This window comes from Nocardia testacea NBRC 100365 (assembly GCF_000308775.1).
Classification (GTDB): Bacteria; Actinomycetota; Actinomycetes; order Mycobacteriales; family Mycobacteriaceae; genus Nocardia; species Nocardia testacea.
In genome coordinates this window covers 1-50,151 of record NZ_BAGJ01000263.1, presented here as the reverse complement: position 1 = coordinate 50,151, position 50,151 = coordinate 1, and the positions used below count along the sequence as shown (strand labels likewise).

Here is a 50,151-nt window from a genome sequence, read left to right as displayed (position 1 = left end):
ACGCGCACGCCCGTATCCGGTCGATCTTCCGGCGCGGCGGCGTGGACCCGGTCCGTGACGGCGCCCCCGTGCGGATCGAGGAGCCGGCGGAACGCGCGCTGGCGCTCGAACTCCTCGCCTTCCCCGATATCGTCGCCGTGGTCTCGGAGAGTATGGAATTCCATCGGCTCGCCAACTATCTCTACGGGCTGGCGACGGCGTTCACCTCGTTCTACGAGCGCTGCCCCGTCCTGAAGGCCGAGGAGCCGAGCCGCGGCAGCCGCCTGGCCCTGTGCGATCTCACCGCCCGGACCCTCGCCACCGGGCTGGGCCTGCTCGGTATCACCGCTCCCGACGAGATGTAGCGCATCAGGTCGCCGCTGGCGGCGGGGGGCAGTGGGGCTCGGCGGCGAGTTCGTATCCCCTCCGGCCGTAACGAGGGAATCCGGCCGTAACGAGGGACCGGAATATCCAGGTGCCCGATGCAGTGGCGGTCCATCGGGCCTGGTAGCGACGCCCGCGGTGCACGCTCGGCCGACCGTACGGGGCTCTTTCCCGTTCAGGCCTACCGGCGGGTAACAAAGCCTCTTACACTCGTCTGTGACCGTCATCACTTCCGAGGAGGGCATGCCATGTCCACTGCCGCGAAAGTCGACGCCACCGAGGAGCAGGCACGGCAACTGGTCGAGGAATCGCGCGAGGTCACCTGGACCAAACCGTCCTTCGCCAAGGAGATGTTCCTGGGCCGCTACCGGGTGGACCTCATCCATCCGTTCCCGAAGCCGAGCGCGCAGGACACCGCGCGCACCGAGGCCTATCTGGCGCGGCTGCGGGCCTACTGCGAGACCCTCGACGGCAGCGTGATCGAGGAGCAGGGCCGTATCCCGGAGCAGTACGTGCGCGGCCTCGCCGAGCTCGGCTGTTTCGGTCTGAAGATTCCCGAGGAGTACGGCGGGCAGGGCCTGTCCCAGGTCGGCTACAACAAGGCGTTGATGCTGGTCGGCTCGGTACACGCCAGCCTGGGCGCGCTGCTGTCCGCGCACCAGTCGATCGGCGTCCCCGAACCCCTGAAGCTGGCGGGGACCCCGGAGCAGAAGCAGCGGTTCCTCCCGCGGTGCGCGCGGGGCGCGATCAGCGCTTTTCTGCTCACCGAACCCGATGTCGGCTCCGATCCGGCGCGGATCGCCAGCACCGCGACCCCCACGGCCGACGGTGCGGCCTACGAGCTCAACGGCGTCAAACTGTGGACGACCAATGGAGTGGTCGCGGAACTACTGGTGGTGATGGCCCGGGTGCCCAAGGGCGACGGGCACCGCGGCGGTATCTCCGCCTTCGTCGTCGAGGCCGACAGCGAGGGCATCACCGTGGAGCGGCGCAATGCGTTCATGGGGCTGCGTGGCCTCGAGAACGGCGTCACCCGCATGTACAACGTCCGGGTGCCCAGGGAGAATCTCATCGGCCGGGAGGGCGACGGGTTGAAGATCGCCCTCACCACGCTCAACGCGGGACGGCTCGCGATTCCGGCGCTGTGCACCGCGGCGGCCAAATGGTCGGTCAAGATCGCCCGGGAATGGAGCACCGCCCGGGTGCAGTGGGGACGACCGGTCGGTGAACATGCCGCGGTGAGCGCCAAGGTGTCCTTCATCGCCGCGACGGCCTACGCGCTGGAGGCGGTCCTCGATCTCTCGGCGACCATGGCCGACGAGAACCGCAACGACATCCGTATCGAGGCGGCACTGGCCAAGCTGTGGGCCTCGGAAATGGGCTGCCGGATCGCCGACGAACTCGTGCAGATCCGGGGTGGCCGCGGTTACGAGACGGCGGCGTCATTGCGGGCCCGCGGTGAGCGGGCGGTCGGCGCCGAGCAGCTGGTCCGCGATCTGCGGATCAACCGCATCTTCGAAGGCTCCAGCGAGATCATGCGACTGCTCGTCGCCCGCGAGATGGCCGACGCGCATATGACCGCCGCGGGCGCACTCGTCGACAAACACGCGGAGTTCAAGGAGAAGGCCAAGGCGGCGGCGGGCGCCGGCGGCTTCTATGCGAAATGGTTCCCGCAGCTGGCCGTCGGACCGGGTACGGCACCGTCCGCGTTCGCCGAATTCGGTCCGCTGGCACGGCATATGCGCTTCGTCGAGCGGATGGCACGGAAACAGGCCCGCGCACTCATGTACGGAATGGCGCGCTGGCAGGCGAAGCTCGAGTACCGGCAGGTGTTCCTGGGCCGCCTGGTCGATATCGGTACGGAGCTGTTCGCCATGTCGGCCGCCTGTGTGCGTGCCCAGGCCGAACGCGCCGACGGCACGGCGGAAGGCGAATCCGCCACGGAACTGGCCGACGTGTTCTGCCGGCAGGCCCGGATCCGGGTGCGGCAGCTGTTCGACTCGTTGTGGGAGAACACCGACGACGAGGACGTGAAACTGGCCCGCGACCTGTTCGACGGACGCTACCGCTGGGTGGAGCAGGGCACACTCGACCCGAGCGAGGGCACCGGTCCGTGGATCGCCGAATGGCAGATGGGCCCCTCCACCGAGGAGAACCTGCTGCGACCCTGGCTGCGGGTGGGCGCACTGCGCTGACCGGTCGCGGCGACGACTGGGGGCGGGCCTGCAGCGCGGATCACCAGCGCGCGGCAGTGCCCCGATACTCCCGGCCCGGAGAGGTGATCACGCTCGACCGGTGCGACGTGGCTGTACCGGTCGAGGGGCACCACGAGTTTCTGATATCCACCGGCCGGGACACGTAACGCCGACCCACCGCTCGGCGCCGCATCCGCCACCGCCCCGCCGACGTCGTCGGCCGGCACCGGCCGTGATGAACACACCGAGTGCGGTAATCAAGAAACCGGCACGCTGACGGTATCGATGATTGCGCCGGTTGGGCTCGCGGGGGCTTCGGGCCGTTCGTAGCGGCAGGGGTGTGGAAATCGCTGGGCGAGGAAGCGTTGCAGGTCGGGGCCGAACGCCGAGTCGTCGTAGTTGAGGAACCTCGCGTCTGCCGCGCTGGCAAGGGAGACGATCTCGTCGTATGCCGGGGGTTTGCCGTAGAAGCCCACCCGGCTGCCCTCCGTTTCGAGATGCACCAGCGGTCGCGGATGGTGCTTCTGGACGTGGCTCAGAATTGCGGTGATGCTCATCGGCCCTTGCCAGCGGTCCTCGGTGACGAAATCCCGTAGATCGCGATAGGCGTCCAGCACCCACTGCTTCCGGAACCAGGCCGGCGTATGCGTTTCATAGTTGAGCGTGCCGTAGCCGAGGCGTTTGAGCAGGTCATGGGTCCGCCACAGGCTGTCCTTCCACAAGCCCGTGCCGCGACTGTCGAGGGTCGCCAGATCCTGCAGGTAGCGGTTCCGCTGGGCCTCGTCGGGCGTGAGATCGCGGAGCAGAACGAAGTCGTCGCTGAAGAAGACGTATTCCTCGTCCAGTTCCGGCAGCAGGGCCGTGAGATAGAACATCAGGAACCAGTTCGCGACGGGCGTTCTGTAGGAACCGATCCAGGCGATCGCCTCGTGTGGAACATGAACGATACCGCTCTCCGGACCCGCCAGCCATTCCGGCCGATCGCCGAACACCACTACCCGCCTCACCCACGGCATATGACGTTCGATGCTCCGCAGCGAATACCTCAGTTCGAGGTCGTCGAATGCACTGTGTTTGAGGAAATAGAGAACATCCACCGCCTGGACCTTACAGATCGAGTGAAAAACAGGGCTCAGTCGAAGTCGTAAACTGAGGATGACCGAGGCTATTCGACAGGTGTGGCCTCTGAGTCCCAGAAGATTCCGGTCGCGCTTGCCGCGTCACCGGCGGGCGGCTCGGCGGAAGTACCGGGGGGTTCGCCTGAGTCATCAGCGGTGGCCGCGCGATCCCCGGGAGTTTCGCCAGAGGCGCTGTTGATGAACCCTGCAATAGGTCCTCCCTGAAATGCTCCCTGCCATTGTGGTTCGTTCTCTCCAGTGGGAAGCGCGGAATGGGTTGGCCCGATGGAGGTCGGCGTTGTTTTGCTGTCCGGGTGGCCGTGAGCGCCCTGGAACAGCGGGTGGGCTGCCGGGTTCCACGAGCCGGGGGTGTCTTTCTTGATCGCAGATGCGGTCCTCGCAACGGATGCGGCGGCGGTGCCGTAACTCCAACTCAGGCAGTGCACCCGATGCGGTGTTGGCGACGAACGCGGTCAGCCGGAGGCCGTCCTGGTCGGTGAACCGCAACTCCGCACCAGAGTGCGGGCGTTCTTTCCGGACCACAAGCCGCATCCCGGGCGGCCCACCCGACAGATCCAGCAGTCGTATTCCGCGGTCTGCGACGCCGTACAGAAGACGACCGTGCGGGAACTGACCCGCGACCTGTTCGACGGCCGCTACCGCTGGGTGGAGCAGGGCACACTCGACCCGAGCGAGGGCACCGGTCCGTGGATCGCCGAATGGCAGATGGGCCCCTCCACCGAGGAGAACCTGCTGCGACCATGGCTGCGGGTGGGCGCACTGCGCTGACCGGTCACGGCCACCCCTCGGGACGGGACGGCAACACCGATCGCCGGCGCGCGGCAGTGCTCCGACGCACTACCGGCCGGCGAGGTGACCGAGGTCGGGCGGTGTGACGCGCCCGCACCGGGCCGGATACCGCGACATCGAGTGGATGTGCCTATTCGCGGTCCATCTCGGTCCCGGCATGGCGTGAAATGCGTAGTCGCGAAGACACTGACCCCACGATGGGCATGCCGGCTCCCGACGCTCGCGTCACCGTCGTCAGCCCGCGCCGAGTGCGTCCAGGAGCATCGGGCGGGCGGTGGTGATCGCCTGCTCCCAATAGGGCCAGGTGTGGGTGCCGTTGACGAGGTCGACGCGGGCCGGAATTCCCAGCGCGGCGAGCCGGTCGCGGAAGATCTGCGCGGCCACTGTCGCCAAGGACTCCAGACCCATCGCGTTCACGGTGTTACCGACACCGTGGGGCAGGTCGGGCGCCCCGGGCACACCGTTACCGGCCCAGATGTACATCGGCAGACCGCGCAGCCGTTCGGCCTGCACGGTCGGATCGTTGCGGTGCCAGGCCGGGTCACCGGCGGGGCCCCACATATCGTCCACATTGAACCGGCCCTCGTCCCAGAGCGCGGCGCGGACCGCTTCGTTCCACATCGGGAATGTCGGATTGAGGAATCCGGAGAACGACCCGGCGAACTTGAACTGGTCGCGGTGATGCGCGGCGAGGGCCAGCGCCGCCCCACCACCCATGGAAGCGCCCACGATGGCGTTATTACTGCGCGAGACACCGTATTTCGCGAGGAAGACCGGCAGGTCCCGGGTGAGGAAGGTTTCCCACCTGTACGTTGTGGCCTGGCCGTTCGTACTGCTCGGCCGATACCAGTCGGCATAGAAACTGGAATGCCCGCCGACCGGGAACACCAGCGTCACATCGTCTCCGGCGAACCGCCGCAGCACATCGGTATCGCTGGTCCACTGATTGTGGTCGTGGGGTGCTCGCAGGCCGTCGAGCACATAGAGCGCCGCCCGCCCGCCGCGCGCCGCCCACTGCACCTGGACCTTGATCGGTCCCATATCGGACGGCACCACGAGTTCCTGATACCCACCGGCCGGGGCACGTAGTGCCGGCGCACCGATCGGCGCCGCACTTGACACCGCACCACCGGCACCGGTGGCCAGCACCAGCGCCGCTACGAACGCACCGAGCCTCCGCAGCCGCCCCCACGCGGCCCGCCGCTTCTCCACTGCCACCCCGTATCTTGTCGTCGGTCTCGAACCGTGCCGCTGAGCAACGCTACCGACAAGATCCGCACTACGACCGCACGAGGCTTCCCATGAATCGGAAGACAGCGGACCGCGAAGCACCGCGCCGTCCGTACTCGAGTCCGTGAGCGGTCCTGACAGCGGAGATCGAAGTTTGCCGCGCACCAGCCGCTTTTCAGCCGCGCTCGGTGCGAAGATCCGAGTGGACCTCGGTCAGTCGATACCTTCGACGATGCGGAAGTCGCGCTCGAAGCCGTCGGGGAGTTCGGCCAGCGCTTCCTGGTAGGCCGCGCTCGCGCGTGCGGCGACCGCCTGTTCGAAGCTGTCGAACTCGATCAGGACGACGCGCTCGGCGATTCCGGCTTCGTGTGCGTCGACCCGGCCGCCGACGCCGGCGAGCACCCGCCCGCCCGCGGCCGCGACGGCCAGACCTGCCAGAGCGTTGTAGGCATCAAGCCTCTCGGGGGCGTCGATGGTGGGGTAGACGCTGACCCAGTAGCCCTTGGGCATTGGAACCTCCAGTGTGTTTCGATGAGTACATCCGACTTACGGGGTGGTCTCGGACGAGCGTCGGCGGGCGAGAGCGAGGCTCATCAGCGTCGTGATCGCCATGGCGCTGATGCCGACCAGCGCCGCGGTGGTGTAGGCGCTGTCGTCGGGGAAGAGGTGGCCGGGGCCGGTGCCCGCGGCGAGGATCAGGCCGCCGATGGCGCTGCCGAGGGAGTACCCGACGCTGCGGACGACATAGTTGAAGCTCATGGCGCTCGACGTCTCGCTCTTGGGGGTGACGGCCAGGATGACGCCGGGCATCGCGGCCGAGAAGCCGCCGACCCCGAAGCCGAGCACGCCCATCGCCGCGAACAGTTCGGCCGGATCCGACCGGGCCGCCGCGAACAGGGCGAACCCGCCGCCGACCACGACGGCGCTGCCGGCCAGGAGCGGGGGGTCGGCGATCCGCGTCCGGATCCGCGGCGTGAGCTTGCCGGCGACGAACCCCAGCACCGAGAACGGGATGAGGACCAGCCCGGCGACGAAGGTCGTCAACCCGAAGCCGTAGCCGGCGCCGTGCGGCGTCTGCGCGTACCTGGTGATGAGCGTGAGCAGGAGGTACATGCCGACTCCGCCGACGAGCATGGCGAGGTTCGCCCCGGCGACCGCCGGGTGCCGCACCGCCCGCACATCGACCAAGGGTGTCGTGCTGCGCAGCTCGATGAGGACCCAGGTGCAGAGGAGCGCCACCGCGACGACGGCGAGGCCCGCCGCCACGGCGAGGTGCCGGCTCCACAGATTCCGTTCGCCGGCGAGGAACAGCACCAGCAGCAGCGCAGCGGCCAGGACGACCGCGCCTGGCACATCCACGTGGGCGGAGCGGCCTTCGGGGGCTTCGGGCATGGAGCGCCACGCGGTCAGGAGGGCGGCGGCGGTGACGACCAGGCCGAGACCGTAGGCGGCCCGTCCCCCGCCGAGCTCGGCGAGCAGTGCGGCCAGCGGGTAGCCGACACCGGCCCCGATGATCGAAACCACCGAGATCAGGGCGATCACGGCCGCGCTGCGCTCCTCGGGAAGGTGGTCCCGGGCCACGCCCATCATCAGCGCCGTCAGCCCGAGCCCGACACCCTGGGCCGCCCTGCCGGCCAGCAGCCACGCGAACGGCAGCGGCAGCACGGTGAGGGCGCTGCCGGCGACGACGACCGCCAGCGTGGCAAGGATCGTGGCCCGCCGATGCGGGCCGGCTCCGAGCCGGCCCAAGACCGGCGTGGCGACGGCGCCGCTGAGCAGCGCGACGGTCAGCGTCCACTGCGCGCTGCTCAGCGAGACGTGGAACGAGGTCGCCACGGTGGTGATGATCGGCGCCCCGAGGCTGCCGACCGCCGCCACGACCAGAGCGATGAACATCAGGGCGGGGACCAGCAGCCGCACCTCGGAACGCGCCACGGGGAACGCCTTCACCGCACCCCCGCCGACCGGCTGCCCGGTCACTGCTTCGGCCCTTCGCGGTCCCGACTTTCGAGCTCTGCCAGATGGTTCAGCGCCGGAAGGGCCGCCGCCAGCGCCTCGACCTCGTCGCCGGGGAGCTCGCCGATCAACCGCTCGAACGCGTGGACGCCCGCCTGGCGTCGCGTCCGGACATAGGAGGCGCCGGCCTCGGTCAGGCACACGAGCGTGACCCGCTTGTCGGACGCGTCGCCCCGCCGCTCGACCAGGCCGGACTCCTCCATCACCCGGACCAGGGCGGTCATCGCGGGCTGGGTGACGCCCTCGACCGCGGCCAGATCGGTGATGCGCCGCGGACCGGTCCGGTCCAGGGTGGCCAGGGTGGCGGCGGACGTCAAGCTCATGTCCCGAGGCAAGCGCCTCGCGGCCGTGGTGGCCAGGCCGTAGAGGGCTGCGCTGATGGCGGCGGACGGGCCGGGGGCGGTTTCTCGACGACTCACGGCAAAAGCATAACCTTTTTATATTCATTGTTTATAGACATGCAGGTCGGCGGGGACCGTACTCGCTACCGCCCGTGCCGCTCACTGTCGAGGAGGCGACGGCCGGTGTCGCAGCTCTGGGGCTGATGGATCGCACACGCCGCTCCCGCAACCGCGAACCCCGGCCCGACATCCCGAAGGCGAACTACGCAGCACATACGACGCCCGCGAAACCTCATCACCTCGGGAGCGCCTGCACGATCCGTGTAATGCGCGCCCCCGCGTCGCGCACCTTCTCGATCTTCGCGGCCAAGACGTCGTCCTGGAACTCCTCGGCCCGGCCGCCCACACTGATGGACGCGACCACCGACCCGTCCCGCCCCAGAATCGGTGCCGCCACCGCGGCGACCCCGGGCAGATAATCCGAATTACTCAATGAGTAACCGGCTTCGACGATTTCGTCCAGGTGTTCGACGAGCCGGCCCGGGTCGGTGATGGTCCGATCGGTGATCGCCGGGAGGTCATCGCCAATCCACCTGTCCCGCAATGCTTCCGAATGCGCGAGCATGACCACCGGCCCCGCCGCGGCGTGATAGGGCATCACGGAGCCGACATTGATGCCGGCGACGACGAGCGAGTTGCGGCCCTCGAGCAGGTCTATGCACACCGCGCCCTGTTCGGCGGGAACCATCAGATAGGCCGTGTTGCCGAAGGTCGTCGCCAGATCGGACATGAAAGGTTTTGCCGCGGCGCGGATGTCGAGCTTGGACAGGGCCGCGGAGCCGATTTCGAAGACCGGCATCGCGATGCGGTAGCCGCCCTCGTCCGTGCGGTCCACCCACCCGGCTTGGATCAGCGTGGCCATCAGGCGGAACACCGTCGTCTTGTTCATCCCGCTCGCCACGGTGAGGTCGTTCAGCGTCCAGGCGGGACGGTCCGCGCTGAAGTGACCGAGCAGCGTGCATGCCTTGAGGACGGCGCCCACGACATCGCGCCCGCCCGGCGCCTCGGACTCTACGGGCACAGCCACTGATACTCACTCGCTTCCACAGGTCGGGCGATCGATGTCGCCACCATACGAACACATCTCTCACTCGGGGTTGACTTTGTGACCTGAGCCACCTTACCGTCTCATATCGAAATACGAAACGCATTCCGCATTGCGAAACGGAGAGTGGACAGGTGCGCAGCCCGACCTTGAAAGACCTCACGTCGAACGGACTCGTCTACGCCCCCGGCGTATGGGACGGCCTGACCGCCCGCCTCGCCGAACAGGCCGGTTTCAGCGCCCTGTGCGCCTCGGGCTTCGCCGTCTCGGCGGCGCTGGGCCTCCCCGACGCCGAGCTCTACACCCAGACCGAGAACCTCCAAGCGGTCCGCACGATCCGGGAAGCCTCCAAGCTGCCGCTGGTCGCCGATATCGACACCGGCTACGGCAATGCCGTCAATGCCGCGCGCACCGCCACCAAGTTCGCCGACGGGGGCGTCGGTGGGATGTTCATGGAGGACCAGGTCTCCCCCAAGTCCTGCCCCATCTGCGTGGGCGACCCCGTCGACCTGATCAGCACCGCCGAGGCGACCGGCAAGATCCGCGCCGTCCGCGACTCCATCCCCGACGACGTCCTGCTCATCGCCCGCACCGATGCCCGCGGCGACGACGCCATCCGCCGCGCCCAGGCCTACGTCGAGGCCGGCGCCGACATGATCATGCCGGTCACCAAGACGTTCGAGACCGTCGAACAGTGGCAGCGCTGCTATGAGGAGGTCGGCGTCCCGCTCATGGCCACCCTCACCGCCTCGACCTGGACCGAACGCGATTTCACCCCCGAGATCCTCGACCAGATCGGCGTGCGGCTCGCCCTGCTGCCCACCCAAGTGCTGATGGCGGTGGCCGGCGCGGCCCGGGAGACCCTGAAGCGGCTGGCCGCCGGTGAGGCCCCCGCCCAGGTCAGCGCCGACGCGCTCCAGCACCACGAGTTCGTGGAGCTGATCGGCTTCCCCGAGGTCGAGGCCATGCAGAACAAGTACCTACCCGCGAAGGAGCAGTGACCGCCGTGGGTTACACGATGACGGAGAAGATCCTCGGCCGCGCCTCGGACCAGGACACTGTCCGCGCCGGCGAGAACCACGCCGTGCACCCCGCGCGCATGATCGCCTATGACTTCCCCGGCTACACCGATGTGATGTTCCGGCAGATGCGCGAGGATTTCGGGATCACCGAGCTCGACGACCCGAGCCGCTACATCGTCTTCATCGACCACATGCTCACCAAGGGCAACGACAAGGAAACCGAAGTCCACCAGGTCACCCGCGACTGGTGCGAGTTCTACGGCATCGAACTGCACGAGGGCCGCGGTATCGGCCACCAGCTCACCGCCGAACTCGGCCTGGCGATCCCCGGCGAATTCCTGGTCCATTTCGACGGCCATATCAGCGGTATCGGCGCGTTCGGCGCCCTCGGCTGGGGTATCCGGCGCGACCTCATCGAAGCCTGGGTCACCGGCCGCGTCTTCGTCGATATCCCCGCCACCACCCGCTTCGACCTCGTCGGCGAATTCCCGCCCGGCGTCGACAGCCGCGACCTCGTGCACACGATCATCGATATGGTCGGCGCCGACGGTTGCGCGCATCAGGTGATGGAATTCGGCGGCCCCGGCGCCCGCGCCATGACCATCGACCACCGCCAGGGCCTGTGCGGCATGGCCATGTTCACCGGCGCGGTCTCCGCTCTCTTCGAACCCGACGAGACATCCCTCGCCTACGCGAAGAATGTCGCCCGCCGCGACTTCGACCCGGTCTATCCCGACCCCGACGCCACCTACGCGGCCCGCCACACCATCGACCTCTCCACCCTGACTCCCCGGGTGGTCCTCCCCGGTTCGGCCCGGGCCGTCAACACCAAAACCGCCCAGGAACTCGCCGGCACACCCATTACCAAGGCCTTCATCGGCTCGTGCGCCAGCGGCCGCATCGAAGACCTGCGCGCCGCCGCCCTCGTCCTCGACGGCCGCAAGGTCGCCCCCGGCGTCGAACTCAATGTCGTCCCCACCTCACAGAAGGTGTACGAGCAGGCCGAGCGGGAAGGCATCCTCGATGTGCTCCGCGCCGCAGGTGCGCATATCAATATATCGAGCTGCGATTTCTGCTTCGGCTACCAGAAACCCCTGCAAGCGGGCGAGAACTGCATCTCCACCGGCGTCCTGAACATCTCCGGCCGCATGGGCAGCCCCGACGCCAATATCTATATGGGCTCCCCGTACACCGTCGCCGCCAGCGCCCTGGCCGGCACGATTCAGGAGTCGGTCCAGTGAGCGCCTATCCCCCACCCCCGGACATCATCGAAGGCAAGGTCGCCTGGATCTTCGGCGACGATTTCGATATCGACCTCGTCGTCGGCGTCTCCAATATCAAGTCCTACGACCCCGACCACCTGCGCTCGGTGTGTATGCAGGCCTACGACCCCACCTTCACCGACCGTGTCCGCCCCGGCGATATCATCGTCGGCGGCCGTAACTTCGGCTACGGTCATCCGCACTATCCGCCCATGGTCGCCCTCCGCAACGCGGGTATCGCGGCCATCGTCGCGGAATCCTTCTCGCCCGGCTTCTGGCGCGGCGAGACCTTCAACGGCATGCCGTTGATCACGATCCCCGGCGTCTCGACCGCAGTCCGGGTCGACGACGTCGTGGCCCTCGACTGGCGCACCGCCACCCTGCGCCGGCCCGAGGGAACCGACCTGGTCGGAACCCCACCGAACCCGCGGACCGTTCAGGTCATCGAGGCCGGTGGTTCGTATGAACTCCTGCTCGCCGAGCACGCACGCCAAGGACAACCGCAATGACCAATGTCGATCATCGCGTCGAGAACCCTGACAGCCGGCCCGCCGGGCAGCTGCCGGTGACCGCACCGAAGAAGTCGAACTCCGTGGCCCGCCGCGCCGCCATCGCCGGCGGCGTCGGCACCCTCATCGAGTACTACGACTTCGCGGTCTACGGCTTCCTCGCCGTCACCATCGCCCCCCTGTTCTTCCCGTCGGACAATTCCGGTGTGTCGATCCTGTCGACCCTCGCCGTCTTCGGCGTCGCCTACGTCGCCCGCCCCCTCGGCGGTATCTTCTTCGGCCGCCTCGGCGACCGCCGCGGCCGCCGCCACGCCCTCGTCATCACCGTCGTCAGCATGGGCGTGGCCTGTGGCATCCTCGGGCTGCTCCCGACGCATTCGACCGTCGGCGTCCTCGCCCCCATCCTGCTGGTGCTCGTCCGCCTCGCCCAGGGCTTCTCCGCCGGCGGCGAAGTCGGCGGCGCCGCGACCTATATCGCCGAATCCGCCCCGCCCCGCAAACGCGGCTTCTTCGGCTCCTTCACCCCCGTCGGCTCCACCCTCGGCTTCGCCGTCGCCGCCGCCGTCGTGGGCGTGGTCGCCCTGATCACCACCGACGAGCAGATGGAGTCGTGGGGCTGGCGCATTCCGTTCCTGCTCGCCCTCCCCCTCGCCTACGTGTGCCTCCGCGTCCGGATGAAGCTCGAGGACACCCCCGAGTTCGAGGAGATGGCCGAGAAGCAGCAGGTCACCAAGAGTCCGCTGCTCGACACGGTCACCAAGAACCCGTGGTCGGTCCTCCGCGTCGTCGGTGTCGCCATCGCGATGAACGGCTCCGGCTACATCGGCCTGACCTACTTCAGCGTCTACCTGATCAAAGACCTCGGCTTCTCCAAGGACGCCGTCTACTGGACCTCCGCCATCGCCATCGCCCTGGCCTGCGCCACCTTCCCACTCAGCGGCATGCTCACCGACAGGTTCGGCCGTAAACCGGTACTCGTCGGCGGGTATCTCGCCTACGTCGTGATCGCCCTCCCGGCGTTCATGATCATGGGGGCGACCGAGAGCATCCTCGTTATCGGCATCGTCTACTTCCTCTACATGGTGCTCAACGGGGTCGTGCAGGTTCCGGCGTTCCCGCTGTTCACGGAACTCTTCCCGCGCACGGTCCGCTACACCGGAGTCTCGCTGGGCTTCAATATCGGCACCATCGCCGCCGGCGGAACCGCCCCCTATGTCGCCGCGCAGTTGGTCGAATCGACCGGGAACGCCATGTCGCCCGCCTACTGGGTGATGGGCGTCTGCGCCATCGGCCTCCTCACCGTCGCCACCATCCGCGAAACCAGCCGCAAGGAACTCCCGGCATGACCACCGGAAACACCGGAACAACCCCGTCCGCCGCATTCGATGAGGGTGCGGCGGGCGGGGTTGCCCCGCGCCCCCACTTCGACACGCTCGTGGCCGCCTGGAACGCCCGGGTCGCCCACGAACCCGACGCCCCCGCCATCATCTACTTCGACACCACCCTCACCGTCCGCAAGACCGACGACCTCGCGAACGCACTCGCCGCCGCACTCGCCGAACGCGGCGTAGGCCACGGCGACCGGGTCGGCATCCACCTCCAGAACATCCCGCAATACGCCCTCGTCCTGCTGGCCCTCTGGAAACTCGGCGCCACCGCCCTACTGCTCAACCCCATGTACCGCGGCCGCGAACTCCGGGTATTGATCAACGACGCCGAACCGGTCGGGATCATCACCACCGACCGCGATGTCCCGCAGGTCCGCGAAGACGTCGCCGACAGCGCGGTCCGCTGGGTCCTCGGCACCGCCGAATCAGAACTCCAGTGCCGCAACGACCGCCGCATCTTCGACGGCGAACCTGCCCCCGCGGCCCCCGCCGAACCCGACCTACTCGGCTTGACACACCGCTACCTCGGCAAACACCCCCCGAAAACCCAGGTCCACGGCGAAGACCTGGCCTTCCTCGCCTACACCTCCGGCACCACCGGCCCGCCCAAGGGCGCGATGAACTCGCACACCAACGTCCTCGCGGTAACTACCAGCTTCGCCGAACTGGCCGGCATCAACACCGGCGACGTCGTCTACGCCCTCGCCCCGCTCTTCCACATCACGGGCGCCGTGGTCATCGGCTCCCTCGCTCTCACCGAACGCACGGCCCTGGTCTTCACGGGCCGGTTCCACACCGAGGTCGCCGTCGACGCGATCCGCGAACACGGGGTCACGTACACCATCGGCTCCATCACCGCTTTCAACGCGATGATGAACTCGGAATACGCTTCGGCGGAACATTTCAGGTCGATCAAGACGCTGTACAGCGGGGGTGCGCCGGTTCCGCCGAGCACGGTCGAGCGGTTCCGGGAGAGGTTCGGGCATTACATCCACAATGCGTATGGGATGACTGAGACGTCGTCGGCGGTCACGGCGGTGCCGCCGGGGGTGAGTGCGCCGGTCGATCCGGACAGCGGGACGCTGTCCATCGGACTGCCGCTGCCGGGGGTGAAGGTCGAGGTGGTCGACCCTGAAGGCCACCCCCTCCCGCCCGGAAGTCAGGGCGAACTTGTCGTCACCGGGCCCCAGGTCATCGGCGGATACTGGCGTAAGCCAGAAGAATCCGAGGCCGCTCTACCCGAAGGTCGCCTCCGAACCGGGGATAGCGCGATCGTGGACGAACACGGGTGGGTCTACCTGGTCGACCGCATCAAAGACCAGATCAACGTCTCCGGGTACAAGGTATGGCCGCGCGAGGTCGAGGACGTTCTCTATGAACACCCGGCCGTACTCGAAGCTGCTGTCGTGGGCGTCGCTGACGAATACCGAGGCGAGTCGGTAGCCGCCTACGTCTCCCTGAAAGACGGCCACACCGCCGACGCCGACGCGCTGATCGCGTTCGCTCGGGAACGCCTCGCGCCCTACAAACGGCCCAGATCCGTGGGAATACTCGCCGACCTACCCAAAACACAAACCGGCAAGATCCGCCGACGAGCGCTGCGCGAGAACCTGCAAGACATTCGGACAACGCAATGAGGTTCAGTTGACGAAAAGCTGTCAATCGCCCCGATACAGCCGCTCGAGGTCGATCAATTCCACATCGTCGCGGGAATCCGCCACGGCGCGCAGTTCGGGGGTGAAGTCGTATCCGGTGAAGAGCAGCAGTTTGGTCTGCCGCGACGCGCGGGGATCGCGCTGAACCAGCAGATCCCGGATCCGGTCGAGCCGGTTGACCTGTTTCTCCCCGACGACCGCATGGTTCTTCGCCTCACCGATCGCAAGGATCCGTTCCGCACCACCGGCGTCCCGCCCGAACACTACGACGTCCAACTGATGGCCGGTCTTACCCGCGGGGTCGGGCAGCACTCCGGAAAGCACATGCGTGCGCCTGCCTCCCACGGTGCCTGGGGCTGCGTACCGCTGGCACCACGCACGCGACAACTGCTCGAAATGCGGACCGAGTACTTGACTTGTGAAGGTGGGCCCGGAGCGTTCCCATACCTCAGTGGCGTGCCCCGGGCGTTCGAGGTCGCTCCATTCCGAGCGCATGATCGCGTAATAGAATGTCAGCAGCGGCTCGGTGATCCGGTAAGTGGACCGGCGGGCGTGGAAGGCGTCCTGTTCGCGGGCGACCATGCCGACATTTTCCAGGACGGTAAGCGGGTGCCCGAGATCGGTGGACTTGCGGCCGAGGAAGCTCGCAATGCCGCCCCGGGTGTTGTTGCCCTCGGCAATCGCCGCGAGAACACCGTGATAGAGCGCGCTTTCCCGGAGTTCGGGCTCTTCCGCCAGCAGGAACCGCGCTTCCCGGAACAGCGGCCTCGACGAGTTCAGCACATTGCGAACCACCCACGGGCCGAAATCATCGCGGTCGGCAGGAGTGTCACCGAGCGTGTATTCGCGCCGGTAAGCCGGCGTACCCCCCACCACGGCGTTCACCAGGAACGCCAGCGACAGGTCGTCGATCTCCCAGAACTCCCGCGCCAGCCGGTAGTCGAGGGTCGGCACGACAAGCTCCAGGCTTGCGCGTCCCCGCAACGGGGCGCTCCCGACGAGCAATTTGCTCATGAACGACTGGGCCGAACCGCACAGCAACAGACGGATGGCGCCGGCGTGGCGCCGACCGGCCGGATCGAATGCGCGCTGGATCAACGACGGCAGCTCGGGTGACGCCTTGGCCAGGTAAGGAAACTCGTCGAGGACCACTGTCAGGGGCCGGTCACCAGGGCCCAGGGTCATGATTGTCTCGATTGCCTCCGGCCACCCGGCGAACCGGCGCGGCACCGGCTCGCCGAGATACCGCGCCAGAGCGCTACCGAGCTGGTGCAGCGACTCGGGCTCGGTCGCCTCGGTGGCCGCGAAGTAGAACCCGCCGGTTGCCTCGCATACCGCGTCGAGGAGGAAGGTCTTTCCTTGCCGGCGACGCCCCGAAACGATACCCAGCGCTGGCTCCGGCCCAGGGTAGGTGACAAATCGGGTCAGCTCCGACCACTCGTGCTCGCGATCGAACATAGTCTCGGGCTTCAGCATGAGATCTATTATAACTCGATCTATTATAGGTGGAGTTATAATAGTCCGGACTGTCGTGGATCAGCTCGCGCCGCTGCGGCAGGATCTCACCCGATCCCTCGGCGTCGAGCACCGCTTGCGCGAACACCGAATCGGCCCCTCGCGCAATACAGCTCACCCCCACCAGGTCGGGCACCTCGGCGAGGCGCCGAGCGATTTCCTCACGCACCAGCACCGCGGTTTCCTCGGTGATGTTCATGTGCCCGGTCACAGCGACCCGCATAGTTCACTCCCGTCCGTTGACCAGCGGGCGCCTCCGGTCGGGAGAACGGCCATCAGGGTCCTGCATCCTCTGGATCTGCCAGCAGCACGACACGGTCGGCTGCTGGGTCGAACCCGAGGTGTGGATAACCGTATTGCCCCTCGGCGCACATGAACACCGGCTTGCCATCGGGCCGGGGTTCACTCGACGAGGCCGAAATGATCCGGTGGGTACCGCTCTACGAAACGATGCGGATGATCGACCGCCGCGAGGTCGTCGGCGCCGCGACCGTAGTCGGTGTGTATCGGGCCCTGCTGGAGGACCTCGGGTTGGTGGGCCGGGCGCACGCCCGAATCGGCGGACCTTCGTTCACCGAATGGCTCGACGCCACCTGCCCGTCAAGGGCTGACCCCGCGGCCCCGTCCGATCAGCAGCCCTTCGGAGCCCGCCAGGCGTCCTGGGCATAGGTGGTCGAGCCGACCATGGCGCCGATCACGCCGCCGATGATCCCGAGCGGGATGGCCCCGACAAAGGCGAGGGGCAGCCCTGCGATCGCGCCGCTCCCGGTCCCGAGCAGGGCGCCCAGACCGGCGCGGAGTTCGATGGAGTCGCCGGGCGCCATGCACGCCGCGATGGGAGCCACCGCCCCGGACCCCGGAGCATCGGGTGCTTGCACCGGCGCGGGCGCCGGTGCGGGCTCGGCCGCCGCGACGCCCACTGAACCGACAATGAGCTGCACGGCAATGACGCTGCCGAGCATGGTGCGGGTCGATATCTTCAACATATGCACGCAGATCCCTGATCAGTCGAAAAACGCAGTGTGCGACCTGAGTAGTCAGATCTGCGACCATAATGTCGTATCGGCCGGTGTAATGCTCGCTTTCGATATCTCGGTCGGAGCGAGCCAGAAACCGTGCTCGCCGATGATCCGGCCTACCCCGCCTGCCACTCCTGCGCAGGTAGAAGCCGGTTTGACCGCACCCTGATCGCCGCCGATCTGCGATGGCTGCGGACGGCTATCGCGCGCACCTACTCTCTCTCGGAGACGGATGTGGTTTCCCGGCAGCACGGGTGCACGGGTATACCGATGAGTCGATCGTTGTCGACCTGGCAAAGCACTACTGGTCGCCGGGAAAGGCACGGTGGTTTCGTGGGCTTGGTGGCGCGGCGAATGGGCGGCGGGGCGGCAGCGGCATCACGCGGTAACGAGGCCAGGCGTTCGCGGGGGTCCGCCGCGACCTACCTGGGTGTCGCTGCCGACGACCACGGCGACGAGAATGGGTCAGGCGACCCTCGGGGCAGCGCGCATGCCGGCGTAGCAGCATTCGGTGCCGTCGTTGAGAGTGGCGAAGACGATGGGCATATAGCCTTCGGCGAAGGAGGGCCCGGCGCCGGAGGCGGCGAAGATGTTCTCGGAGTATGGGAGCAGGTCCATCTCCAGCGGCGGGGACAGCTCCGCCATATCGTCGACGAATGCGTAACGCATATGGGCGTTTCCGCCGTCGCCGCGGCTGACCGTGATGACGACGCCTTCTCGCTGGTAGGTGCCCAGAAACGGTGTGATGTCCACCTCGATGGGCGGATCCGCCGGTGCGAACGGCTCGGGCATCTGCACACCGGCGAGCTCGGCCAGCAGTTCCCGGTACACGTCGCCATAGAGCTGACGGGCGCTGCCGCCGTTGGTCATCAGCGCGACCACAACCCCGGCTTCGGGAACCACACGCAGATACGCATACTGGCCGACGGCCGCACCGTCATGGCCGTAGCCGCGAATTCCGTCCCAGTCGTATAGCGTCCAGCCCAGCCCCCAGGCATCGGAGAAGACGCTCCACTTGTCGGGCGTGTCGATCTCGTGGCGCTGCATAGCGGTCACCGCGTCGGCGGCCAGCACGCGAGTGCCGTCCGCCGCGACACCACCATCGAGGTGCATCTTCGCGAACCGGACCATATCGCCCGCGGACGTGATCACCCGCCCGGCCGGGCCCACCGACCGCGGCATGAGATCCCATGCCGGCGCCGGATCCGGGTAGGCGCCCGGCTCTCCCAGATGCGACATGGCGACACGAAAACTCAGCGCTTCCTCGGGCAGCGTCATCAGGCGCTCGAGGCCGAGCGGGGTGGCCAGGTGATCGCGGATCGCCTGATCCCAGGTCATACCGCGCAATACCTCGACGATGCGGGCAAGCACGACGTAGCCGACGCCCGCGTAGGACAGGGCATTGCCGGGCGGGCAGTCCAGCGCCACCTCGCGCGCCGCGGCGACGAACTTCTCCAGGCAGTCGTCACCGCGCCCGGTGTCGCGGTTGAAATCGTTGGTCAGGCCGCCGGTATGGCTGAGCAGCCGACGCACGGTGATGACCCGCGTCGCCTCCGGGTCGGGTGTTCCGAACTCGGGCAGCACGTCGACCACTCGCGCGTCCAGATCCAGCAGGCCCTCGCCCACCAGCTGCAGAATCAGAGTCGCGGTGTAGACCTTGGCGATCGAGCCGGACAAGAACACCGAGTCGGTGGTGACCTCGACCCCGGTACCGCGGTGCAGCACACCGCTGGCCAGCTCGTAGACCTCACCGTCGACCAGCACCGCCAGCTGCGCGCCGGGCACATGATGCATCGCGCGTAAATCGTCCAGGCGTTTCTGCCAGCGATCGACGGAGAAGCCGCCGCCCTGTGAATCAGCCCTCCCCCAGGCGCCTTTCGCCGTCCAGGCGCCCTTGTCGTCCCAAGTAACTGTGCCGGACACTGCCTTCGTTTTCTCGTTCATGCCCACCATCCTCGAACCTTGCCCCAGGGGCGAGGTCAAGCCCGGACTCGGGACGAAACCGGCGTCGACCGCGGACTGCGACCCGACGGCGGGCCGAGCCACCGCGACATTTCCCTGCGACCGCGCTGTTCGCTGACAGAGTTCGCCTGCCTCGACCCGAACCCGATCCTCACGGGTGCGTTCAACGACCCGCAGTTCGATAATCCAGGCGAGATGAGTCTCAGAGGTCGCCGGATTCGGGCATCGCCGAGGAGCCGTGCGTCAGTGACAGAGCCGCTGCCTACGCTGATGAGACCGTCGCAGCCGGTCACCCGATTCGCATACCGGACGACGTACACACCGACCGGACAAAGTATTACTGGTCGTCGGGAAAGGCACGGCGGTTTCGCTTGGTGATGCCGCGCCGTTTCTTCGCGGCGATGCGACGTTCCTTCGCGCCGCGCGAGGGCTTGGTGGCGCGGCGAACGGGCGGCGGAGGGGCAGCGGCGTCGCGCAGTAACGCGGCCAGGCGTTCGCGGGCGGCTGCGCGGTTCTGCAGCTGGGCGCGGTGCTCCGAAGCGGCGATCGTGAGCACCCCGTCGACCAGGCGGGTCGCCAGGCGGTCGAGCATCCGGGTGCGCAGCGACTCCGGCACGGAGGGCGAGGTTGCGAGGTCGAACGACAGCTCGACCCGGCTGTCGGTGGTGTTGACGTGCTGCCCGCCCGGGCCGGACGAGCGGGAGAACCGCTCGCGTAACTCGGAGGCGGGTATCACCAGCGTCCGAGTCACGGTCAGGTCTTCTGCCATGATCCGATGCCGTCTTTCTGATTCGCGAGTCCACTATCCCGAGTGGCTGAATGGTGACTCTCTCGTTCACGATAGTGACGACCTTGTGTACGGGTGACAGGCAGCACGCGGTCGTGGCGTTCTCACCGATGTCGCCGACGCCGGACTCGCACGCCTCGCGAAGCCTCGCCTCGAGGGCCTGACCGAGGAGCGAGCGGACAGTGCGGTGTCCCCCTCGAGTACTACCGGAAAGTCTCCCGTGGAGTGATGCGGCACGGCTCGGCTCGTTCGTAGTCTCGCCGTACTGCACAACGGCGAGAGGACTTTCGATGACCGCCCCCACCAAGCGGAAATGGCCGATACAGCGGGTCCGGGTGCCGATTCTGCTCGTCGGGACGGTCGTGTTGCTGATCGCCGCCCGGGGGCTGGACGCGCTCGTTTCGGATGTGCCTGTGCTTCGTTTCGCCCTCGGGATCGGCGCGGCCATCGGGGCGATCTTCGCCTACACGTGGCTTTCCCGCCGTGTCGAGAACCGGCCGGCGGTCACCGAATTGGCTGCCGCGGGGCGATGGCGCGGGCTCGGGCGTGGCGCGCTCGTCGGCGCCGGGGCTTTCCTCGCGACCATGCTGCTCGCGGCTCTGTTCACCGACGCCGACGTCACCGGTGGCTCGTTCGGGGCCTGCCTGGGCATGGCCGGCGCGATGGCCTCGGTGGCGGTCACCGAGGAACTGCTGTTCCGCGGCGTGGTGCACCGCGTCCTGGAGGAACGCACCGGCAGCATCGTCGCGATCGCGGTCTCGTCACTGATCTTCGGTCTGGCACACTCGGTCAACAGCAACGCCACGCTGTGGGGCGCCCTGGCCATCGCGGTCGAAGGCGGTGCGCTGCTGGCCATTGCCTACACCGCGACGCGGTCGCTGTGGCTGCCGATCGGCCTGCATTTCGCCTGGAACTTCACCGAGTCCGGCGTGTTCGGCACTGCGGTATCCGGCGCCGACGGCGAACCCGGCCTGCTGCGCACCATCCTTTCCGGACCGGTGGGACGTTCGGTCCGGAAGCGAGCCTCTTCGCGCTGCTGTGCTGCCTGGTCCCGGCGGTGTGGCTTCTCCGCAGGGCGAAGCTCGTCACCCTGCGCTGACCTGTTCATCTCCGGACCTCCCAGAGCGGGCATAGCTGCGCGGATACGATGGCGATTTCCGGGTGTCCGCGCTCGAGGAACACGCTTTTCTGGCAGTCCGGCAAGCCCCGCATTTCGATCGGACTCCCGTAGGCGAAACGTCCGGGAACGACCTGGGCGAGGCACTCGTCGCCTCGAGAGACATGCGAAGCGCAACGAAAGTGGGATTTGGCGGCCCACTATTCCTGCTTTAGGATAAAAGCAGGAATAAAAATATCCCTGATCCTGGTTTGGAGGTGCTATGGCCGATATCGACTGGCCTCCGCATGAGCGGCGAGCGGTTCCATGGCGCCAGCAGTTCAGGGGCGGTACCCGCGAAGACCGGTTGATGCGCAAAGTCGAGGTAAGCCTCCCGCCGGCCATCGCCGATTCGGATATTCGGTTGCCTTCGCGCCTGCTCGCCGACATGGAGGCGGCGTTACGTGAGATCACCGCCCTCGACGCGGAGCACGCGGCCGGACTCGGCGCTCTCGGCACATTGTTGTTGCGCACCGAGTGCGTGGCGTCCTCCCGAATCGAAGAGATCGACGCCGGGGTCGACGACTATGCGCGAGCGCTGCACGGGGTGAAAGCCAATCCCTCGGCCACCTCGATGGTTGCCGCGACGACTGCCACGGATGTGCTTCTGGCCAAGGTCACCGGCACCAGAAGAATAGATGCGGACGATTTGACGGCCGCCCACCGCGAACTCATGCGGGACGACCCGACCGACGGCGACTATGCCGGACGCGTACGCGACATGCAGAACTGGATCGGCGGCAGCAAGTACTCACCCCGGGATGCCCTGTACGTTCCTCCCCCACCGGAAACCGTCGGCAGCTATCTGCAAGACCTCGTCAGATACACCAACCGCGACGACATTCCCGCATTGACCCAAGCTGCGATCGCGCACGCGCAATTCGAATCCATCCATCCCTTCACCGACGGTAACGGCCGCATCGGCCGTGCACTGATCAACGCCGTACTCCGGCGCCGATCCGTAACGAGCGCCGTGGTCGTGCCACTGGCCTCGGCCCTGGTCGCGCATCGGGATCGCTACTTCGACGATCTGGCCTCCTACCGGAACGGCGACCCGGAACCGCTCATGCGCTCGTTCACCGCGGGATCACGAATCGCAGCTTCCGAATCGCGCCGGACAGCAGGTCATCTGGCCGCCATTCCCGAACAGTGGCGAGAACTGACAGGTCCGGTACGCGGCCACAGCGCCGCCGCGAAGATCATGGCATCACTCGTCGCCGTGCCCGTCATCACCACGGAAGACGTCGCCGACCGACTCGGGCTGAGCACCAGCAGGGCCTACGCCGCCATCGAACGCCTGCACGAGAGCGGAGTGATCCGACCTCTGACGTCCCGAAAGAGAAATCAGGTGTGGGGCGCCGCCCTGGTTCTCGACGAACTGGACGCACTCGGGGCACGCATCAAGAAGGCGGCAACCTGAGCCGTGCCCCGACGACGACCCACCGGCGGTTCACCTACAGGTCACCACTGGGCACAGCGTCCTTGTCGTCCCAGGTAACTGTGTCGGACACTTTGCGTGTGGATCCGGGCGGCCCGGCCGATCGGGGTGCACGTCGATCGCCACGCCAACCGAGGAGCTCGATGGAAACGATCACTGGAACCGCTGCCGGCGTCCCCTACACGGCGCTGCCACCCGACGGCGGGGTCGACGCTCCCGCGCCACTGATCGTGACCTGGCACATGCTGGACGCGCCGCGCACCGATGCGGCGTTCGCCGCGGCCCTGCCGATGGCCGGGGTGCCGGCCTGGCGGGTCCATCTGGGCATGCCGATGTGTGGCGCCCGGATGGTCGACGGCCGCGTCGACGCCGTGCTCGAACTCGCCCGCCAGGACGCGCTACTCGCATTCCTCGCACCGTTCGCGCGGCAGGCTGCCGACGAGTTCCCCGCGGCCCTGGCGGCACTCCGCGATCAGCTGCCGATCGACGAGGAGCCGATCGGCATTCTCGGCGCCTCGCTCGGCGGTGCGGTCGCACTCCGGGTGCTGGCCACAGAATCGATCCCGATCCGGCATATCGCGCTCGTGAACCCGGCCGTGCGTATCCGCTCGGTGGTCCCCTTGACCGAGGGCATAGCCGGTCACCCGTATGAATGGACCGCCGAAGCCGAGCGTGTCGCCGACAGCCTGGACTTCGTGGCCCGTGCCGCCGAACTCACCGTCGCGCCGGCGCTGCTGGTCGTCAGCGGAGAAGATGATCATCCGGATCTCCGCGCCGATGCGGCCGCGCTGGTCCACACTCTGCGTCGGCGTTACACACAGCCGGACGACGTCGAACTGGTCTCCGTGCCGAATCTCGCGCACCCGCTGGCCGCCGAACCGGGTCTCGAACCGGCGCCACAGGGTCCGGAAGCCAAGGCAGTCGACGACATCCTGACGCGGTGGTTTCGCAGGCAGCTCGACTCGTAGACTTCGCCGTCGACCACCACTGCCGGCTGTGGTTCCGCCGGCGAGACCTCATCGGAGGTCGATCTCCGTGTGTCACATGCCCTGCAGAACACGCTCGAGTGCCGCTCGGCCCACAGGTCCCCAGTGCGGTTTACCGCCCGGAAGGCCCCGATCTCCGTTCTGTCCCATGAGCATCAGGAACAGACTCTTCATGGCCGCCAGTCCGCGGGCCCGCCGGATCGCCGCCTCGTCCGCGAGCGCGTAGCTGTCGAAGAACCGTGCGGCCATGCCCGCGGGCAGCAGGACCCAGGCGGCGGCGAGGTCCCACGCCGGGTCACCGGCGAACAGGTCACCGAAGTCGACTATGCCCGAGAGCGTTCCGTCCGAGACGACGACGTTCGCGGGATGAAGGTCGCCGTGCACCCACACCGGCGGGCCCTCCCACACGCCGGCGGCGACGGCATCGTCCCAGACCACCCGGACGTCGGCAGCGCGGTCGGCAGGGGCGACGGCTCGGAAGAAGGCTTCGAAGCCGTCCATGCAGTCCCTGGGATGGGCGCCGCGGTCGGTAGCGATCGGCGCCTCGGCGGGGGCGGGGACGTGCAGCGCCCGGAGGAATTCCGCCAGCGTATCGGCCGCGTGGGCGCCGCGGCTGATCGTGGCGTGGTCGAGCGGCTCGCCGGGAACCCACGTCATCACGGTCCAGTGCTTGGGGAAACGCTCGGACGGTTCACCGAATCGCACCGGGGTCGGCACCGGCAGCGGCAGGCGCGGGGCCAGCGCGGGTAGCCACCGCCGCTCCTTCAGTTGCAGGTCCGGGGTGGGGTCCATGCGCTGCATACGTACGGCCAACTCGTCCCCGAGGCGCCACATCTGATTGCCCCAGCCACCCGCCACCTCGCGGATGGCCAGGGCCGCGAGGTCGGGCTGCTGCTCCCGCAGCAGGTCACGGACCAGGTCTGCGGTGATCTCCACCTCGGTGCCGGTCATACGAAGTCACAGTACCGAGGCAGCATGCAGTGTGAGTGTGGGCCGGACCGGCGGACAGGAGTCGTCACGCGGGGGCGCCGAGCGGCGGATGCTCGAGCACGCGGGGCTTGTACTCGACCAGCTGGATGCGGTCGTCGAAGGTGCGGTGCTCGATCATCTCGAGGGCAACGTCGGGATAGCCGTCGTAGATGCGTTCGGCACCCGTCGCGCCGGTGATCACCGGGAACATCACGACCCGGAAGCGGTCGACGAGTCCGGCTCGCAGCAGCGACCGGCTCAGGCGGAGACTGCCTATCGTGCTGAGGATCTCTGAACTACTCGATTTCATGGCGCGGACCGCCTCGACCGCGTCGTCGCGAACGAGAGTGGAGTTTGCCCACGTCAGCGGCTCCTCGAGCGAGGAGGAGAACACCACCTTGGACGCTTGCGTGAGCTCATCGACGGACGCCTCTTCCTCGGACCTGAACTCCTCCTGGCCCTCCGGGACCTCGCCGGCGGCGAAGCCCGACATCAGGCGGTAGGTGTTCGCTCCCATCAGGTAGGTGACCTCGGGCTGCTCGCCGAGCCAGGCGAGGTACTCCGGGCCCTCGAGGCCCCAGAATCCGGGCCATCCCTCTCCCGATGCGTAGCCGTCGAGGGAGGTGATGAAATCGACGAGAAGCTCTGCCATGGCGATGTCCTTTCCTGGGGTGTCACGAACTTGGACCGGCCGGGAGCCACAAACTCATCGGCCGCGCTGTGCTGCAACAAGAAATCCAGCGCCTCGCCACCAGCCTCGAGCACCGCTCGCGAACTGCGCATCGGCTCCCCGAGCGAGGCAGCTCGCTCCCACCGGATCGGGTACCTCGGTGAGGCGTCGAGTGATCTCCGCACGCATCAGCACCGCGGTCTCCTCGGTGACGTTCATGGGCCGGTCACAGCGCCCCCGCATAGTTCGCTCCTGTCCGCTGTCCCCCTTCGAGATCCAACCCGGAGTTACTGCCGATCGGTTCAGGGTTCGAGCTGGATGTCGCCCACCTGGAGCCGGCGTCCGAACGCGCGTAGAACCGTTCCATGGCACTGCGCCTGCGGCAGGGCTGGTTCGGTCAGATGTTCAGGAACTCCAGATGGACGATTCGGGTCTCCGCGTCACGCTCGTCGACCAGAACCTTTCGGAAGACCAGGTTCCCCGACGGGGAAGTGATGTTGTCGCGGCCGTAGAGCAGCTTCGGCGACGAGTTCGGATCAGGTCCGGCGATCGTGGAGATGGACAATGAGTGCCCGGCTCCGAGCGGGGTCGAATAGCCCGAGTTCTCCAGCATCCACACCAGATCGGGCGGCGTCATCTCGACGGCCAGCCGGAACCGGGGCTCGCATCCGGCTTCCTTCTTCACCAAGAGGACCTTCCCGCCGGCCGGAAGAATCCACCCGCCGTATTCGGTCGCCTCCCGGATGAGCTCCGGGCCGGTTCCGGTTTCGGTATCTGCCTTCGCCGCACGGTCGACGGACTCGGCGCGTCCCATCCCTGTCAGCGCGACCAGCAGGAGCATGCAGACGAGAACGCCGCGCAGTGCCACCGGGAGAGCCCTCGGCGGCACGCTGCCATCGGGTCGGGTCGGTGCGGTCGCCCTTCCTTCTGTCCGGTGGGTCCGGAAAATCGGTAGCGCCATGGGTGGGTACGACCCCCTCGTAGTGTTGGACCGACGAAGTTCCGAACATATTGAATTCTTTTGCATATCCCGCGGTGCGCAGGCCGCCCATGCGCTTGTCACTGATGTCGAAGCCGAGCAGTTCGACGCCTTTCCTGCTCGTCGGCGCCGTCGTGACGAGTACAACGGTCGAGCCGGCAACGCGGTGGGACGGGCCGCGCCCACGGGCCGGACGGGAAGAGAGCCACCGATCGGCCGGTTACATGCTGTATGCCGAAACCCTTCACCGAAGCCGAACGCCAAGAATTTCTCGCGGGCAAGCACATTGCGGTGCTGTCCGTCGCGGCGACCGACGGGCGGCCACCCGCCTCGGTTCCGATCTGGTACGACTACGTCCCAGGCGGTGATATCCGGGTCAACACCGGCGCGAACCGGCGCAAGGCGCGGCTCATCCAGGAAGCCGGTGTGGTGACCTTGGTCGTCCAGCGCGAAGAACTGCCGTATCAGTACGTCATCGTCGAAGGCACCGTCGTCGGTGTCGAGACCCCGTCCCCTCATGACGCGCGGGAAGCCATCGCCGTCCGCTACCTCGGTCCCGAAGGCGGACGCGAGTTCGCCGACAAGATGGACGGCAGCCAATCAGTCCTGTTCACCATCCGCCCCGACCGCTGGATCAGCCAGGACTACTCGAGCGACTTCTGACCGGTGCCGGTAGCCCACGCAGCGGGATCGGTCGGCGTCTTCAGAAGATGTCCACAGATATGCGCCGGCTGAACGACTGACTCCACGGCCGAGTCATGCCGATCGCAGTACGCCCGGCGGCACCGGCACATGGCCTACCCCGGACGAGTACTCGACTGAACCTGGCACGGAGTATGAAACCTCCACATCCAGGGCTCCGCGAGACCGATGCGGCAGCCTATGCCATCATTACCGATTGCTGGTGATTGTCTGTGCCCGAGGGGGGCGGACGGCTGTATCGACGTTCAGGGGTTCGGTAATGAGGACGATTTCCGCCACCGGTTGCCTGGTGGCGAGTGCACTGGTGCTGGCGGCGTGTTCCGGTGGTTCAGCCGACCGGGAGGCGACGGCGAGCGTTCCGGGGGCAACCACCTTGCCGACAGCGTCTGCGGGAGCAAGCGTCTCCGTGCAGGTGAGTGTCCCACCGGCACCGGTACAGACCGGTGCGAAGCCGGTCCGGTTCGACCCGTGTGTGAGTGTGGGCGACGACCTGGTCACCAGGGCCGGATTCGACCCGGGAACCCGCGAAAGAGCTACCACCGAAGGCGTCGGCATCTTCACGGAGATCGGCTGCCAGTTCTGGCGCGAAAGCCTGGTCGACGGGGAGAAGTACCCCATCGGCGCGGTATCGGTGACATCGAGCGATCTGACCCTCGACGACATCCGAAAGAACTCCGGTCACAAGGTTTTCGGCTCGGACCCGATCGGTGGGCGGCAGGCCCTGCTGTACCGGACTCCGGCGAATACCGGCGCGTGCTCGGCAGCCGTCGCATCAACCGACGGGATCTTCCGGGTCGGCATCATGGCGTTGCCGGCAGGCCCGGCCCAGGCGCCTGCCCCCTGCGACGAGATCCGCCGGGTTGCCGAGATTTTGTCCGAATCGCTCGGCACCGCATAGGTCTTCAATCGTCAACCCGTCCGACCGAGCCATAACTCGGTCGGTGTGAAGCCAACGAGGAAACGAACGGATCGAAGGATATCGATGACCGAGACGCTATCGGCAAACCCGAGCGAGATCGCCGGCCTGGGGGTTCTCCTCACCTCGATCGGTACCGACCTCCAGTCGGCGTCGGATTTCGTGGCGAAGGAGGGGAAGGCGGCGGATTGGTTGCACGGGCCGATCATCGACACCCTCGTAGCCCCCATCAACGATGCGGCGGACTGGATGTCCCAGCGCCACCGGGTGCTCGCCGAGACCACCACCGGCAGCGGGACGGAACTCAACAAGGCCGCCTGGCTGTATCACGACCAGGACCAGAAGACCTATGCCGCGCTGAACGCGGCCACCGAGTCTGCCCTCCCCGGGAATAACAGCACCGAGGAGATCGGCGTCACCGCGCAGTATGCGGGAGCCGCCACCTATCCCAAGCCGGAATCGTTCAAACTCGAGGCGCCTGCCGCGAACAAAGAAGAGCTCGCCGGTCTCATCGCCGAAGTCTTCCCGGTGCTCGGGAACGTGAACGAATCCATCAAGAGCATCACCCGGGCCGCAGGCACCGAATACGACCCGCTCGTGAAATGCCTGGAGCCGATTCCGGGAAACTGGTCCGAGATCCGCAGGCTCGGGGAGGTGTACAAGGCCGCCGGCAATGGCATCGAGGCCTGCGGTAAGAACCTCGAATCCGGGGTGAAGCGGATCGACGGAAGCACAAACGGCCAACCCAATTGGGACGGCGCGGCCGCCGTATCCTTTCACGATTGGGCGATCAAGCAGATCGCGGCGATGAAATGGGAAGGCCCGGTCGGCCGGGTCGTCAGTGATTGCGCCGGTGAGGTCGCCGACATGATCAGGGACGGCATCCGGACCATCCTCGACAAGCTCTGGGGGATGCTCAACAAGTACGTCGACTTCGACGACATCAAAGGCGCCCTCAAGTCGGTCGCGAACATCCTTTCCGCGGCGGTGCCGGGGCTCGGAGCTGCTCGTATCGCCAAGCTGGTGGTGGATATCGGGCTCCTCGTCAATGCCGCGATCGATGTGGTCGGCAAGATCAAAGAGCTTGCCGATGCCTTCAAGAGGCTGCTCGACATAATCAAGGATCCGGTGGGTCAGCTGCGAGAGAACGCGAAACAGAAGCTGGAGGAGACCGTCGCGCCCGTCACCGGCAAGATCGATGACGCGACCCGCGCGGCGGCCGTCGGTCAGGACATCGCACAGATCGCGGATTACGGAGCCACCACCAACCGGCCCACACAGTCCTACGACGTCGGGTCCGGCACCGCACCGTGGGAGAACGCGTGAGCAAACCACAATGGGGCAGTATGCGGGAACCCGATATCGATCCCGCGGTGGACGCGATCGCCCGGAAGGTCATGGACGCGGTAGATAACCTGCGCACGGCCACGATCCGTTTGGCCGGTATGGACATCGATGAGCTCTTCGACGGACCGACCGAGGTCACGGAGGAGTTCATTTCCATGGTCGCGGCGATGGACACCGCGTCCCCGGCGCTCAAAACATACGCCGAACGAGTAGCCACCGGTGAATGCCGTTGGGGCGATATCGAGACTCTGGCGAATCCGGTGCCACCGGAGGTCGCCGAAATGAAGAACTCGCCTCAGTTCACCTGGACGTGGACTCCGGAACCACCGCGAGTACCCGCACCGCCGCCGGCTCCCACCCGGCCATCGCCTCCGACCTCGACCCGTCGCCCACGAACGGGCGAAACTGTCGTCGGGCCCAGCGACTGGCCCGATGACTTCGACGAGTATCCCGGCGAGCAGCGGTGGCGCTGAGCTGAACACTGTTCGTACTCCGGCGTCATATCGATCGTTGGATTGCCAGTCGAGTTCGAGGAGATGATATGGGTCGGTCCGGCAGGATGGTCGGCCCGATGTCACTGGTCTGGACACTCGGCGTCCCGGTAGCGGCAGTGGCGTTCATGGCCGGTGCGTTGAACCTGGGCGCCGTTATCGCCCGGGCGACAGGGTCACCGGTCTCCATGGCGTTGTTTCTCCCGGTGAGCGCGGTGCTGGGTATCGGCGCGTGGATGCTCGTTCTCGGCGCGGCATGGCGGATACGCCGCAACTATCTGCGGCGTATCGGGCATGCGGCGGCCGCGGTGGTGGTCGAATCCGATCTACAGCGCAAGCACAATCGGGGGCCGTTCGACTTCGATCTATGGCGGGTCCGGGTCGAAGCCCAGTTCACACACCCGGTGAGCAGCAGCGAAGCCCGCGTGCAGAAGCAATACTTCTACCTTCAGTTCCAGGAGGCGAGAGCGCGCGCACTGGCCGAACAGCTCAGTGCCGGGGCCTCGGTTCCCGTCGTCGTCCACAAGAATTCCGCATTGCTCGACATTTCCAAACGGCCCGTCTGGGCTGATATCTGGTAACCGTCACCAGAAACCGCTCGATACCGCCACGCCAATGCAAGGCAGCGTCGCGTCAGTGGCCCGCCCGCTGCAACTCGACGACGGGTATGACCCGGTCGGTCTTGCGCTGGTACTCACCGAACTGAGGCTGCACGGCGACCTGTTTGGCGTAGATCTCGTCGCGCTCGGCCCTGGGTAGCACCCGAGCGGTGACCGGGAACGTCTCTGTGCCGTACTCGACGGTGGTGTGCGGGTTGGCCACCAGGTTGTGGTACCAGGCGGGGTGCTTCGGGCTGCCACCCAAGCTGGCGAAGATGAAGATCCGGTCACCCTCCAGGTAGGGGACCAGCGGCGCGATGCGTTCGACGCCCGATTTCGCGCCTTTGTGATGCACAAGGATCAGCGGAAAGCCTTCGAACATGCCGCCGACGGTGCCACCCTTCTCCCGGAATTCGGTGATGACCTGGGTGTTCATCTTGATGATCTCGTCCACGTCTGCCATGGTTCGACCATATGCGGTACAGAGTGAATTGATCGATAGCAGAATCGGCCAGAAACATATCTGATTGTCGCATTATCATCGGATGTATGGATGTTCTTGCCGAGGTACTCGCGGTCGGCGGCGTCCGCGGCACCGCAGGTGCGCGCATCGAGGCGGGCGGCACCTGGGGGATCTCGTGGGACGCGCGCTGCGATGCCGCGTTCTATGCCGTCACCTCGGGCACCGCCTGGCTGGGCCTGCCCGGTGAGGAGGCACAGCAGCTCATGCCCGGCGATGTGGTGCTGTTGCCGAGCGGGGCAGCGCACGCGTTGAGCAGTGCTCCCGGAGTGCCGCTGGCCCCGTGCGGCGGGTGCGGCGGCGACGCGGCCATGGCGGAGGGCAGTGTGTTGCGGTTGGGCGCCGGTGCGGTGCAGACGCATATCCTCGGCGCGAGTTACCGATACGACCGCACGGTGTCGACGCAGGTGCTGACATCATTGCCGAAGGTTCTGCACATCAGTGCCGACCACGGCGGCAACTGTCTCGACGACACCGTCCGGCTGCTGTCGCGGGAGCTGGCCTACCCGCAGATCGCGACCGCATTCGTACTCAACCGCCTGGTCGACATACTGTTGGTGCAGTTGCTACGGGTCTGGTCGGCGAAGAGCCCGGACGAGGCGCGCGACTCCTGGCTCGGCGTGCTGGCCGACCCGGTGGTCACCGATGCGCTCGCCAAACTCCATCAGGAGCCGGCCCGGGGGTGGACCATCGACTCACTCGCCGCGGAGCTGAGGCTCTCCCGCAGCACGCTGACGCGGCGGTTCCGTGCGGTGACCGGTACCGCGCCGGCCGAATATCTGACGCGATGGCGGATGGATCTGGCCGCGATCCGGTTGCGGGACAGCGACGATTCCCTCGACGCGATCGCCCGCTCGGTGGGATACACCTCGGTCTACGCGTTCAGTCGAGCATTTCGCCGGGCACGCGCGCAGGCTCCGGGGCAGTTCCGTAGCGCGGCGCGGGCGACCGAACGCGTCCCGGCACGTCCTCTCGGGGCTACCACCGAATAAGGCCATTACAGTCCCCCTGTCCCTCCCCGGCATCGAGCCCGGCACCGCGGCGAGCCGAGCCGAACTGCGGGCCCCACACCGCTCACACCGGAACGGAAACCGGCGGATCAACTGCTCCGCTATGGTGACGAATATGACGGTAGAGCCACCACCCGAGAATCTTCCGGCGGTGCGCGCCACCGACAGCGAACGCGATAACGCCGCCGCGCTCATCCAGCAGGCGCACGCCGACGGACGGCTGGACCTCACCGAATTGGATGAGCGACTCGCCGCCGTGTACGCCAGTAGAACCAGATCGGAGCTGGAGGTGATCACCGCCGACCTGTCGCCTGTCGCGCACGGTGGTACGGCAGACCACCTGGTACTGCGCTCGAAGGGCAGCAAACTCGTACGGCAGGGCGCCTGGCTGGTGCCACCGCGGATCGTCGTGCACTCCGAACACGGCAGAGTGGTACTCGATTTCGGCACTGCCGTGCTGCGGTCCCGGGAGATTCTGGTCGAGGTGGACTCCGCACACGGCGGCGTCGAATTCGTCGTGCCCCAGGGCTGGATCATCGACCTCGACGATACGGTCACCGAGTGGGGCCGCATCACGAACAAGGCGGTCCCACCGGTAGCGGGGATGCCCCGGCTCCGGATCACCGGCCGCATCGAGCACGCCGCAATCACTGTGCGCCACCCCCGCCGCCGGCGCTGGTGGTGGCCGTTCCGCGAGAATTGAGATATCGATCCCGTTGCGCGGCGCGGCATTCTCGTGCCCCGTGCTCATGGAGTCGATTCGAAGCCGACGCTGTGACCTGGGGTAAGACGTCCCGGATGGCGGGATGAGCGTGTAACTTCACCCGTGCGGCCGCTTCCTTGGGCTTTCCATTGTGCGAAGCGGCATTTTATGCCCCTTCCGGCAGGCCAATAGCGTCGGATTCCATGAATTGGAGTTTTCATTCGGCCGAACAACTCGCGGCCGCCCTGCGGGCCGGTGAAGTGACTTCGGTGGAACTGACCGATGAGGCGATCGCCCGTATCGAACGGGACGACAGCGCGATCAACGCGATCTGTGTACCGGATTTCGATCGCGCGCGGGCCGCCGCGCGCGCCGCCGACCAGGCGCGTGCCCGCGGCGAGGATCGGCCGCTGCTCGGCATCCCGGTGACGGTCAAGGAGTCCTACGACATGGCCGGTCTACCCACGACCTGGGGCATACCGCGGTACGCCGACTACATACCGGCCGAGGACGCGGTGCAGGTGTCACGGCTGAAGGCGGCCGGGGCGGTGATCCTCGGCAAGACCAATGTGCCGATGACCCTGCGAGATATCCAGAGCTTCAACGAGATCTACGGCACCACCGGCAACCCATGGGATCACAACCGCACATCGGGTGGGTCCTCCGGTGGTTCGGCGGCGGCACTGGCGGCCGGATTCGGCGCGCTGTCCATCGGCTCCGACCTCGCCGGATCGCTGCGCACCCCGGCGCATTTCTGCGGTGTCTACGCGCACAAGCCGACACTCGGGCTTGCGCCGACCCGCGGTATGGTCGCGCCGCCCGGGCCGGCCCTGCCGGTCGATCTGGATCTCGCCGTCGTCGGCCCGATGGCGCGTACCGCCCGCGACCTCACGCTGCTGCTCGACGTGATGGCCGGACCGGACCCGCTGACCCACGGCGTCGCCTACGAGCTCGCGCTGCCGCCCGCGCGCCACGAGCGGCTGTCGGACTTCCGGGTGCTGGTCATCGAGGACCATCCACTCATTCCGACCGGATCGGCGGTGCGGGCGGGCGTGAACCGGGTCGCCGCGGCGCTGGTCGACGAGGGCGCCCGGGTCGAACGGCGCAGCCCGCTGCTGCCCGATCAGGCCGAAGCGGCGAGGCTCTACATGCTGTTGATGCTGTCGAACGCCGCCGCGAGCCTTCCTGCCGACGTGTACGAACAGCTGCGGACCCGTGCCGCCGCCCTGAACGCGGACGACCGGACTCTCGATGCGGCGCGGCTGCGCGGCATGGTGCTCGGTCATCGCGACTGGGTCGAGGCGAACAACCGGCGCGAACTCCACCGGCACGGCTGGCGGCAGCTCTTCGCCGAGTTCGACGCCGTGGTGTGCCCCATCACGCCCACGCCCGCCTTCCCGCACGACCACAGCGGAGGTCTGGAGGACCGGCGCATCGACATCGACGGCGTCGAGTACCCGTACTTCGACCAGCTCGTCCTGGCCGGTATGGCCACCATGCCCGGCCTGCCCGCCACCGCGATACCCGCGGGCCGCTCCCCTGAGGGCCTGCCGGTGGGCGTGCAGCTCATCGGTCCGATGTTCGAGGACCGCACCCCGCTGCGGCTGGCCGAACTGCTCGAGCGGAAGATCGGCGGCTTCCGGGCACCGAAGTAGGGCATGCACCCCGGGATGCCTCGGGTACGAGGGGCGGATGACGAGCAACAAGGCCGGCCGCACGAAGCACGGCGGCGGCGTCGACCGTGGACCCGGCCACCACCGCCGACGGCGCGACTGTGACAGCCCGGCCGAGCACGGGTGATGACCGTCGGAGCCGATGTGTTCCCGTCCGGCCGGAATGTTCTCCGACAGCTCGCCGGCCGGCAACGGGAGCCGGGAGACACGGAACCTCAAGGCGCACAAGTAGTTTTCGCCGAGCTGCAACCTGTGTCGGTCTGGAATACTGTAACGCTGCGAGTCTCGTTCGCGCACTGATGAGCTCGTGACATCACGAGCCGCGGCGATATGAGGGGGCGAGAACTTCTGCGGTGTCGTCGTCTGCGACGTCCGGCCGCCACATCATGCCCAGTTCTACCCCCGGCCAGGTAGCCGCCGACTCGCCACGTAGTCGAACCGAACCGCTGTGCCCGCTCACGGCGACTCATGGAAAGGCAGGTCCCACGATGACAACGACCGCGGAACGTTCCACATTCTCGACCGGGCAGGAGGCCCGCGAGATCGACGCAGTCGTCGTCGGCGCCGGATTCGCCGGCCTGTACATGCTGTACAAGTTGCGCGAGCTCGGACTCTCGGTGCAGGTGTACGAGGCGGGTGGCGGACTCGGCGGCACGTGGTACTGGAACCGTTATCCGGGCGCACGCGTCGATGTGAAGAGCATGTACTACAACTACTCCTTTGATCACGAGCTCGAGCAGGAGTGGGAGTGGACGGAGAAGTTGCCGCCGCAGCCGGAATTGCTCCGCTATATCAACCACGTCGCGGATCGTTTCGATCTGCGTAAGGACGTGCAGTTGCGGACCCGCGTCACCACCGCGGTCTACGACGAGTCCGCCGCGCGGTGGCTGATCACGACCGATCGGGGTGAGGTCGCCTCGGCGCGGTTCGCGATCATGGCGACAGGCTGCCTGTCGGCGCCGAAGATGGTGGAGGTTCCGGGCATCGAGACGTTCCGGGGCCGCAGCTTCCACACCGGCAACTGGCCCGAACAGGAAGTGGACTTCAGCGGCCGGCGAGTCGCGGTGATCGGCACCGGTTCCTCCGGGGTGCAGGTCATTCCGCTCGTCGCCGAAGTGGCCGATCAACTCACCGTGTTCCAGCGGACCGCGAACTATGTGCTTCCCGCCGGCAATCACCCGATCGATCCCGAGTTCCAGCGCGATATCAAATCGCGCTATCGCGAGGTGCGCAAGGCAAACCGGGAATCGTCGTTCGGCATCGCGCGGCCCGAGGCCACCACGGGGGCGCTCGAGGTGAGCGAAGAGGAGCGAAACGCCTTCTACCGCGCGGTGTGGGAGGACAAGGACAGCGAACTGGTCAGCATGCTGACCGGGTTCACCGACACCCTCACCGACGAAGCCGCCAACGAGACCGCCGCCCAGTTCATCCGTGACCGCATCGCCGAGATCGTGACGGATCCGGCCGTCGCCCGGCTACTTCAGCCCTCGGGCCTCTTCGGCGTCAAACGCCCGGTTCTGGGTACGGACTATTACGCGACGTTCAATCGCCCCGATGTCCGGCTCGTGGACGTCGCCGCGACCCCGCTCACCGCGGTCACCGAGTCCGGACTCGAGACGACGCAGGAGAGCTTCGAGTTCGACGACATCATCTACGCCACCGGCTACGACGCGATGACCGGTGCGCTGGACGCGGTCGACATTCGCGGCCGGGCCGGTACATCGCTGCGGGAGAAGTGGGCCGACGGGCCCGTAACCTACCTCGGACTCGCGGTGGCGGGCTTTCCGAACCTCTTCACGATCACGGGCCCGGGCAGCCCGGCGGTCCTGTCGAACATGCTGGTGTCCATCGAGCAGCACGTCGACTGGATAGCGGACGCGATCGATGTGATGCGGGCCGAGGGTGTCACGACCATGGAGGCCGAGGGCGACGCGGAGCAGGAATGGACGCGCCACGTCGGGGAAGCCGGCGATCTGACGCTGTATCCGAAGGTGGACTCCTGGTACGTCGGATCGAATGTGCCCGGAAAGCCGCGGGTGATGTACGCCTACATCGGCGGCGTCGGCGCCTATCGCGAAAAGTGCGACCAGGTCGCCGCCGACCACTACGCGGGTTTCACTCTGACGCGGTGACCGGGGCGCCGCCGGTGACGGACGCGTGGGGCGCCCGTCACCGCGTGGTGTCCGATGCCGCCCTGGTCAGGCCAGACGCATCGGCGGGCAGGCCGGAAATTCGACCGGTAGTGCCGCCAACGCGCGATGGAACTGGCCCTGGCGCCAAGGTAGTTCCCGCGCGGGCATTTTCGGACGGATATCCGGTAGGGCGTCGAGCAGCAGATCGATGCCCTGCGCGGCGATCGTCTGGGCGAGGGTCTGGGCCGGGCAGCCGTGCGGGCCGCCTCCCCACGCGAGGTGCGACCGGTTTCCTCTCCGGTCCCCGCCTGCGACGGCCGGGTCGTTGTTGCACGCGGCCAGGCTGATGACCACCGGCTGATCGGCCGGCAGCCACATATCGTCGATGAGTTGCGGCTGTCTGGGGTAGCTCACGGACCAGTTCGCCAGCGGCGGATCCTCGAAGAGCACCGCGTCGATAGCATCCCGGGTGTCCATGGCGCCGCTGAGGACCTCACCGCCGTATTGCTCGTCGGTCATCAACAGCAGCAACGCATTGAGGATGAGATTGCAGGTCGGCTCGGTGCCCATCGAGAACAGGAGGGCGGCCTGATTCACCATTTCCATGGAGTCGAGCTCGTCGGGGTGCTGCAACAGCTCCGAGGTCAGATCCTGGCCCGGCGCCGCCCGCTTCTGCTCGACGACTCCGATCAGAGCCTGGACGAAACGCTGCTGCCCCTCCTCGGCGCCCACCCCCTCCAGCATGGCCGCCATACCGTGGTAGGCCTCGGCCGCGGCGTCTTCGGGAAACCCCATCAGTTCGCTCAGGACGCGGAAGGTCAACGGATACGCGTAGTCCGTTCTCAGGTCGGCGGTACCGCGCTCGCAGAAGTCGTTGATCAGCGCCTCGGCGGCCCGAGCGACCGCACCGTGCACCCTGTGCATGTCGACGGTGTCCAGTGCCGCGATGATGGTGCGCCGGTACCGCTCGTGTTCCAACCCTGCGGTCCGCAGCGCGTTCTGGCGATAACCCAGCATCGGCAGCATCGGGGAGTCCGCGGGAGCGGTCTTCTCCCATCGGCGTGGGTCCGCGGGGAAATGGGCCTCGTCGTTGAGGATCCGCATGGCCACCTGGTAGCCGATCACGAGCGTCGCCGGCACACCCGGAGAAAGCTCGATCGGTACGAGGGGGCCGTGGCGTCGCAGGTCTTCGTAGGTACGGTGTGGGTCGGCCGCGAACGAGGGGGTGTCCAGCCGGATACGTGAGCCGGCCGATATCGGGGACTCGTGCGCGATCAGGGATTCGCCCGGCGAACCCGGATCCGAATTGCTCAACGCCTGACTCCCGTGCACGGTGCCACGTGGTGTCCCTTTCGGCCTGCCGCCCTACGGCCCGGCATTCGTTGTGTGGGCATGCTGGCGCATACTACCGGGAATCGTTATGGTCCAACGTCTTTGGCGATTCGGCCGTCGGGTTCGCCGAACACCTCGGAGGGGACGAGGTGGGCCTGCCGCGGGTCGGGTGCACTCGGATCGCGGACTACTCTCGATCGGTCGAACACACCCGAACGCCTCCGTCCGCCTCCGTGCAGCGCGGCTCAGGTGACGCTACCGGATCGGGCGCCCACGGCCCCGCCCGGCGCCGTGGCCAGGGCGGCCGCGGCCGCCACAGCCGCCGACACCCAGAGCAGCACGGATAAGCCGAGACTGTCGAGGATCACTCCCCCGAGGAAGGAACCCAGCGCGATACTGCCGGTGAAGGCACCGACGAAGAGACCGGTGACGGCTTCGCGCCGGTCGGGCACGGCGTGCACTGCCCAGATCTGGCTGCAGACCGAGACGCCCCCGTAGGAGAACCCCCACAGCACCAGCACCACCGCGGCGCCGAGCGGGGTCGTGCCCACCAGCGGCAGCGCCGGCAGGGCGGCGGTGATGCCGATCGCCAGGACGAGCATTGTCGACCGAACGCGGCGCGCGGCAGCGGCACCCGCGGCGAAGTTCGCGGCGATCCCGCACAGCCCGTAGAGGAGGAGCAGCAGCGAGATACCGGCGCCGTGCACGCCGGACAATTCCTCCAGCGCGGGCCGCACGTAGGTGTAGGCGGCGAAATGTGCGGTGACCAGGAGGGTCACCGCGATCAGTCCGCGGCGCACCGCCGGCACGGCCAGCAGAGAACCGGAATTCCGGCTCGATCCGAGGTCCTGCTCCGGTGGTAGCGCGGGCAGGAGCGCGGTGAGTCCGGCGGCGAGCGCGAGAGCTGCCAGCGTGAGTGCGCCGAAGGCGCTGCGCCACCCCGCCACGTCACCGAGGAAGGTACCGAGCGGCACCCCGAGGACCGACGCCACCGCGACGCCGCTGACAACCGTTGTCACTGCCGTCCCCGCGCGGGAAGCGTCGACCAGCCGGGTGGCGAGTGCCGCCGCGAGCGCCCACACCGTCGCCATGGCGAATCCGACGACCACGCGGCCGAGCGCGAGCACGGCGAATCCCTGAGCGAGCGCGGTGATCAGATTACCGGCGGCCAGCACCAGCGCGGCCACCACCAGGACGTGGCGCCGATCCGCGCCGCCGATCAGCCGGGAGACCAGCGGTGCGGCCAGCGCGGCCACGATCCCGGTGACGGCCAGACTGAACCCGGCCGTTCCCGGCGTGACGCCCAGCCCTTCGGACATCGGTGTCAGCACGCCGACCGGAAGCATCTCCGAGGTGACAACGAGAAATGTGGACAGGGCGAGGACAGCGATCGAGGACCAGCGGCCGCCCGATTCGACGGCGGGTGCTCGCGATTCACGCACAGTGGACATGGATCCAGTCAAGGATGCCCGCCGGGGCGGAACAACAGTGATCAGCTCATTGTTCGATCAGCTGAACTCATCGATCGCCGGAGGGAGCGGGATGCCGGACCTTCCCGTCCGCGAGCTGGAATGTCTGCTGGTACTGGCCGAGGAACTGCATTTCGGCCGGACCGCACAGCGGCTGCGGATATCGCAGAGCCGGGTCAGCCAGCTCGTCGCCGCGCTGGAACGCAAGATCGGGACACAGCTCGTGGCACGCACCAGCCGCCGGGTGGAGCTCACCGACAGCGGCGCGGCGTTCGTGGATTCGGTGCGCCCCACTTACACCCGGTTGATCGAGCTGGTCGACAACGCTCGGCAGGAGGCCCGGCGGGCCACGCCCGTCCGGATCGGTTTCCAGGGCCTCGCCTACGAGACGATCACCTGGACACTGGCCCGATTCACCGAGGAGAACCCGGGCGTGGCGTTATCGCTGCGGGAACTCCCGCTCGGTGACCCGTTCGGTGCGTTGCTGACCGGCGATATCGATGCCGCCGTCGCATTGCTCCCGGTCCGGGAGCCGGGGCTCGCGGTCGCGTTCGCCTTCCCACCCGCGCCGCGGATGCTGGCCGTGAGCCGCGATCATCCGCTGTCGCGGGCGCAGCGTATCGATGCCGAAGCGCTGGCGGACGTCGACCTGGTATCGGTGGACGGGCCCGCGCCCCGGTATTGGCGTGATGTGCACTTCCCGCGCTTCACACCGCTCGGAAAACAGATCGCCGGTACGGTCCGCGTGGCGACCCTTCAGGAGGGGATGACGCTGGCCGCGACCGGCCGGTACGCGATGTTGACCTGCCGTCCGGTGGCCGAGCGCAACCAGCGCGCCGACCTGCGCTATGTGCGCGTCACCGGATTCGACGAGGAGTCCCGAATGGCGCTGATCTGGCGATCCGCGCAACGCCCCGCGCATTTGACGAAGCTGGCGGCATTACTGGGCGCACTACCCGAGATCGCGGAATCGACGGGTCAGCGTGCCCGAGAACAAGCAGGGCGTCCGGGCGGCGATACCGGCGACCCGCGAGGCGGCGGCGCCTAGCCTGCGAGGAATTCCGCGATATCGGCGGCGATCCGCTGCGGTTGTTCGCCGTTGATCGCATGGGATGCGCCGGGGTAGACCTTCACCGTCCCGTGGCGCAGATTCTCCTGGGCGGTCCGGGCGGCAGCGGCGCTGTCGTGCATCGGCGAGTCGCCGGCGATGATCGCCAGGACCGGCATCTGCAAGGCTCGGAGCCGTTCCGGCGCGATCCGGCTCGGTTGCGGTTGTCTCATCGTGTACGTGGACATCCCGGCCTCGATCATCCGGCCGACCGGCTCGTCCTCGACCGGTGCGCCGCCGGCGGTCCAGCTGTTGAAATCGTCCCGCCACGACTTCGGGAACCAGCTCACACTCACCGGGATCGACCGCATCATCAACTCGGTGGAGAGCCCGGCGAAAGTCTGCACCGGTTCCACCAGGATCAGGCCGGCGACCTTCTCGGGTTCGTGGACGGCGAGGTTGGCCGCGGTCCAGCCGCCGATCGAGAGCCCGAGCAGGTGAAACCCCTTCTCGGGCAGCGCGACCAGGACCTCGTGTAGCCAGCGGGCCTGGTCGGCGTGCGTTTCGATGGGACGGTCCTGCACACTCATTCCCGGTTCCCCCAGCAGGTCCAGCGCGTACACCGCGCGCTGCGCGAGCAGGCCCGCCATATTGGCGGCGAAAACCGGTGCGCCCGATCGCGTTCCGGGAAGCAGGAGAAATGGTTCCCGTTCCCCGGCTTCCGCGGGGCCCGCGTATCGGTACACCCGCACGATGCCGTAGCTCGTCCGCACGTCCAGAACACGCTCCGGTTCGGGCATCTCCCGCATCGCCTCGTGGTAGGCGTCCAGGTAGCGGTCCTTGTCGGCGGCCGAGTCGAAATGGCCCACCGGCGAGGTGTCCCGCAGAATGAGCCAGACCAGGGTCGCCACGGCGACGAGGGCGGCAACGACCCGAAATACTCCGCGCGGCCGCGACCGGGACCGGCCGATCCGCGAGGTCGCCTTGCCGCCGACCGCTCCGGCGGCGGATTCCACACCTCGTCCGGGTTCGTCCCGGGCACGCTCATCGGACATGTCGGTGGTCACCTCTGCTGCACGACGAATAGACATTGATCCAGGAAATCCTTTGTTCTCCGATGCAGGACACGGTCTTCCGGTGGCCAGCGGTGATCGGACCGTTCCATCGCGCGGTACAGCTCACCGGTTCCGGCGGGTTGATCCCGCAGCGCGTACTCGGTGCTCGCCTGCCATTCCCGCCCGAGACGACGGCCCGAACGCGAATCGGCGGGCACGTCGTTCTCCACCAGCAACAGCGCTTGGACCGCAAGCGCCTTCCAGGCGAAGTAGGTGGTGATCACCCGCTCCACGTCGATATCGAGGCCCTCGGGTGCACGCGCGCCCGTGTTCTCCACACCCGGGTGGCGCAGCAGCGTGCGGTCGAGGCTCATGGTGGCGGCGACGACCCCGGCCGGTACCCGGGCCTCGGGATGTTCCCGCAGGACCTGCGTCACCGCGGCCAGCACGATCCGCTGACACCGCAACCGCAGCTCCGCGATCTCGAGCATCCGGACCTGTTCGCTGTAGGTCTCGACCATCGACAGCCCGGCCTGCCGGTCGAGCGCCGCGCCCACCTCGTCGAGGCGCAGCCCCGCACTGGTCAGCAGCTGGATCCGGCGGAGCCGATCCAGCTGCTCCGGGCCGTAGCGCCGGCGTCCGCTCTCATCGCGTTCCGCGACCAGCAGACCGATCCGGTCGTAGTACTGCAGCGTGCGCACCGTGGTCTCGCACCGCCGCGCGGCATCCCCCACGGCGATCCATTCCACTCCGTCACGGCCGGGCATGTCAGCGAGCCTGGCATATGACGCTACGTCACCTGCAAGCCTCGCCGGCCGGGTCGCCGAGCGCGCACCGGACTGTCGATACCGTGCGAGGTCAGGGCACGAAGACCTCGGCCGTCGCCGGAACGCTCGGCCGGTCGGTGCGCACGGTGAGCGAGACCCGTCCCGGGCCCGAGTCCACATGCACGTAGAAGGGCCGGGTACTCGTGTGGCCCGCGGGGATGAACTGGCTCACCGAGCCGCTGCGGCCGGTGTCGAGGTTGCGCCAGTCGACGATCGCCGTGACGTCACAGGCGAGGAGGGTCGGCGCCCACTCGCCGAGCGGGGAGAAACCCTGCGTGATCCGCAGTTCTATCGAATGGGCAGTCCCCGGAAAGACATGGTATCGGTCCAGGGGGCCGTCGTAGGCGACTCCGGCGGCGCTCAGCATACCGACGCAGACACCGTTGCCGACCGTCCATGCCGGGGCCGTCCGGACCTCGTTCACGGCGCAGGTCCGGGGCCCGACATTCGACACCCCGAGCTGGCAGGGGTCCGCGGCGGTGGCGACGCCCGGCGCCGTCACGGCCATTGCCGCACCGACGAGACCGGTAGCTGCTGTGGTGGCCAATTTCCGTGCGATCGTCATGCACGGATGATCGTGCACCGGCTCGGATTCATTACCCCGTTCCACGAGCTTCGAGTGTGACCGATACCTGATCGATGTTCGACGACGGCGTGACTCACCAACGGACACTGCGGACTGTCACGGCCATGCGGCGGAGCCTGCCTCGCAGCCGGCCGTCCGTGTCGGGGGTCAGTGTCACGCCGACGGTGTCGGCGATTCGCTCGGCGACCGCGGGCACCGGGGTCGTGTCGGTCCAGATATGGTCGGCGAACCGGGGTTGGCTCAACTGTTCGAGGCAGAAGTCCAGCTTGTCCACGGCGAACTGTTCCGCGCGCAGCAGCAGATCGCCCTGACCGGCCGCCCGCAGGACGGGAGCGAAGCCGAGCCCACGATCGCGCAGCCGGTCCAGCACTGTCTCCCGGCGGGCCAGCAATGCGAAATGCCGGACATCGTGGCCGGATTCGCGCAGCCGTCCGACCGTTTCGTCGAAGTACCGGGGGTCGGCGACGGTCATCGGGGCGATCACCACGCCGTCGTGTTCGCGGAGCACATGGTCGAGGACCTCGAATACGCCCTGCCGCCAGCTCGGAAAATCCTGGAAATCGGTCCGGAGCTTCGGCGGCATCATCCGGTGCAGCCCGTATCCCACCGATTCCGGGTCGCACACAACGCTGCCGGGAAGCCTGCGGTGCAGTTCGAACGCGGTCTGTGTCTTTCCCCCACCGAAGGGACCGTTTATCCAGAGCAGCATGGCCACCAACCTATCCGCACCGTGCGGACTGTGGTGCGCGACTTCGTCCGCCGACGGGGCCCGACAGCGGTCGCGTGGATCGGGTGGCGTGCCGATCATGTTCTCGCGCGCGGACTTCGGGCACTGCGCCCGGTGCGCGGGAAGGCTTCCCGCGCACCGGCGCGTGCGTAACCTCGGCCGTTCTGCGTCCCGATCGACGGCCGGCGCCTGCCGAGGCCGCTATCCGCGGGCGGCGTTCGCGGCCGTGATGAACTCGATCTGCGCGGGTGACGGTCCGCAGAACTCGCTCTCGATCCGATCGGCCTCGCCGGCCTGCATCCGGTACAGACTGTCCCGCAGGCCCGGGTCACCGCCGTGGAACCCCTCCAGCAGATCCATCCACTGCGCCGCCATCTGCTGCGCCTCGGGGGTGGACGGGTCCATTCCCGCGGCGATCGCCGCGTCGACCTTCGGGATGAGCACGGCCCAGTCCGCTTCGGCTCGGCGAATACGCTGGTCACCGAGCTCCTCGCGACGCTGCGCGAGCTGCGTCAGCTGCCCCTCGGTGAAGTACTCCTTGAAGGTGTCGTCGACCATGACGGTCCTCCTGATCAATTCCAGGAAGTGATCCGCGGATGCGTCCGGCCTGCTCTCCGCCGTAGCGGCCAGCGCCGCGACCAGGGCATGAAGTTCCTGGGTCGCAGCCAGTTGCGCGGCCAGGAAGTCGCGATGGGCAGACAACACCTGCGCCATCGCCACAGTGCCGTCCAGCAGGCCGGAGATCTGGTCCAGGCCCAGGCCCAACTGACGCAGGGCCAGCACCTGGTACAGACGCTCGACATCGCCGGCGGTGTAGAGCCGGTGGCCGGTGCCGGTCCGCTCCGCCGGGCAGACCAACCCGATGCGGTCGTAGTGGTGCAGCGTTCGCACCGTCAAACCGGCCTCGGCCGCGAGTTCGCCGACCTTCCACACCCGTTCTGTGCCCTGCTGGTCCATCCGTTTCATCCCACTTCCACCGGCGCACCGTGCGCCGGTGACGCCGACGGTAGGACCTGACCTTACGTCAGGTGCAAGCCGGAACACGGCCACCGGATCCGGCGGCCGAGCGGGGAGCGCCGGCACCTCGCGGGCACGCGGGTCGACCGTTCCGTGCCGCCGTGGAGGCCGGAATCGAGCCTGCTGTTCCCGCTGGTTAGGCCGTAGAATTACGGTATCGCACCGCGCATCGGACCGGCCACTCGGAAGGCAGGCGCACCATGACGCATCACAATGATCCCCTGGCCGCCGGCATGCACACCGCACACGCCTGGTTGCGGGCCGTCGCCGACGATCTGGGTACCGAAGATCTCACGTTCGCACTACGTGCGCTGCGCGCATGGATGCATACCGTCCGGGACCGGATAGGTGTGCCCAATTCCGCCCATCTCACGGCCCAGCTACCCGATTTCCTGCGCGGCATCTGGTACGAGGGCTGGGTACCGAGCCGGGTACCGGGGCACCACGGCGTCGCGGAGTTCGTCGACGAATTCGCCGAGCGCGCCGGCATCCCGGCGGGCGATGTCTCGTTCACCGCCGGCTGCGTCACCTCCGCGCTGGGCCGGATGATGTCGCCCGGTCAGCTCGATCACGTGTTCGCGGTATTCCCGGACCGCCTCGGCACGGTCCTGCGCGGTGAGGGGGCGATGGCCGGAGCCTGATGCGCCGCCGCCCACCCGACCCCGGGTCCACCGAGCCGAAGGGACGGATATGCGCACCACATCCAACGAAGTCTGGCCGGGCCTACGGGTGGACGACTGGGCCGATACCCGCGACACATTGCATATGTGGATGCAGATCGTCGGCAAACTCCGCCTGGCCCGCGCACCGATGGTCAACCACTGGTGGCAGGTGACCTTCTACGTCTCCGCCCGCGGTTTGACCACCTCGGCGATCCCCTACGACCGGGGGACCTTCGATATCGAATTCGACTTCATCGACCACCAGCTACACATCCGGTCCTGCACCGGCGCGCGGCACCGGGTCAATCTGGAGCCGCAGACCGTGGCCGCGTTCTACGAAGAAGTGATGAGCGCCCTGCACGCGCTGGGTATCGATATCGCGATCCTGGCCCGCCCGGTCGAAGTGGAAAACGCGATTCCGTTCGCCGAGGACACCACGCATGCCGCCTACGACCGCGACCACGCCAATACGTTCTGGCGTCAGCTGGTGGCCGCCGACCGCGTCCTGAACCGGTTCCGCGGTGAATTCACCGGCAAGGCCAGCCCCGTGCACTTCTTCTGGGGTGCGATGGACCTGGCCTACACGCGCTTCTCGGGGCGCACCGCTCCACCGCATCCGGGTGGCGCGCCGAACTGCGCCGACTGGGTGATGGTCGAAGGCTACTCACACGAGCTGGCCAGTAGCGGGTTCTGGCCCGGCGGCTCGGCCGAGGGCAGCTTCTACGCCTACGCCTACCCCGAGCCCGACGGGTACGCGGACACTCCGATCCGGCCGCGGGCCGGTTACTACGACGCCGCCGTCCACGAGTTCCTGCTTCCCTACGAGGCCGTGCGCAGCGCCGACGATCCCGAGGCGACCGTGCTGGAGTTCCTCCGCTCCACCTACGCGGCTGCCGCCGATGCCGCCGATTGGGACCGCGAGCGCCTGGAGGTGACCGCGCCTCGAACACGATGACGCCACCTGCGCGACGGCGGGGCGAGCGTTGGACGGAATCGGCCCGCAGGGCCCGCATCCAAATGCGGGCCCTTGTCGTTCTGGCACATCACCCTTCGAGCAACTTGCGGCGCAGGCCCTCGGTGGCGACGACGAGGGCCGGGACCAGCGTCAGGTGCGTGATCGCCAGCGCGACCGTGGACACGGTGTCGAAATCGGCGCGCACGGTCATGGCGATGGTGGCGACGGCCAGCACCGAGCCGATCACCGCGGCGACGCGCAGCACACCGATCCACTTGTAGGACAGCAGTACTGCCGCGCCGAGACCGATCAGCATCGGCACCACGGTCATCAGGACGATTCCGCCGGGCGCCACACTCTGCACCCGGCCCGCATCGGTCATTTCGAACGTGCCACCGGCGGCCGCACCGATCAGCCAGATGACGAGGTTGGCCACGAGCGCGGCGCCGAGCGCGCCGAAGAGGGCGACGGGACGATTCAGTGCGGGGATGCGGGCAGCGGTGCGGGTGGTCGAGGTACTCATGTTGATCTCCTGTGGTGGAGCCGTGAGGCTTATGAGTACATCCTGAAACCTCAATAAATATTGAGGTCAATCGATCGAATGCAGTATGTTGCAGATCACATTCGGATCGGTGGGTTATCAGGTCGGCCACACACCGGTACACAGCCTGTGCGGTGCCCGCCCAGGCCATCACCACCGGCCCCCGGTCCGAGACCGATTCGGCAGCTGCGAGCACCGATGAGTTTCGGGCGCGGAGAAGGTCTCCAGATCATGAGGAGACTGATCTACGGCTTCAGCGTGTCTGTGGACGGCTACATCAACGACAGCGCCGGCGGCATCGACTGGACCCACCCGGACGACGAGCTGCACCAGTTCCACAACGACCGCTTCCGCGATGTCGAGATCTCGCTGCACGGCCGTCGCCTGTACGAGCTGATGGCGGACTACTGGCCGCACGTACCCGCGGACGCCCCGCGCATCGAGCGCGAGTTCGCCACACTGTGGACGGAGAAGCCCAAGGTCGTCTTCTCCCGGACACTCACCGAGGTCCACTGGAACAGCACGCTGATCAGCGAGAATGCGGTCGAGGAGGTCCGCGGGCTCAAGGCCGGAGGCGACGGCGTCATGGAGGTCGGGGGCGCGAGCCTGGCGGCCTCGCTGATGCCCCATGGGCTCATCGACGAGTACCAGCTGTTCGTCATGCCCGTGGTGCTCGGCGGCGGCACTCCGTTCTTCCCGTTGCTGAACACCTGCGTACAGCTCCGATTGGCCGAGACGAGGATCTTCGACAAGGCGGTCCTGCTGCGCTACCTCGCCGACTGAGGTCGTTCGACCGGCGTCCACGCGGAGCCGGAGACTCCGAGCGAATCGCTCGGCACCGGTCAGAACTCGCGGTCACCGGATCCGCCCGACCGGGATCGCGAGTTCCTCGCGCCGTAACCCCTGCACACGCCGCCGACCGGCGTCGGCGATGCCGGCCGGGCGATCGACTTCCGCTACACCGTGACGACGATCTTCCCCGCGTGGACCCCCTTCTCGAGGTGGCGGTGTGCCTCGACGATCTCGTCGAAGGCGAACACCGTGTCGACAGCGGGCCGCAGGGCACCGAGGCGGACACCGGCATTCAGGAAGGCCGCCATCCGCTTCACCACCACCGGGTCGAGAGTGTGCTCGAAACTCCGGTAGCCGTGGATCGTGAGCGGTGCACCCACCGGAAAGGGGGTGGGCCGAGGGTCCAGGAAGCCCGCGGCGACCAGCGTGGCGCCGGGGCGGGCCGCCGCCACCAGATCCTGCTGTCCGGGGCCTGTGACGAGGTCGAGGACTATATCGGCGCCGGTTCCGCCGGTGTGGTGGCGGACGGCTTCGACGATGTCGGTCTCGTCGGTGGCGATGACCGCGGCGGCACCGGCGGCGAGCAGATCATCCCGCTTCGCGGCCTGACGGGTGACAGCGATCGGCACGGCGCCGATCTGGTTCGCGATCTGTATCGCCGCCCGGCCGACACCGCCGGACGCGGCGGTGACGAGGACCTGGTCGCCGGGACGCATCCCCGCCTTCTCGACGAGCGCGCCGTAGGCCGTGGAGTACGCGACCCAGATCGCCGCCGCCTCCACGACGCCCAGACCGGCGGGCCGGGTGATGACCCGGCTCGCGGGGACGGTGGTGTATTCGGCGTAGCTACCCCGGACGCTCGCGTCGGGAACGGCGGTGAGGATCACCGGGTCGCCGATCTGCGGTTCGGTGACCCCGGGCCCCACCGCGTCGACGACGCCGGTTCCCTCGACGCCGAGGCGAGCGTGCGGCAGGTCGACGGCGGCGGGCAGGCCACCGGAACGCATCATCTGGTCGAGCGGGTTGACGGCGAACGCCTCCATCCTGACCCGTATCTCGCCGGCCGCGGGCGCGACGGCCCGCTCCTCGACGAGGTACATGACATCCGGTCCGCCGAACCGGTCGAATACGACGACTCGTGGCATGGTGATTCCTCCGCATCGGGCGCTGAATTCCTACTCCGGAAAACGCTACGGAACCCTGCGTTACCTCCTGGTACCTTCGAATCCCATGCAGAACACCGCCGGACCGGCCTTTCTCGCCGACTGCCCCACCCGCCTGGCGGTCGAGATCATCTCCGACAAATGGACCGTGCTCGTGCTGTTCGGGCTCAGCCATCGGCCGCGCCGGCACGGCGAACTCGTCGACCTCATCGGCGGCATCTCGCGCAAGGTCCTCACCCAGACACTGCGCCGGCTCCAGCAGTACGGTTTGGTCGAACGCCGGGCCGAAGCGCCACGGCGGGTCGTGTACAGCCTCACCGACCTCGGCCGGACCCTGGTCGAGCCCATCGAGGTGCTGACCGACTGGGCGCGGGACCACGGCGGCGCCATCGTCGACTTCCAGGAGGCGGCCCGCGCCGCTACCCCGGCTCGGGAGCGCCCGGCGAGCTGAACCCCGGCGGTCCCCGGCTCGGTCCCGCACAGCGAAGGCCGGACGAAAGGTGCTCGACCGGCTCCGGCGGACCCCTTCGGCCGGCTCGGCGATCTGGCCGCCGCACTCGCGGAAGACTCCCGACGAAGTACCGGCCGCGCGCCGGTGTCGGCGGCTCCGGTTGCGCGGGACGCCGGGCAGGCCCGCCGGACGGGGCGCGGCGAGGACTAATATTCCGCAGATGTCGTTGCCGAGTGATATGCGTGCGTTCAATCGGTCCGTGGTCGAGAACTTCCGTGCCGGAGACGGGAAGATCACGATGGACGGGATGCTGAAGGGGTCCGATCTCGTGCTACTGACCACGGTCGGCAGGCGCAGCGGGCGGCAGCATGTCGTGCCGCTCGGTTACCTGACCGACGGCGACGATCGAACCGTGTTGTGGGCATCCGATATGGCCGCGGCCGAACACCCGCAGTGGTACCGGAACCTGGTGGCCGAACCGCAGGTCATCATCGAGCGGCCCACCCCGGCCGGTATCGACCTGTTCACCGGTACCGCGCACACCGCCGCCGGACCCGAACGCGAGCGCCTGTTCGCGATGCTGGAGCAACGGTTCCCGCATATGGCCGCACATCAGCAGCAGACCGAACGGGAGATCCCGCTCGTGGTGGTGGAACGGGTATCGGGCCGGGCCGATTAGAGCCGGCCGGGTCACCGCGGCGGAGAATCCCGCTGTGCCGGATACGGGTTCGGCAGCTGTCGGCCTGCGGCGAACGTGGGCGAGGTGAGCGCGGAATGCACGGCCCGGCCCTACTTTTCCGGCGAGAAACGGTCGGCGGCAAAGAATCTCGCTGCGCGAGAAATGCTCGCCATGATTCTGGACCTGGGTCTCCCCCCGGTCGTGCCGTACGGTTCGGTCGCCCTTGCCTGTCATCGGCCACCGGAACCGCGGGAGCGCC

General features: G+C 67.5%; 49 protein-coding genes and 2 pseudogenes. 27 read left to right on the top strand and 24 right to left on the bottom strand.

Translation table 11 applies throughout. The features are described from left to right. Positions 1–344: DALR anticodon-binding domain-containing protein (locus ON38_RS28670; protein ID WP_039828184.1), on the top strand; the 344-nt coding region annotated here is incomplete at its 5' end. Positions 345–611: 267 nt separating this feature from the next. Next, positions 612–2,558 (top strand): acyl-CoA dehydrogenase family protein, encoded by a 1,947-nt coding sequence (locus ON38_RS28665; RefSeq protein WP_039828183.1) that lies wholly within the window; start codon positions 612–614, stop codon positions 2,556–2,558. Between the two features lie 257 nt (positions 2,559–2,815). Here the strand turns inward: ON38_RS28665 and ON38_RS28660 are convergent, their stop codons facing one another. Then, positions 2,816–3,655: a stealth family protein gene (locus ON38_RS28660; protein ID WP_039828181.1), complete on the bottom strand. Its 840-nt coding sequence runs from the start codon at positions 3,653–3,655 to the stop codon at positions 2,816–2,818. A 408-nt stretch (positions 3,656–4,063) separates the two neighbouring features. Then, a pseudogene (locus ON38_RS35280) lies at positions 4,064–4,258 on the bottom strand (IS1380 family transposase); the annotation flags it as partial. Positions 4,259–4,321: 63 nt separating this feature from the next. Here ON38_RS35280 and ON38_RS37695 point away from each other — a divergent pair. Continuing rightward, positions 4,322–4,465: pseudogene (locus ON38_RS37695) on the top strand (hypothetical protein); the annotation flags it as partial. Between the two features lie 255 nt (positions 4,466–4,720). Here the strand turns inward: ON38_RS37695 and ON38_RS28650 are convergent. The 5 genes from ON38_RS28650 to ON38_RS28630 form a co-directional block, all read right to left on the bottom strand. After that, entirely contained in the window at positions 4,721–5,704 is a 984-nt protein-coding gene (locus ON38_RS28650) for an alpha/beta hydrolase (protein ID WP_174372470.1), read from the bottom strand. Between the two features lie 225 nt (positions 5,705–5,929). After that, complete coding sequence (locus ON38_RS28645; protein ID WP_039828178.1) at positions 5,930–6,226, bottom strand: DUF1330 domain-containing protein; 297 nt, start codon at positions 6,224–6,226, stop codon at positions 5,930–5,932. 36 nt (positions 6,227–6,262) lie between these two features. Then, the gene (locus ON38_RS28640) at positions 6,263–7,696 is read right to left on the bottom strand and encodes an MFS transporter (RefSeq protein ID WP_039828177.1); all 1,434 of its coding nucleotides are present in this window, start codon (positions 7,694–7,696) and stop codon (positions 6,263–6,265) included. Then, complete coding sequence (locus tag ON38_RS28635) at positions 7,693–8,055, bottom strand: MarR family winged helix-turn-helix transcriptional regulator (protein WP_039828176.1); 363 nt, start codon at positions 8,053–8,055, stop codon at positions 7,693–7,695. The genes ON38_RS28640 and ON38_RS28635 overlap by 4 nt, the downstream gene beginning before the upstream one ends. 313 nt (positions 8,056–8,368) lie before the next feature. Beyond that, positions 8,369–9,154 carry an IclR family transcriptional regulator gene (locus tag ON38_RS28630; protein ID WP_245564319.1) on the bottom strand — a complete coding sequence of 262 codons (786 nt, stop codon included), beginning with the start codon at positions 9,152–9,154 and terminating at the stop codon, positions 8,369–8,371. Positions 9,155–9,312: 158 nt separating this feature from the next. Here ON38_RS28630 and ON38_RS28625 point away from each other — a divergent pair, with 158 nt between their 5' ends. The 5 genes from ON38_RS28625 to ON38_RS28605 are packed head-to-tail and all read left to right on the top strand — an operon-like array spanning position 9,313 to position 14,996. Continuing rightward, complete coding sequence (locus ON38_RS28625; RefSeq protein WP_039828173.1) at positions 9,313–10,179, top strand: isocitrate lyase/PEP mutase family protein; 867 nt, start codon at positions 9,313–9,315, stop codon at positions 10,177–10,179. Positions 10,180–10,196: 17 nt separating this feature from the next. Continuing rightward, positions 10,197–11,441: a 3-isopropylmalate dehydratase large subunit gene (locus ON38_RS28620; RefSeq protein WP_039828172.1), complete on the top strand. Its 1,245-nt coding sequence runs from the start codon at positions 10,197–10,199 to the stop codon at positions 11,439–11,441. Further along, a complete protein-coding gene (locus ON38_RS28615; RefSeq protein WP_039828171.1) occupies positions 11,438–11,971 on the top strand; it encodes a 3-isopropylmalate dehydratase small subunit in 534 nt (177 codons plus the stop codon). The genes ON38_RS28620 and ON38_RS28615 overlap by 4 nt, the downstream gene beginning before the upstream one ends. Continuing rightward, positions 11,968–13,317, top strand: a complete 1,350-nt coding sequence (locus ON38_RS28610) for an MFS transporter (RefSeq protein WP_039828170.1) — start codon at positions 11,968–11,970, stop codon at positions 13,315–13,317. Before ON38_RS28615 ends, ON38_RS28610 begins: the two co-directional genes overlap by 4 nt. Next, positions 13,314–14,996, top strand: coding sequence for a class I adenylate-forming enzyme family protein (locus ON38_RS28605; protein ID WP_083873171.1), 1,683 nt, complete (start codon positions 13,314–13,316; stop codon positions 14,994–14,996). The genes ON38_RS28610 and ON38_RS28605 overlap by 4 nt, the downstream gene beginning before the upstream one ends. A gap of 21 nt (positions 14,997–15,017) precedes the next feature. Here ON38_RS28605 and ON38_RS28600 read toward each other — a convergent pair whose 3' ends face one another. Next, positions 15,018–16,490: an AAA family ATPase gene (locus tag ON38_RS28600; protein WP_039828169.1), complete on the bottom strand. Its 1,473-nt coding sequence runs from the start codon at positions 16,488–16,490 to the stop codon at positions 15,018–15,020. 459 nt (positions 16,491–16,949) lie between these two features. Between ON38_RS28600 and ON38_RS36440 the strand changes: the two genes are divergently transcribed. Continuing rightward, positions 16,950–17,198 (top strand): hypothetical protein, encoded by a 249-nt coding sequence (locus tag ON38_RS36440; RefSeq protein WP_157181964.1) that lies wholly within the window; start codon positions 16,950–16,952, stop codon positions 17,196–17,198. On the opposite strand, the gene ON38_RS28590 is transcribed toward ON38_RS36440, so the two are convergent. The 3 genes from ON38_RS28590 to arfB form a co-directional block, all read right to left on the bottom strand. Then, entirely contained in the window at positions 17,159–17,515 is a 357-nt protein-coding gene (locus ON38_RS28590; protein WP_039828167.1) for a hypothetical protein, read from the bottom strand. The two genes, ON38_RS36440 and ON38_RS28590, sit on opposite strands and share 40 nt — an antisense overlap. A gap of 498 nt (positions 17,516–18,013) precedes the next feature. Next, positions 18,014–19,492 carry a serine hydrolase domain-containing protein gene (locus ON38_RS28585; RefSeq protein ID WP_083873170.1) on the bottom strand — a complete coding sequence of 493 codons (1,479 nt, stop codon included), beginning with the start codon at positions 19,490–19,492 and terminating at the stop codon, positions 18,014–18,016. A gap of 355 nt (positions 19,493–19,847) precedes the next feature. Further along, positions 19,848–20,279 carry an alternative ribosome rescue aminoacyl-tRNA hydrolase ArfB gene (arfB, locus tag ON38_RS28580; protein ID WP_039828166.1) on the bottom strand — a complete coding sequence of 144 codons (432 nt, stop codon included), beginning with the start codon at positions 20,277–20,279 and terminating at the stop codon, positions 19,848–19,850. A 380-nt stretch (positions 20,280–20,659) separates the two neighbouring features. Between arfB and ON38_RS28575 the strand changes: the two genes are divergently transcribed. From ON38_RS28575 to ON38_RS28565, 3 genes are all read left to right on the top strand, one after another. After that, positions 20,660–21,634 carry a CPBP family intramembrane glutamic endopeptidase gene (locus ON38_RS28575; protein ID WP_218000854.1) on the top strand — a complete coding sequence of 325 codons (975 nt, stop codon included), beginning with the start codon at positions 20,660–20,662 and terminating at the stop codon, positions 21,632–21,634. A gap of 129 nt (positions 21,635–21,763) precedes the next feature. Beyond that, on the top strand, positions 21,764–22,873 hold the full coding sequence (locus ON38_RS28570; RefSeq protein WP_245564317.1) for a Fic family protein: 1,110 nt from the start codon (positions 21,764–21,766) through the stop codon (positions 22,871–22,873). A gap of 161 nt (positions 22,874–23,034) precedes the next feature. Further along, entirely contained in the window at positions 23,035–23,859 is an 825-nt protein-coding gene (locus ON38_RS28565) for an alpha/beta hydrolase family protein (protein WP_039828164.1), read from the top strand. A gap of 72 nt (positions 23,860–23,931) precedes the next feature. Here the strand turns inward: ON38_RS28565 and ON38_RS28560 are convergent, their stop codons facing one another. The 3 genes from ON38_RS28560 to ON38_RS28550 form a co-directional block, all read right to left on the bottom strand. Then, the gene (locus ON38_RS28560; RefSeq protein WP_039828163.1) at positions 23,932–24,828 is read right to left on the bottom strand and encodes an aminoglycoside phosphotransferase family protein; all 897 of its coding nucleotides are present in this window, start codon (positions 24,826–24,828) and stop codon (positions 23,932–23,934) included. A 64-nt stretch (positions 24,829–24,892) separates the two neighbouring features. Beyond that, complete coding sequence (locus ON38_RS28555; RefSeq protein WP_039828162.1) at positions 24,893–25,498, bottom strand: dihydrofolate reductase family protein; 606 nt, start codon at positions 25,496–25,498, stop codon at positions 24,893–24,895. A 415-nt stretch (positions 25,499–25,913) separates the two neighbouring features. Continuing rightward, positions 25,914–26,405, bottom strand: coding sequence for a hypothetical protein (locus tag ON38_RS28550; RefSeq protein WP_218000853.1), 492 nt, complete (start codon positions 26,403–26,405; stop codon positions 25,914–25,916). A 321-nt stretch (positions 26,406–26,726) separates the two neighbouring features. Between ON38_RS28550 and ON38_RS28545 the strand changes: the two genes are divergently transcribed. The 5 genes from ON38_RS28545 to ON38_RS28525 all read left to right on the top strand — a co-directional run bounded on the left by ON38_RS28545 (position 26,727) and on the right by ON38_RS28525 (position 30,532). After that, positions 26,727–27,158, top strand: a complete 432-nt coding sequence (locus ON38_RS28545) for a pyridoxamine 5'-phosphate oxidase family protein (RefSeq protein ID WP_039828160.1) — start codon at positions 26,727–26,729, stop codon at positions 27,156–27,158. Positions 27,159–27,456: 298 nt separating this feature from the next. After that, positions 27,457–28,095 carry a DUF3558 domain-containing protein gene (locus ON38_RS28540; protein ID WP_083873169.1) on the top strand — a complete coding sequence of 213 codons (639 nt, stop codon included), beginning with the start codon at positions 27,457–27,459 and terminating at the stop codon, positions 28,093–28,095. A 210-nt stretch (positions 28,096–28,305) separates the two neighbouring features. Beyond that, positions 28,306–29,439 carry a hypothetical protein gene (locus ON38_RS28535; protein ID WP_157181963.1) on the top strand — a complete coding sequence of 378 codons (1,134 nt, stop codon included), beginning with the start codon at positions 28,306–28,308 and terminating at the stop codon, positions 29,437–29,439. Continuing rightward, positions 29,436–29,933, top strand: a complete 498-nt coding sequence (locus tag ON38_RS28530) for a hypothetical protein (RefSeq protein WP_051165372.1) — start codon at positions 29,436–29,438, stop codon at positions 29,931–29,933. The genes ON38_RS28535 and ON38_RS28530 overlap by 4 nt, the downstream gene beginning before the upstream one ends. A 98-nt stretch (positions 29,934–30,031) precedes the next feature. After that, positions 30,032–30,532 (top strand): hypothetical protein, encoded by a 501-nt coding sequence (locus ON38_RS28525; protein ID WP_245564315.1) that lies wholly within the window; start codon positions 30,032–30,034, stop codon positions 30,530–30,532. Between the two features lie 52 nt (positions 30,533–30,584). On the opposite strand, the gene ON38_RS28520 is transcribed toward ON38_RS28525, so the two are convergent. Further along, positions 30,585–31,013, bottom strand: coding sequence for a nitroreductase family deazaflavin-dependent oxidoreductase (locus ON38_RS28520; RefSeq protein ID WP_039828155.1), 429 nt, complete (start codon positions 31,011–31,013; stop codon positions 30,585–30,587). 86 nt (positions 31,014–31,099) lie between these two features. Between ON38_RS28520 and ON38_RS28515 the strand changes: the two genes are divergently transcribed. The 4 genes from ON38_RS28515 (at position 31,100) to ON38_RS28500 (ending at position 36,588) form a co-directional block, all read left to right on the top strand. After that, positions 31,100–32,062 (top strand): AraC family transcriptional regulator, encoded by a 963-nt coding sequence (locus tag ON38_RS28515; protein ID WP_039828154.1) that lies wholly within the window; start codon positions 31,100–31,102, stop codon positions 32,060–32,062. Between the two features lie 133 nt (positions 32,063–32,195). Continuing rightward, positions 32,196–32,783 (top strand): DUF1707 SHOCT-like domain-containing protein, encoded by a 588-nt coding sequence (locus ON38_RS28510; RefSeq protein ID WP_039828201.1) that lies wholly within the window; start codon positions 32,196–32,198, stop codon positions 32,781–32,783. Between the two features lie 203 nt (positions 32,784–32,986). Beyond that, complete coding sequence (locus ON38_RS28505; RefSeq protein ID WP_039828153.1) at positions 32,987–34,438, top strand: amidase; 1,452 nt, start codon at positions 32,987–32,989, stop codon at positions 34,436–34,438. Positions 34,439–34,944: 506 nt separating this feature from the next. Beyond that, a complete protein-coding gene (locus tag ON38_RS28500) occupies positions 34,945–36,588 on the top strand; it encodes a flavin-containing monooxygenase (protein WP_039828152.1) in 1,644 nt (547 codons plus the stop codon). Positions 36,589–36,654: 66 nt separating this feature from the next. Here the strand turns inward: ON38_RS28500 and ON38_RS28495 are convergent, their stop codons facing one another. Next, a complete protein-coding gene (locus ON38_RS28495; protein ID WP_039828200.1) occupies positions 36,655–37,902 on the bottom strand; it encodes a cytochrome P450 family protein in 1,248 nt (415 codons plus the stop codon). Positions 37,903–38,165: 263 nt separating this feature from the next. Beyond that, positions 38,166–39,371: an MFS transporter gene (locus tag ON38_RS28490; RefSeq protein WP_051165368.1), complete on the bottom strand. Its 1,206-nt coding sequence runs from the start codon at positions 39,369–39,371 to the stop codon at positions 38,166–38,168. A 91-nt stretch (positions 39,372–39,462) separates the two neighbouring features. On the opposite strand from ON38_RS28490, the gene ON38_RS28485 reads away from it, so the two are divergent. Continuing rightward, positions 39,463–40,437 (top strand): LysR family transcriptional regulator, encoded by a 975-nt coding sequence (locus tag ON38_RS28485; RefSeq protein ID WP_083873168.1) that lies wholly within the window; start codon positions 39,463–39,465, stop codon positions 40,435–40,437. Here ON38_RS28485 and ON38_RS28480 read toward each other — a convergent pair. The 5 genes from ON38_RS28480 to ON38_RS28460 all read right to left on the bottom strand — a co-directional run bounded on the left by ON38_RS28480 (position 40,434) and on the right by ON38_RS28460 (position 44,598). Continuing rightward, a complete protein-coding gene (locus ON38_RS28480) occupies positions 40,434–41,492 on the bottom strand; it encodes an alpha/beta fold hydrolase (RefSeq protein WP_083873172.1) in 1,059 nt (352 codons plus the stop codon). The two genes, ON38_RS28485 and ON38_RS28480, sit on opposite strands and share 4 nt — an antisense overlap. 8 nt (positions 41,493–41,500) lie before the next feature. Then, positions 41,501–42,259, bottom strand: a complete 759-nt coding sequence (locus tag ON38_RS28475; protein ID WP_039828151.1) for a MerR family transcriptional regulator — start codon at positions 42,257–42,259, stop codon at positions 41,501–41,503. A gap of 91 nt (positions 42,260–42,350) precedes the next feature. Then, complete coding sequence (locus ON38_RS28470) at positions 42,351–42,884, bottom strand: hypothetical protein (RefSeq protein ID WP_245564308.1); 534 nt, start codon at positions 42,882–42,884, stop codon at positions 42,351–42,353. A gap of 94 nt (positions 42,885–42,978) precedes the next feature. Continuing rightward, on the bottom strand, positions 42,979–43,614 hold the full coding sequence (locus ON38_RS28465; RefSeq protein WP_039828194.1) for an AAA family ATPase: 636 nt from the start codon (positions 43,612–43,614) through the stop codon (positions 42,979–42,981). Between the two features lie 219 nt (positions 43,615–43,833). Beyond that, positions 43,834–44,598: a MerR family transcriptional regulator gene (locus tag ON38_RS28460; protein ID WP_245564306.1), complete on the bottom strand. Its 765-nt coding sequence runs from the start codon at positions 44,596–44,598 to the stop codon at positions 43,834–43,836. A gap of 251 nt (positions 44,599–44,849) precedes the next feature. Between ON38_RS28460 and ON38_RS28455 the strand changes: the two genes are divergently transcribed. Continuing rightward, a complete protein-coding gene (locus ON38_RS28455; protein ID WP_051165366.1) occupies positions 44,850–45,290 on the top strand; it encodes a DUF2267 domain-containing protein in 441 nt (146 codons plus the stop codon). A gap of 49 nt (positions 45,291–45,339) precedes the next feature. Continuing rightward, positions 45,340–46,266 (top strand): DUF5996 family protein, encoded by a 927-nt coding sequence (locus tag ON38_RS28450; RefSeq protein WP_039828150.1) that lies wholly within the window; start codon positions 45,340–45,342, stop codon positions 46,264–46,266. Between the two features lie 88 nt (positions 46,267–46,354). On the opposite strand, the gene ON38_RS28445 is transcribed toward ON38_RS28450, so the two are convergent. Continuing rightward, entirely contained in the window at positions 46,355–46,789 is a 435-nt protein-coding gene (locus tag ON38_RS28445) for a DUF6069 family protein (protein WP_039828149.1), read from the bottom strand. A gap of 249 nt (positions 46,790–47,038) precedes the next feature. On the opposite strand from ON38_RS28445, the gene ON38_RS28440 reads away from it, so the two are divergent. Continuing rightward, entirely contained in the window at positions 47,039–47,590 is a 552-nt protein-coding gene (locus ON38_RS28440; RefSeq protein ID WP_039828187.1) for a dihydrofolate reductase family protein, read from the top strand. Between the two features lie 173 nt (positions 47,591–47,763). On the opposite strand, the gene ON38_RS28435 is transcribed toward ON38_RS28440, so the two are convergent. Beyond that, the gene (locus tag ON38_RS28435) at positions 47,764–48,744 is read right to left on the bottom strand and encodes a zinc-dependent alcohol dehydrogenase family protein (protein WP_039828148.1); all 981 of its coding nucleotides are present in this window, start codon (positions 48,742–48,744) and stop codon (positions 47,764–47,766) included. 85 nt (positions 48,745–48,829) lie between these two features. Here ON38_RS28435 and ON38_RS28430 point away from each other — a divergent pair, with 85 nt between their 5' ends. Both ON38_RS28430 and ON38_RS28425 read left to right on the top strand, forming a co-directional pair. Continuing rightward, a complete protein-coding gene (locus ON38_RS28430; protein WP_039828185.1) occupies positions 48,830–49,213 on the top strand; it encodes a winged helix-turn-helix transcriptional regulator in 384 nt (127 codons plus the stop codon). 220 nt (positions 49,214–49,433) lie between these two features. Further along, a complete protein-coding gene (locus ON38_RS28425; protein WP_039828147.1) occupies positions 49,434–49,892 on the top strand; it encodes a nitroreductase/quinone reductase family protein in 459 nt (152 codons plus the stop codon). Positions 49,893–50,151 lie beyond the last annotated feature (259 nt).

Coding starts and splice junctions, on each gene's coding strand:
- ON38_RS28665 (WP_039828183.1), top strand. CDS start 612: ATGTCCACTGCCGCGAAAGTCGACGCCACCGAGGAGCAGGCACGGCAA.
- ON38_RS28645 (WP_039828178.1), bottom strand. CDS start 6,226: ATGCCCAAGGGCTACTGGGTCAGCGTCTACCCCACCATCGACGCCCCC.
- ON38_RS28635 (WP_039828176.1), bottom strand. CDS start 8,055: ATGAGCTTGACGTCCGCCGCCACCCTGGCCACCCTGGACCGGACCGGT.
- ON38_RS28620 (WP_039828172.1), top strand. CDS start 10,197: ATGACGGAGAAGATCCTCGGCCGCGCCTCGGACCAGGACACTGTCCGC.
- ON38_RS28610 (WP_039828170.1), top strand. CDS start 11,968: ATGACCAATGTCGATCATCGCGTCGAGAACCCTGACAGCCGGCCCGCC.
- ON38_RS28605 (WP_083873171.1), top strand. CDS start 13,314: ATGACCACCGGAAACACCGGAACAACCCCGTCCGCCGCATTCGATGAG.
- ON38_RS28600 (WP_039828169.1), bottom strand. CDS start 16,490: ATGCTGAAGCCCGAGACTATGTTCGATCGCGAGCACGAGTGGTCGGAG.
- ON38_RS36440 (WP_157181964.1), top strand. CDS start 16,950: ATGATCCGGTGGGTACCGCTCTACGAAACGATGCGGATGATCGACCGC.
- ON38_RS28590 (WP_039828167.1), bottom strand. CDS start 17,515: ATGTTGAAGATATCGACCCGCACCATGCTCGGCAGCGTCATTGCCGTG.
- ON38_RS28585 (WP_083873170.1), bottom strand. CDS start 19,492: ATGAACGAGAAAACGAAGGCAGTGTCCGGCACAGTTACTTGGGACGAC.
- arfB (WP_039828166.1), bottom strand. CDS start 20,279: ATGGCAGAAGACCTGACCGTGACTCGGACGCTGGTGATACCCGCCTCC.
- ON38_RS28570 (WP_245564317.1), top strand. CDS start 21,764: ATGCGCAAAGTCGAGGTAAGCCTCCCGCCGGCCATCGCCGATTCGGAT.
- ON38_RS28565 (WP_039828164.1), top strand. CDS start 23,035: ATGGAAACGATCACTGGAACCGCTGCCGGCGTCCCCTACACGGCGCTG.
- ON38_RS28560 (WP_039828163.1), bottom strand. CDS start 24,828: ATGACCGGCACCGAGGTGGAGATCACCGCAGACCTGGTCCGTGACCTG.
- ON38_RS28555 (WP_039828162.1), bottom strand. CDS start 25,498: ATGGCAGAGCTTCTCGTCGATTTCATCACCTCCCTCGACGGCTACGCA.
- ON38_RS28545 (WP_039828160.1), top strand. CDS start 26,727: ATGCCGAAACCCTTCACCGAAGCCGAACGCCAAGAATTTCTCGCGGGC.
- ON38_RS28540 (WP_083873169.1), top strand. CDS start 27,457: ATGAGGACGATTTCCGCCACCGGTTGCCTGGTGGCGAGTGCACTGGTG.
- ON38_RS28525 (WP_245564315.1), top strand. CDS start 30,032: ATGTCACTGGTCTGGACACTCGGCGTCCCGGTAGCGGCAGTGGCGTTC.
- ON38_RS28520 (WP_039828155.1), bottom strand. CDS start 31,013: ATGGCAGACGTGGACGAGATCATCAAGATGAACACCCAGGTCATCACC.
- ON38_RS28515 (WP_039828154.1), top strand. CDS start 31,100: ATGGATGTTCTTGCCGAGGTACTCGCGGTCGGCGGCGTCCGCGGCACC.
- ON38_RS28510 (WP_039828201.1), top strand. CDS start 32,196: ATGACGGTAGAGCCACCACCCGAGAATCTTCCGGCGGTGCGCGCCACC.
- ON38_RS28505 (WP_039828153.1), top strand. CDS start 32,987: ATGAATTGGAGTTTTCATTCGGCCGAACAACTCGCGGCCGCCCTGCGG.
- ON38_RS28500 (WP_039828152.1), top strand. CDS start 34,945: ATGACAACGACCGCGGAACGTTCCACATTCTCGACCGGGCAGGAGGCC.
- ON38_RS28490 (WP_051165368.1), bottom strand. CDS start 39,371: ATGTCCACTGTGCGTGAATCGCGAGCACCCGCCGTCGAATCGGGCGGC.
- ON38_RS28485 (WP_083873168.1), top strand. CDS start 39,463: ATGCCGGACCTTCCCGTCCGCGAGCTGGAATGTCTGCTGGTACTGGCC.
- ON38_RS28480 (WP_083873172.1), bottom strand. CDS start 41,492: ATGTCCGATGAGCGTGCCCGGGACGAACCCGGACGAGGTGTGGAATCC.
- ON38_RS28475 (WP_039828151.1), bottom strand. CDS start 42,259: ATGCCCGGCCGTGACGGAGTGGAATGGATCGCCGTGGGGGATGCCGCG.
- ON38_RS28470 (WP_245564308.1), bottom strand. CDS start 42,884: ATGACGATCGCACGGAAATTGGCCACCACAGCAGCTACCGGTCTCGTC.
- ON38_RS28465 (WP_039828194.1), bottom strand. CDS start 43,614: ATGCTGCTCTGGATAAACGGTCCCTTCGGTGGGGGAAAGACACAGACC.
- ON38_RS28460 (WP_245564306.1), bottom strand. CDS start 44,598: ATGAAACGGATGGACCAGCAGGGCACAGAACGGGTGTGGAAGGTCGGC.
- ON38_RS28455 (WP_051165366.1), top strand. CDS start 44,850: ATGACGCATCACAATGATCCCCTGGCCGCCGGCATGCACACCGCACAC.
- ON38_RS28450 (WP_039828150.1), top strand. CDS start 45,340: ATGCGCACCACATCCAACGAAGTCTGGCCGGGCCTACGGGTGGACGAC.
- ON38_RS28445 (WP_039828149.1), bottom strand. CDS start 46,789: ATGAGTACCTCGACCACCCGCACCGCTGCCCGCATCCCCGCACTGAAT.
- ON38_RS28440 (WP_039828187.1), top strand. CDS start 47,039: ATGAGGAGACTGATCTACGGCTTCAGCGTGTCTGTGGACGGCTACATC.
- ON38_RS28435 (WP_039828148.1), bottom strand. CDS start 48,744: ATGCCACGAGTCGTCGTATTCGACCGGTTCGGCGGACCGGATGTCATG.
- ON38_RS28430 (WP_039828185.1), top strand. CDS start 48,830: ATGCAGAACACCGCCGGACCGGCCTTTCTCGCCGACTGCCCCACCCGC.
- ON38_RS28425 (WP_039828147.1), top strand. CDS start 49,434: ATGTCGTTGCCGAGTGATATGCGTGCGTTCAATCGGTCCGTGGTCGAG.